The 57,671-nt window shown below is 42.3% G+C and carries 45 protein-coding genes (2 of these 45 running past the window's edge); 13 read left to right on the top strand and 32 right to left on the bottom strand.

Annotation, left to right across the window (positions count from 1 at the left end; translation table 11 throughout):
- From D0T50_RS06575 to D0T50_RS06565, 3 genes are all read left to right on the top strand, one after another.
- Positions 1–1,900, top strand: the 3' portion of a protein-coding gene (locus tag D0T50_RS06575) for a DUF4954 family protein (protein ID WP_163222716.1). Its footprint begins 89 nt before the window's first position; 1,900 of the gene's 1,989 nt are visible here — the last part of the coding sequence; its start codon lies beyond the left edge, outside the window; its stop codon occupies positions 1,898–1,900.
- Positions 1,901–2,626: 726 nt separating this feature from the next.
- Complete coding sequence (locus D0T50_RS06570) at positions 2,627–4,267, top strand: fumarate hydratase (RefSeq protein ID WP_163222715.1); 1,641 nt, start codon at positions 2,627–2,629, stop codon at positions 4,265–4,267.
- 160 nt (positions 4,268–4,427) lie between these two features.
- Complete coding sequence (locus tag D0T50_RS06565; RefSeq protein WP_163222714.1) at positions 4,428–4,979, top strand: 5'-methylthioadenosine/S-adenosylhomocysteine nucleosidase; 552 nt, start codon at positions 4,428–4,430, stop codon at positions 4,977–4,979.
- 39 nt (positions 4,980–5,018) lie between these two features.
- Here D0T50_RS06565 and D0T50_RS06560 read toward each other — a convergent pair whose 3' ends face one another.
- From D0T50_RS06560 to pyrH, 14 genes are all read right to left on the bottom strand, one after another.
- On the bottom strand, positions 5,019–5,882 hold the full coding sequence (locus tag D0T50_RS06560; RefSeq protein ID WP_163222713.1) for a thioredoxin-like domain-containing protein: 864 nt from the start codon (positions 5,880–5,882) through the stop codon (positions 5,019–5,021).
- 9 nt (positions 5,883–5,891) lie between these two features.
- Positions 5,892–6,557, bottom strand: a complete 666-nt coding sequence (locus D0T50_RS06555) for a bacteriocin fulvocin C-related protein (protein ID WP_163222712.1) — start codon at positions 6,555–6,557, stop codon at positions 5,892–5,894.
- A 17-nt stretch (positions 6,558–6,574) separates the two neighbouring features.
- Positions 6,575–6,967: a DUF1573 domain-containing protein gene (locus D0T50_RS06550; protein WP_163222711.1), complete on the bottom strand. Its 393-nt coding sequence runs from the start codon at positions 6,965–6,967 to the stop codon at positions 6,575–6,577.
- Positions 6,968–7,185: 218 nt separating this feature from the next.
- Complete coding sequence (gene pelA, locus D0T50_RS06545; protein ID WP_163222710.1) at positions 7,186–8,283, bottom strand: pectate lyase; 1,098 nt, start codon at positions 8,281–8,283, stop codon at positions 7,186–7,188.
- Positions 8,284–8,290: 7 nt separating this feature from the next.
- A complete protein-coding gene (locus D0T50_RS06540) occupies positions 8,291–9,607 on the bottom strand; it encodes a TolC family protein (protein WP_163222709.1) in 1,317 nt (438 codons plus the stop codon).
- On the bottom strand, positions 9,604–12,636 hold the full coding sequence (locus D0T50_RS06535) for an efflux RND transporter permease subunit (protein ID WP_163222708.1): 3,033 nt from the start codon (positions 12,634–12,636) through the stop codon (positions 9,604–9,606). The genes D0T50_RS06540 and D0T50_RS06535 overlap by 4 nt, the downstream gene beginning before the upstream one ends.
- Before the next feature lie 12 nt (positions 12,637–12,648).
- Entirely contained in the window at positions 12,649–13,731 is a 1,083-nt protein-coding gene (locus D0T50_RS06530; RefSeq protein ID WP_163222707.1) for an efflux RND transporter periplasmic adaptor subunit, read from the bottom strand.
- A gap of 149 nt (positions 13,732–13,880) precedes the next feature.
- Positions 13,881–14,816 carry a ribosome small subunit-dependent GTPase A gene (rsgA, locus tag D0T50_RS06525; RefSeq protein WP_163222706.1) on the bottom strand — a complete coding sequence of 312 codons (936 nt, stop codon included), beginning with the start codon at positions 14,814–14,816 and terminating at the stop codon, positions 13,881–13,883.
- Between the two features lie 4 nt (positions 14,817–14,820).
- On the bottom strand, positions 14,821–15,381 hold the full coding sequence (frr, locus tag D0T50_RS06520) for a ribosome recycling factor (protein ID WP_163222705.1): 561 nt from the start codon (positions 15,379–15,381) through the stop codon (positions 14,821–14,823).
- Between the two features lie 153 nt (positions 15,382–15,534).
- Positions 15,535–16,908: a hypothetical protein gene (locus D0T50_RS06515; RefSeq protein ID WP_163222704.1), complete on the bottom strand. Its 1,374-nt coding sequence runs from the start codon at positions 16,906–16,908 to the stop codon at positions 15,535–15,537.
- Between the two features lie 9 nt (positions 16,909–16,917).
- The gene (locus tag D0T50_RS06510; RefSeq protein ID WP_163222703.1) at positions 16,918–17,958 is read right to left on the bottom strand and encodes a hypothetical protein; all 1,041 of its coding nucleotides are present in this window, start codon (positions 17,956–17,958) and stop codon (positions 16,918–16,920) included.
- Positions 17,959–17,977: 19 nt separating this feature from the next.
- Positions 17,978–18,523, bottom strand: coding sequence for a hypothetical protein (locus tag D0T50_RS06505; RefSeq protein ID WP_163222702.1), 546 nt, complete (start codon positions 18,521–18,523; stop codon positions 17,978–17,980).
- A 19-nt stretch (positions 18,524–18,542) separates the two neighbouring features.
- Positions 18,543–19,451, bottom strand: a complete 909-nt coding sequence (locus D0T50_RS13765) for a hypothetical protein (RefSeq protein WP_239058223.1) — start codon at positions 19,449–19,451, stop codon at positions 18,543–18,545.
- A 365-nt stretch (positions 19,452–19,816) separates the two neighbouring features.
- Positions 19,817–20,527: a UMP kinase gene (gene pyrH, locus D0T50_RS06495; protein WP_163222701.1), complete on the bottom strand. Its 711-nt coding sequence runs from the start codon at positions 20,525–20,527 to the stop codon at positions 19,817–19,819.
- A 395-nt stretch (positions 20,528–20,922) separates the two neighbouring features.
- On the opposite strand from pyrH, the gene D0T50_RS06490 reads away from it, so the two are divergent.
- Positions 20,923–21,609, top strand: a complete 687-nt coding sequence (locus D0T50_RS06490; RefSeq protein WP_163222700.1) for a lipopolysaccharide assembly protein LapB — start codon at positions 20,923–20,925, stop codon at positions 21,607–21,609.
- A 10-nt stretch (positions 21,610–21,619) separates the two neighbouring features.
- Here D0T50_RS06490 and D0T50_RS06485 read toward each other — a convergent pair whose 3' ends face one another.
- The gene (locus tag D0T50_RS06485) at positions 21,620–22,015 is read right to left on the bottom strand and encodes a VanZ family protein (RefSeq protein ID WP_163222699.1); all 396 of its coding nucleotides are present in this window, start codon (positions 22,013–22,015) and stop codon (positions 21,620–21,622) included.
- 91 nt (positions 22,016–22,106) lie between these two features.
- On the opposite strand from D0T50_RS06485, the gene D0T50_RS13875 reads away from it, so the two are divergent.
- The 3 genes from D0T50_RS13875 to D0T50_RS06475 all read left to right on the top strand — a co-directional run bounded on the left by D0T50_RS13875 (position 22,107) and on the right by D0T50_RS06475 (position 25,650).
- A complete protein-coding gene (locus tag D0T50_RS13875; RefSeq protein WP_255490072.1) occupies positions 22,107–22,235 on the top strand; it encodes a hypothetical protein in 129 nt (42 codons plus the stop codon).
- Between the two features lie 1,124 nt (positions 22,236–23,359).
- Complete coding sequence (locus D0T50_RS06480) at positions 23,360–24,727, top strand: sodium-dependent transporter (protein ID WP_163222698.1); 1,368 nt, start codon at positions 23,360–23,362, stop codon at positions 24,725–24,727.
- A 2-nt stretch (positions 24,728–24,729) separates the two neighbouring features.
- Positions 24,730–25,650 carry a helix-hairpin-helix domain-containing protein gene (locus tag D0T50_RS06475; RefSeq protein ID WP_163222697.1) on the top strand — a complete coding sequence of 307 codons (921 nt, stop codon included), beginning with the start codon at positions 24,730–24,732 and terminating at the stop codon, positions 25,648–25,650.
- On the opposite strand, the gene D0T50_RS06470 is transcribed toward D0T50_RS06475, so the two are convergent.
- From D0T50_RS06470 to D0T50_RS06460, 3 genes are all read right to left on the bottom strand, one after another.
- On the bottom strand, positions 25,647–27,041 hold the full coding sequence (locus tag D0T50_RS06470; protein ID WP_163222696.1) for an undecaprenyl-phosphate glucose phosphotransferase: 1,395 nt from the start codon (positions 27,039–27,041) through the stop codon (positions 25,647–25,649). The two genes, D0T50_RS06475 and D0T50_RS06470, sit on opposite strands and share 4 nt — an antisense overlap.
- A gap of 90 nt (positions 27,042–27,131) precedes the next feature.
- Positions 27,132–28,145, bottom strand: a complete 1,014-nt coding sequence (locus tag D0T50_RS06465; RefSeq protein WP_163222695.1) for a GNAT family N-acetyltransferase — start codon at positions 28,143–28,145, stop codon at positions 27,132–27,134.
- The gene (locus D0T50_RS06460; RefSeq protein WP_163222694.1) at positions 28,145–29,035 is read right to left on the bottom strand and encodes a DUF2156 domain-containing protein; all 891 of its coding nucleotides are present in this window, start codon (positions 29,033–29,035) and stop codon (positions 28,145–28,147) included. The genes D0T50_RS06465 and D0T50_RS06460 overlap by 1 nt, the downstream gene beginning before the upstream one ends.
- 244 nt (positions 29,036–29,279) lie before the next feature.
- Here D0T50_RS06460 and pta point away from each other — a divergent pair, with 244 nt between their 5' ends.
- The 4 genes from pta (at position 29,280) to D0T50_RS06440 (ending at position 36,686) form a co-directional block, all read left to right on the top strand.
- Positions 29,280–30,293 carry a phosphate acetyltransferase gene (gene pta, locus D0T50_RS06455; RefSeq protein WP_163222693.1) on the top strand — a complete coding sequence of 338 codons (1,014 nt, stop codon included), beginning with the start codon at positions 29,280–29,282 and terminating at the stop codon, positions 30,291–30,293.
- Between the two features lie 23 nt (positions 30,294–30,316).
- Entirely contained in the window at positions 30,317–31,519 is a 1,203-nt protein-coding gene (locus D0T50_RS06450; RefSeq protein ID WP_163222692.1) for an acetate kinase, read from the top strand.
- Between the two features lie 290 nt (positions 31,520–31,809).
- Positions 31,810–32,427, top strand: coding sequence for a TetR/AcrR family transcriptional regulator (locus tag D0T50_RS06445; protein ID WP_163222691.1), 618 nt, complete (start codon positions 31,810–31,812; stop codon positions 32,425–32,427).
- An 11-nt stretch (positions 32,428–32,438) separates the two neighbouring features.
- The gene (locus tag D0T50_RS06440) at positions 32,439–36,686 is read left to right on the top strand and encodes an acyl-CoA dehydratase activase-related protein (RefSeq protein ID WP_163222690.1); all 4,248 of its coding nucleotides are present in this window, start codon (positions 32,439–32,441) and stop codon (positions 36,684–36,686) included.
- 110 nt (positions 36,687–36,796) lie between these two features.
- Here the strand turns inward: D0T50_RS06440 and D0T50_RS06435 are convergent, their stop codons facing one another.
- Entirely contained in the window at positions 36,797–38,284 is a 1,488-nt protein-coding gene (locus tag D0T50_RS06435) for an RNA-binding domain-containing protein (protein ID WP_163222689.1), read from the bottom strand.
- 489 nt (positions 38,285–38,773) lie between these two features.
- Between D0T50_RS06435 and D0T50_RS06430 the strand changes: the two genes are divergently transcribed.
- Positions 38,774–39,376, top strand: coding sequence for a DNA-binding protein (locus tag D0T50_RS06430; protein WP_163222688.1), 603 nt, complete (start codon positions 38,774–38,776; stop codon positions 39,374–39,376).
- 132 nt (positions 39,377–39,508) lie between these two features.
- Here the strand turns inward: D0T50_RS06430 and D0T50_RS06425 are convergent, their stop codons facing one another.
- The 5 genes from D0T50_RS06425 to folP form a co-directional block, all read right to left on the bottom strand.
- Positions 39,509–40,306: a hypothetical protein gene (locus tag D0T50_RS06425; protein WP_163222687.1), complete on the bottom strand. Its 798-nt coding sequence runs from the start codon at positions 40,304–40,306 to the stop codon at positions 39,509–39,511.
- Between the two features lie 160 nt (positions 40,307–40,466).
- Positions 40,467–41,786 (bottom strand): TldD/PmbA family protein, encoded by a 1,320-nt coding sequence (locus D0T50_RS06420; RefSeq protein WP_163222686.1) that lies wholly within the window; start codon positions 41,784–41,786, stop codon positions 40,467–40,469.
- 25 nt (positions 41,787–41,811) lie between these two features.
- Positions 41,812–43,341 (bottom strand): TldD/PmbA family protein, encoded by a 1,530-nt coding sequence (locus D0T50_RS06415; RefSeq protein ID WP_163222685.1) that lies wholly within the window; start codon positions 43,339–43,341, stop codon positions 41,812–41,814.
- A 10-nt stretch (positions 43,342–43,351) separates the two neighbouring features.
- Entirely contained in the window at positions 43,352–44,125 is a 774-nt protein-coding gene (gene cdaA, locus D0T50_RS06410) for a diadenylate cyclase CdaA (RefSeq protein WP_163222684.1), read from the bottom strand.
- Between the two features lies 1 nt (position 44,126).
- The gene (gene folP, locus D0T50_RS06405) at positions 44,127–44,984 is read right to left on the bottom strand and encodes a dihydropteroate synthase (RefSeq protein ID WP_163222683.1); all 858 of its coding nucleotides are present in this window, start codon (positions 44,982–44,984) and stop codon (positions 44,127–44,129) included.
- Positions 44,985–45,084: 100 nt separating this feature from the next.
- On the opposite strand from folP, the gene murF reads away from it, so the two are divergent.
- The gene (murF, locus tag D0T50_RS06400; RefSeq protein ID WP_163222682.1) at positions 45,085–46,380 is read left to right on the top strand and encodes a UDP-N-acetylmuramoyl-tripeptide--D-alanyl-D-alanine ligase; all 1,296 of its coding nucleotides are present in this window, start codon (positions 45,085–45,087) and stop codon (positions 46,378–46,380) included.
- Between the two features lie 371 nt (positions 46,381–46,751).
- On the opposite strand, the gene D0T50_RS06395 is transcribed toward murF, so the two are convergent.
- The 8 genes in view from D0T50_RS06395 to D0T50_RS06360 are tightly spaced (at most 28 nt apart) and all read right to left on the bottom strand, a layout consistent with a single transcriptional unit that may run on beyond the window.
- Positions 46,752–48,545, bottom strand: coding sequence for a serine hydrolase (locus tag D0T50_RS06395; RefSeq protein ID WP_163222681.1), 1,794 nt, complete (start codon positions 48,543–48,545; stop codon positions 46,752–46,754).
- Positions 48,546–48,573: 28 nt separating this feature from the next.
- A complete protein-coding gene (murQ, locus tag D0T50_RS06390) occupies positions 48,574–49,389 on the bottom strand; it encodes an N-acetylmuramic acid 6-phosphate etherase (RefSeq protein ID WP_163222680.1) in 816 nt (271 codons plus the stop codon).
- 5 nt (positions 49,390–49,394) lie between these two features.
- A complete protein-coding gene (locus D0T50_RS06385; protein WP_163222679.1) occupies positions 49,395–50,234 on the bottom strand; it encodes an ATPase in 840 nt (279 codons plus the stop codon).
- Complete coding sequence (locus D0T50_RS06380; protein ID WP_163222678.1) at positions 50,231–51,394, bottom strand: acyltransferase family protein; 1,164 nt, start codon at positions 51,392–51,394, stop codon at positions 50,231–50,233. Before D0T50_RS06380 ends, D0T50_RS06385 begins: the two co-directional genes overlap by 4 nt.
- A gap of 4 nt (positions 51,395–51,398) precedes the next feature.
- Positions 51,399–54,230, bottom strand: a complete 2,832-nt coding sequence (locus D0T50_RS06375; protein ID WP_163222677.1) for an FAD-binding and (Fe-S)-binding domain-containing protein — start codon at positions 54,228–54,230, stop codon at positions 51,399–51,401.
- Positions 54,231–55,466, bottom strand: a complete 1,236-nt coding sequence (locus tag D0T50_RS06370; protein WP_163222676.1) for an exo-beta-N-acetylmuramidase NamZ domain-containing protein — start codon at positions 55,464–55,466, stop codon at positions 54,231–54,233.
- A 14-nt stretch (positions 55,467–55,480) separates the two neighbouring features.
- Positions 55,481–57,355, bottom strand: coding sequence for an MFS transporter (locus tag D0T50_RS06365; protein WP_163222675.1), 1,875 nt, complete (start codon positions 57,353–57,355; stop codon positions 55,481–55,483).
- An 18-nt stretch (positions 57,356–57,373) separates the two neighbouring features.
- Positions 57,374–57,671, bottom strand: the end of a protein-coding gene (locus D0T50_RS06360) for a SpoIID/LytB domain-containing protein (protein WP_163222674.1). Its footprint extends 1,469 nt past the window's final position; 298 of the gene's 1,767 nt are visible here — the last part of the coding sequence; its start codon lies off the right edge, out of view; its stop codon occupies positions 57,374–57,376.

Here is a 57,671-nt window from a genome sequence, read left to right as displayed (position 1 = left end):
TGACGAATACTTCAGTACGGAGTATGTGCACCATACACGTTTTTCGGGAGTTATTAAACTGGGCGTATTCCAGTCCGACTTCACACTCCCGGGAGGAATAAAGAAACATGCAGGACTTAAACATGTAACGCTCCACAACGTAACGCTGGGAGATAACTGCTGCATAGAAAACATCCAAAACTACATCGCCAACTACGAAATAGGACACAATACATTCATCGAGAATGTAGACATTATGCTGGTAGACGGTGTGTCCAAATTTGGCAATAGCGTAGAGGTATCCGTACTCAACGAAACCGGTGGGCGCGAAGTATTGATTAACGACAAGCTCTCAGCACACCAAGCCTATATTTGCGCGCTCTATCGCCATAGGCCCGAGCTTATTTGCCGCATGAAGGAGATTGCCAACTACTATTCCGACAAACATTCGTCGAGCATAGGGCATGTGGGCAGCCATGTGAAAATTATCAATACCGGCTCCATCAAAAATATGCGAATAGGCGATTATTGTCATATTGAAGGGACTTTGCGTTTGGAAAACGGAAGTATTAACAGCAACGAGCAAGCACCCGTCTACATTGGGCATAGCGTTATCTGCGAAGACTTTATCATCTCTTCGGGTTCGCATGTTGATGGCGGAACCATGCTTACCCGCTGTTTCGTGGGGCAAGCCTGTCGGTTGGGACACAACTACTCGGCTTCCGATTCGCTCTTCTTCAGCAACTGCCAAGGCGAGAACGGCGAGGCATGTGCTATCTTCGCGGGGCCTTTTACCGTGACGCACCATAAATCTACCCTACTCATTGCCGGTATGTTCTCTTTTATGAATGCCGGTTCGGGTTCTAACCAAAGCAACCACATGTACAAGCTCGGTCCTATACACCAGGGAACAATGGAAAGAGGTTCAAAAACCACTTCCGACTCCTACATCCTTTGGCCGGCGCGTATTGGTGCTTTCTCGTTGGTAATGGGTCGTCACGTCAATCATTCGGACACCTCCAACCTGCCCTTCTCATATCTGATAGAGAAGAACGACACCACCTACCTGGTGCCGGGAGTAAACCTGCGTAGTGTAGGTACCATCCGCGATGCACAAAAGTGGCCCAAACGCGACAGACGGAAAGACCCCAACCGTTTGGACTTCATCAATTACAATCTCCTGAGCCCTTATACCATACAGAAAATGTTCAAGGGTATAGCCTTACTTAAAGATCTCAGCCGCATCTCGGGCGAGACTTCTGAACTCTACTCCTACCAAAGTGCTAAGATTAAGAGTTCCTCGCTACGCAAAGGCATCGAGCTTTACAACACCGCCATTCATAAGTTTTTGGGGAACTCCATCATCAAACGACTGGAAGAAATAGTCTTCAAGAGCGACGAAGAGATACGTGCGCGCCTCAAACCCGATACCGAAATAGGAACAGGAGAATGGGTGGATATCTCTGGGCTCATAGCTCCCAAAAGCGAGATAGACAAGCTACTGGACGGTATTGAAAACGGCAATATCAACCGCTTACACTGCATCAACGAAGCCTTTGAGCAAATGCACCGCAACTACTACACGTATGAGTGGACATGGGCATACAATAGAATAGAAGAACACTACGGCATCAACCCCGAAACCATTACTGCTAAAGATATAATCGCTATTGTAGAAGCATGGAAAGAAGCCGTTGTTGGGTTAGACCGCATGGTGTACGAAGACGCACGCAAAGAATTCTCGCTCTCATCGATGACAGGATTCGGTGCCGACGGATCGCGCAGCGAGATGCAGCAAGATTTCGAGCAGGTACGTGGCGACTTCGAGAGCAATACTTTTGTTACTGCAGTGTTGAAACATATCGAAGAAAAAACCGCGCTTGGCAACGAACTCATCGTGCGGATGCAACATATAAAGTAAGTATTCTACATCGGCAGGAAAATCTAAAAGCTAACGTTTAGTGTATAAATAGCTCCAGAGTGGAACACGTGTAGTGTTTGGCTCTGGAGCTATTTGCATAATGGATTGAGAGACTATGCCTCATCGATAATCCGCCTATGGCTGAAGAGGCATTAGCCTATGGACGACGGAGCATGAGCCTATGGCTGAGGAGGCATGAGCCTATGGACGACGGAGAAAGCTTTATTAATATTATCTATCAAGAGAAACTGTTTTAAGTTTTGCTCATTCCAAATGTAGTTTTAGCAAATAGGCCTTCACATTCACATATCGCTGTAAGCGAGTGATATTAAGCAAGTTGCGTGTGAAGACCCCCTATTCAATCCTTCACAGGGTCTTCACGGGTAATTTTCTCACTGTTTTTGTGGTAAAAACACAGTCAAAAGTGAAGCAAAACACAGTCAGAAACGAGGTGAAAACCAGTGAGAAATGAAACAAAAACCAGTCACAAAAAGAGATGACTTAAAGCTCTTAGTTAAATGCACCTGTGAGACATAGTCTCATGCTCCGTGCGCCTATGGCGGATGGTTCGTCAGATTATGGCTCGTGATCGGTCATCCTATAGAGGAATTAATTCCGCCAACGGGTTATATTAATCATTCTGTGGAAAACTTAAACAGTTTCTTTGATAACGAAAAATATATTACCTTTGCCTATATATCTAACTACGTAATAAATATTGTAAATATGGCAACACCCCCGTTTAAGTATCAGGAACCATTCCCAATGGGCAAGGATACTACCGAGTACTATCTGCTCACCAAAGATCATGTGTCGGTAAGCGAGTTCGATGGTAAAGAAATTCTAAAAGTAGAAGAAGAAGGACTTACCGCAATGGCTAACGCTGCTTTTCGTGATGTGGCTTTTATGCTGCGCCCCGAGCACCAACAGCAAGTTGCAAAGATTCTCTCGGATCCCGAAGCAAGCGAAAATGATAAATACGTGGCATTAACCTTCCTGCGCAATGCCGAAGTATCGGCAAAGGGTAAGCTACCTTTCTGCCAAGATACCGGTACGGCTATCATCATGGGTAAGAAAGGTCAGCAGGTATGGACCAACGGGAATGACGAAGAAGCACTCTCGCACGGTGTGTACAAGACCTACACCGAAGAGAACCTGCGCTACTCGCAAAATGTGCCACTAAATATGTACGACGAGAAGAACACCGGTTGCAACCTTCCGGCACAAATCGATCTGTATGCCGTTCAAGGTGCCGAGTACAAATTCCTCTGCATTGCCAAGGGTGGCGGCTCTGCCAATAAAACCTATTTATATCAGGAAACCAAAGCAACGCTAAACCCCGACACACTCGTTCCTTTCCTGGTTGAGAAGATGAAGACACTGGGCACGGCAGCATGTCCGCCCTATCACATAGCATTCGTAATTGGTGGTACCTCTGCCGAGGTAAACCTGAAAACCGTGAAGCTGGCTTCTGCCAAGTATTATGATAGCTTGCCTACCGTAGGAAACGAAGGGGGACAAGCCTTCCGCGACATCGAACTTGAGAACCAAGTATTACTCGAATCGCAAAAGATAGGTCTTGGCGCACAGTTTGGCGGTAAGTACTTCGCTCACGACATACGCATTATCCGCCTACCACGTCATGGTGCTTCTTGCCCTATCGGCATGGGCGTATCTTGCTCTGCCGACCGCAACATTAAGTGCAAAATCAACAAAGATGGTATCTGGATCGAAAAGTTGGAAGATAATCCCGGAAAGTATATCCCCGAAGAACTACGCAACGCGGGCGAGGGAGACGCCGTTAAGATTGACCTTAACCAACCCATGGCGGAGATTCTGAAAGAGTTGAGCAAATATCCGGTATCTACCCGTCTGTCGCTCAAAGGAACCATTATTGTAGGTCGCGACATAGCCCATGCCAAGTTGAAAGAACGTTTAGATCGCGGCGAAGGGTTGCCACAATACATCAAAGATCATCCTATCTACTATGCCGGCCCGGCTAAAACGCCCAAAGGAATGCCTTCGGGATCTTTCGGACCTACTACTGCAGGACGCATGGACTCATACGTTGATCTCTTCCAAGAAAATGGCGGCAGCCTATTGATGATTGCCAAAGGTAACCGTAGCCAACAGGTAACCGACGCTTGCAAAAAGCATGGCGGTTTCTACTTGGGTAGCATCGGTGGACCGGCAGCTATCCTTGCACAAAACAACATCAAAAAGGTAGAATGTCTGGAGTATCCCGAACTCGGCATGGAAGCCATCTGGAAGATTGAAGTAGAAGACTTCCCTGCCTTTATCCTGGTAGACGACAAAGGGAATGACTTCTTCAAACAATTGAAACCACAGAATATTACCTGTAAATAATATCACAAAGAAGCGGTCGTCTCGGGGAAGAGGCGACCGCTTCGCTTTTATTAGGGAGGGATCTTTATTATGCTGATAAGAGCATTAGGTGTTTTTGAGGCAAACTGTTAGGTGTTTTTGAGATTTTGCTATTCCTACAAAAGCACTATCTTTGTCCTCCATGAAAACAATCCTCATCACATACGCCGTCAGAGAAGAGTTTCACCCGATAGCGATAGAAGGTTTCCGGATTCACTATGTACTGACCGGTGTTGGCAAAGCAAAATCCGCCTTGCGCCTAACCAAAGCAATTATCGAACACCAGCCCGATGCAGTTATCAATGTGGGAACAGCCGGAACGTTATCTCACCGGGTAGGCGATATCTTTGTGTGCACGCGCTTTGTAGACCGTGACTTTCAGCACACACAGTTACCGGGCATTGAATTTGAACTGGAAACAGAGAAACACGAACTGTTTGCCGAGTTCTTCAGCGGTTGCCAACCGGGTGTTTGCAGCACAGGCGACACGTTTGTTACGGAAGCCTCTTCCTTTCGCGAAGATGTGGTAGATATGGAAGCATACGCGCAAGCCCTTGTTTGCAAAGAGTTTGAACGCCCGTTTATCGCGGTGAAGTATGTAACGGATATCATCGGACAGAACTCCGTAAAGCACTGGGAGGATAAACTGACAGATGCGCGCAAAGCATTGACAGAGTTGTTGGCAAGGAGGTAAGTGTTCTAGCAAGACGCATCAACGCACTTATTGCTTACATCAGAGGCGCTTATCGATATACTCTTTGACCTCTTCAATCTCTCCTCTATAGATTATTACATTATTTCTTATAATAAGGACAGTTGGATATGAATTTACACCAATAGTCTTTAGGGTACCATCATGTATATTCATAGAAACACAAGGAAAGTTACAATCTTGATTCTCAATTGTTCCCTTTCCTTTTAAGATAGTTTCATCATTGTTGCGACAAAATACAGATATCAGACACACATCATTATTGTCTTTATAATACTCATGCAAACTTTGAACAACAGGAAACAAAGCAACACACCTTCTACAGCTTGAACTCCAGAAATCAAGTATTAAGTATTTATCTTTAACACTATCAACATAAAACTTACTATCCTCAACTTCAGTATCAAAAATTAAATCAGTCTTCAATACTTCCTCAATATTTGGTCGATATGTGCCATAGTTCCATTTATGAAGCCACATATCAAGCCCAAAATATGACAACCAAAGACTCCCGAACAATAACATAGAAGCTATTGATATTTTTGCTATTTTATTTTTAAGGCTAAAGCAAAGGTAGGCAAGAAGAATAGAGGCAATCCGAACTAAGAATTCAGGGAAGGAAATGTAGGTTCCCCAAAAAGCAAATATCCTTAAAGGTATATCAAGAATAGATGTTCCGAATAGTATTGAAAGAACAACACACCACGATGTATATGTTCCTTTAAACATTTTCAGCAACGCATACGTAAAAATGAAATAAACGATAGAGTAAATCAATACCGTAAGTGGGAAACTATACAAGCCTAATATTGTAATACCCCCTCTTCGGATAGGAGCAATTAATAGATATATTAGGAAAGATAAAATTACAATTCTTAACTTCATAGCTTTACTTTAAAAAGCACATTCACCATCACATATTCCAGCCCCAGCAATACCGCAACCAGGCCAAGTATTGGTACATTTAGTTTTGAAGCATTCAGAATACACACAGTCGTTAATAAACACAGGGTTATAGTAGCAGTTACAATTTCTTTCTGTTAAACTTGTATTTTGACCTCTAGTAAGAGGATTTTCAATATCTCCTTTTGTATTGATTAGTTTATTGGGATTAACCAATATAGCATTGATCAATTCTAAATCCCAACTTAAGACCTCTTGTGCGTATAAGAACCATTTATACATACAAATATCAAACAAATCTTTTTCTTCACCGTCCAAAGGATGAGTGTATAATGTTGGGAATGAATCAATTATTCTGATAAACTCTTGCAAGTGTTCACTTTCCGCTTTACTCCATTCAAGTAATAGTGCATCTTTCAATTTACTGATCCAAATCTCTTTTCTTTGTTCAGGAGTAAAAATTCTAAAAGCAGCCTTTTGGTAATTTGGCTCAATACTCAAAAATTCAGCACGAGTCATTTGCTTTATTTCTGCTAAATTTTCATGAGCCCATTTATCAACAACACGATCACAACTATAAGTTAGTTCATTATTATTGCATGACAAAAACACCATTGTAATTAAAAACAGAGTTAAATAAGAAGTTTTACTTTTCATAATAATAAGTTTTATATTTAGTTATTAATAATACCCTCTATTCGAATTACGACAACATCATTTTCCGCATTTGATTTTATAAATACAGATTTATTAAGTCTCCCTTCTTGGTTTTTCGTGTCAATCGTAACTTTTATCACTCCCTTTTCACCTTTCATAATTGGGTGCTTAGGATATTCAACAGATAAACAACCACAAAATACATCTACTTTAAAAATTACAATTGGGAATGAACTTTCATTTGTAAAATAGTACTCTCCAACTATTTTTGATGTTTCTTTCTTTGACACTTCGCCAAAATTGTAAGTCTTTTCGTCTATAATTAGTTTTGGTTTATCACTAGCTATAGAATAATAATTATTTGCTATAAGAATAGTGAGAGATAACAGAATTCTATTTATAGTTTTCATTTTTATAAATTATAAAAAATTTCTACAAAGATAGTGAAAATAACATTAAAAACAATGTAAAATAATACAAACAAATAAACTTTTGTACATATAAACTCATTGACGCAATTAAAACAGTATAGACAGGTTAGTACAGAGTCATAAGCATCCAGATCAAATGGTATAAGCTAATGAAAAGAGGGTGTACAAACTGCTCGTTTTGTACACCCTCTTTCTTATCAATTACCCCCTACGCGTTTTTTCCATTTTTGATACTCCCTCAGTACTTTATTTCCATGATCGTTGTACCAGCTATAACCATTTCTGCGTTCGTGTCCTATTTCGTCCAGTGAGTACACAGGTTTGCCGTCGCGATCGCAAAAGAAGGGACGATTGGTGCCCAGTTCGTAAAAGCGTGCCCATAATGCAGGGCCGTCGCCCGGTACCATGCGATAGTCGCGCTTGCCATCTTCATGGCGGAAGAATTCTCTTTTTAGTCCTTCTATTTTAGACTCTTCGAACCAAGCTACGGCAGCCTCGATGCTTTCCTTTACCTCGGGCGAAGGATTGGGCAATGACATAAGCAACAATACGATGTTGTCCGACTCCTGTCCGCTAAGCGACGGCAGTTCATAAGCACGGGCTTTGGTGGGAAGAAGTGTTTTATGATCGTGTTGCGCACACCACGCGGTGAGTTTGCCGTTTTGTCTTACCTGCGTTTTCAGGATACAGTCTATTCCTTTATCAAATGCAGCACGGGCTTTGGCAACATACTCTTCGGGCATATTGGTGTAGGGTGACTCTTTTTCAAACACTGAGCGAAGCACTTCCATCACATTAATCATCGCATCATCATTATAGGTGATGGCGATATAATAACCTGTTGGACGCGGATAGAACTGTGGCCATCCACCGTTATCATATTGCGCTTCGAAAAGGTAATCGAACCCCGCAAGCACAGCTTTGAAGTAGCGTTCGTCTTTCGTAGCGTTGTACATTCGCATGAGGTAGTTCATCTCGGTAGTAGTAGCTGTGTTATCAATCGTACTTTCGTTAACGTTGTTGATAACCTTCAATGCTGCTTCGCGCTCTTCTTCGGTAAGTTCGGCAGGGAGATAGATATTCTTTGGCCATCCTCCTGTTTTTTGTTGATAGAAAAGCACATTCTCGGCAATACGCGCTGCTTCTTCGGTATAGAAAAAGTCATCGGTAAATTGAGGAGCCAAGCGTACCCAACTTTTATAGGGAGCTTTTTCTTTATACGTGCGCTGCTCTTGCGCCCAGATGGTTCCCAACACAAATAGGGAAGCTACCATCATTAGTGTAAATCGTTTCATCGGTATTTTATTTTAAGTATTGTGTAATTGTTCCACTTATTTGCAACAGTGATATTTCGCATAGTTTGGTGTCGTACTCGGCAGAGAGAATACGCTCTTCGGCATCGAGCAAACTCTTCTGTGCTTCGCGCATTTCAATACCCGAAAGGTCGCCAAGCATATATCTATCCATAGCAATTTCGTGATTCTCTTTGGCAGAGATAAGGTTTTCTTGTTCCAGTTTTAACACTTCAATGTTATTTTTATAGGCCTGCCACAGGTTATTGAAGTCGGCTTGCAAACTTTGCATCAATTGCTGACGCTGCAGGCGTGCGTTCTCTATCCCGATATTCGCATTACGCCGTTCACGCTTGCGGTTGCCATTAAAGAGATTGATACCTACGGTAACCGTTCCATTAAGTCCCCAATTGGTTCGTTTACTATTGGCAGCCACATCGTATTTGTTGTGCGTATAGCCATAACCGGTACTAAATTTGAGGTAAGGATAATTGCGCGAATTAACCGTCTTCAAGTCCAGTTGTGCCAGTGTTTGGTTTTGTTCGGCTTTCAAGAGATCGGCGTTTGTCTCCATAGTAGCTTTCCACAACTCCTCGAATAGAAAGAGCTTATTTACATCAATAACAGAATCTGCCAGATTAATGTCGCGATTTACATCCTCGTGTGCCAACAATTCATTGAAGCGGATACGCGAGCTATGCAGTAATTCCTGTTGTTTCATGTACTTGGAGCTATCGGCATTAAAATCCACACGGGCTTGCTGCAGGTCTAAGCGCGAGAAACTACCGATGTTGTATCTCGCTTCAACAATACGCAATCGTTCTTTGGAGAGCGACACGGCATAGCGCAGATTTTTCAGACGTTTTTTCTCTTCGATGAAGGTATAGTACTCGGCGGTCATATTGGCTATGAAGTCTTCGATGGCAATGCGGGTATTTGTTTCGCCCTGCTTCTCCAACTCTTTTAGCCGTTGATAGTTGGTCTGTATATTGAACCCATCGAAGATAGTCCAGTTCAGACTCAGCCCTACATTGACGGTTTGGTCATAAACGCCGGTTGTTTTACTGGCAATACCTGTTTCGCGAGCAGTTGTTTCCGTATCGTTCAGGCTTCCCGCGTAACTTGCGTTCAAGTCTAAGGTAGGCAGATAACCAGCATTACCCAAGGTAACATTATTGTGCGTTACCTGTTCACTGTTCTTGCTTATTCGCACGGAGAAATTCTCTTGTAGTCCTATTTCGAGGCAGGTTTTCAAATCGAGCACTTCCTGCGCATAGATTGTCACAGGCAAACAAAACAAGACGATATATACATAAAGCTTTTTCATTCTTTTTTCTTTTTGGCACGGTTGGTAGATAAGTAGCTATACATAGCCGGAACAATATACATGGTCATAAAAGTAGACACCAGCAGTCCACCGATAACAGATACACCCATGGCAATACGTCCGTTAGCCCCCTCGCCACTGGCAAGGGCAAGTGGCAACAGACCAAGGATGGTCGAGGCACTGGTCATCAGGATAGGACGCAGTCGTTGCAAGGAGGCTTCGCGAATAGCGGTTTGCTTGTCAACTCCCACCTCTTGTTTCTGGTTGGCAAACTCTACGATAAGAATACCATTCTTCGCCACCAGTCCAATGAGCATAATGATACCAATCTGACTGTATATATTCATGGTGATTCCTCCGAAGTACATAAACACCAGTGCTCCCGCAATAGCCAACGGAACGGTAAACATTACCACAAACGGGTCTTTGAAACTCTCGAACTGTGCTGCCAAAACCAGAAAGATAAGGAAGATGGCCAATCCGAAAGCAAATATCAAACTGGAAGAGCTGTCGCGATACTCCTTAGAGTCGCCCGTAAGTGCGGTACGGAAAGTATCGTCCAGTACTTCTTTGGCTATTTTATCCATTTCATCGAGTCCTTGCCCAATGGTTTTGCCTTTGGCAAGCCCCGCCGAAACGGTAGCAGAGACAAAACGATTGAAACGATACAATTGGGGAGGTGCGATGTCTTCGCTAATGTCCACCAGATTATCGAGTGAAATCATTGCACCTTTATCACTGCTTACATAAAGTGAGCGAAGATCGGCAGGCTGATTGCGTTGCTGGCGGTTAATCTCTCCAAGTATCTCGTACTGCTTACCATTCATATAGAAATAGCCCATGCGCTGTCCGCTAAGTCCATACTGCAAGGTTTGCGCTATGCTTCGGGTGCTTACCCCCATCATACTTGCTTTGTCGCGGTCTATCTTGATGCGCGCCTCGGGCTTGCTGAATTTCAGGTTTACGTCCGACATCTGAAACGTAGGATTTTCATAGACCTTATTCATAAAGATAGGCAAAACCTCCTGCAGTTTCCCTATACTTGTGGCTTGCAATACATACTGCACAGGCATACCTCCACGCCTGCCACCCATACTGGATTGTTGTTGTACAAAGGAGCGCGCCATGGTTTTCTTTTGTACCGCGCGCGATAGTTCTTCGGCTACATCCATCTGGCTGTAATCCCTGTCTTTCATATCTTTAAGAGAGATACGCACATTTCCACTACCACTGGATACACGGGCGGTAATAGCTTCGGCATCGGGAATCAACGAATCTACCAACAAGTTGATATCTTCTGTGTAATCGCGCATGTATTCGTAGGTAACACCTTCGGGACCACGCGTATTAATGGTGATACTGGAACGGTCTTCTAACGGAGCCATTTCGGAAGGTATGAGATTCCAGAAGTAAACAATGATAACCGCCATTAACAATACAATGGGTATTGCCCAATATCTCTTTTTCAGGAAAGCTGCCAATGATTTGCTGTACAGGTTGTTCATCCCCTCAAAGAAAGGCTCGGTTTGCCGGTAGAACCAGTTCTTTTTTTCTTGGCGTACCAGCAACTTCGTAGCAAGCATAGGCGTAAAGGTAAGTGCGGCAAACGATGAGATGATTACCGACCCCGATATTACAAGACTAAACTCTCGAAAGAGGCGACCTGTCATTCCTTGCATAAACACAATGGGGAAAAACACGGCAACCAGAGTTATCGTTGTGGAAACAACCGCAAAGAATATTTCTTTAGAGCCTTCGATACCTGCCTGACGGGGCGACATGCCCTGCTCTATGCGCACATAGATATTCTCGGTCATCACAATAGCATCATCTACTACGAGTCCCACCGCAAGCACTACCGCCAACATAGAGAGCACATTGATAGAGAAACCTGCTATATACATGATAAAGAACGCACCTACCAGCGATACAGGAATAACCACGCAGGGCACCAGTGTAACGCGCCAGTCGCGCAAGAAAAGGAAGATGATAATAATAACCAATACAAAGGCAACGTACACGGTTTCTTCTACCTCCTTGATAGAGGCACGGATAAATTTTGTGGTATCAAAGCCGTAGTTGGTGATAATATCTTCGGGAAGATCTTTCTTCATTTGTTCCATGCGCTGATAAACAGCATCGGCAATCTGAATATGGTTGGCACCGGGTTGCGGTGTAACCACCACTGCCACCATAGGTATGCCATTCATCTTCATATAGCTTTGAATATCTCTTGGCTCTACTTCCGCCGCACCAATATCGCTAAAGCGAACAATTCTGTCGTTGTCTTCTTTTATGATAAGGTTATTAAACTCTGCTGCTGTGGTCATCAGCCCCAACGTGCGAATAGTAAGTTCGGTAGCAGTTCCTTCTATCTTTCCCGAAGGAAGCTCCACGTTTTCGCGGTCTACAGCCGACTTCACATCCATGGGGGTAATGCCGTAAGCTGCCATTTTCACCGGGTCGAGCCAAAGGCGCATAGAATAACGCTTCTCGCCCCAGATGCCTACGCTACTCACGTCGGAGATTGTTTGCAGTTGTTCCTTCACCGTAAGGTCGGCTATCTCGCTAATTTCGAGCAAGGAGCGTTTATCACTCTGAATGGCTACCATTAAGATGGGCATGGCGTCTGCATCCGATTTAGATACCGTAGGTGGGTCGCAGTCGCGGGGTAGGTTGCGTTGTGCGCGCGAAACTTTATCGCGTACATCGTTCGCTGCTGTTTCAAGGTCTACCGAGAGTTCAAACTCCACCGTAATACGACTGGAGCCCTGACTACTTACACTGGATAGCGAACGGATACCCGGAATACCGTTGATTTGTTGTTCCAACGGTTCGGTTATTTGATTCTCTATCACATCGGCATTGGCACCCGAGTAGGATGTTTGCACAGTAATGATGGGGTTGTCAATAGAAGGATACTCGCGCACCCCCAGATACGTATAGCCGATAATACCGAACAGTACGATAACAAGTGTAAGTACGGTTGCCAATACCGGTCGACGTATGCTTAATTCGGAAATATTCATACTTTCGTGGTATTAGTTTATGTTATCGAGTGTAACTGTCAAGCCGGTACGTAGCTGTAACGTACCCGAAGTAATAAGTGTATCTCCGAGGCTCAGTCCGCTAAGTACTTGCACGCGATCGGCTGTGCGAAGTCCTTTGGTTATTGCAACCGGTTGCGCTTTGCCGCCTTTGTACAAAAACACTTTGTCCACACCCATTTCGGGAACAATAGCTTGCGAAGGAATAGTTATAGCATCGGGTATATCCATCATGCGAACGGTTACATCCACGGTACGCCCCGAAAGCAACTCTCCCTTTTGGTTGGGATAGATGGCACGAGCGGTTAATGTGTTGGTTGTGGCATAAATGGACGATTCCAGCGCATAAATATTGGCTGTGTATATATTATGAGGATTATTGGTTAGCGAAAAAAGAATCTTGGTGCCCGGTCCTATCTCTCCCGAATACCTTTCGGAGAAGGAGAACTCTATCTTCATAGGCGATGTTTTGGTGAGCTTGGCAATAACAACACTTGGCGAGGCATAGGCTCCTTCACTTACTTGTCGCAACCCGATAACTCCATCGAAAGGAGCGCGAAGCTCGGTAAGGTCGATGTTGGCTTTTACTAAAGCAATGTCGGCATGCAAGCTGGCAAGGTCGGTCTTTACCTGCTGATAAGCCTCTTGGCTCACCGCATCTTTTTGTAACAAGGTGTTTTGACGAAACACGCGGTCTTCGGCAAGTTTGAGCTGTGCCTCGAGTTTCATTAGTTGTGCCTGCAACGGTGCATCATTTACTTTTACCAGCAGTTGGCCTTTCTTCACGAAAGAGCCTTCTTGGAAGTAGATAGTGGTTATTAGCCCCGAGGTTTGGAAAGACAGGTCTACTTCTTCATCGGGGATTAAGCGCCCCTTCGTTTTGAGATCGTCGACCAAATTTTGCATCTTTACTACTTCAGCATTAACATTTAAGGCTTTTCGCCCTGCATTTTTCTCGGCTGCCACAGGTGCACCATTCTTAGAGATATCATTTCCAGAGGTAAACTTATACATAGCAAACCCTATTAAGCAAGCACCCGCCAAGGCAATGATGATCCATCTCGTTCTTTTGTTCATTGATGTTTCTCGTTTTAGTCGTTTTTATAGAAAGACGTGCATTTAGCATTTAAGCCAAAGACACATACTAACTGAAAGTTAGACCTAAGTAGCTCTGTATGGTTTAACAGAACTATGCGTTAAATTAGTTTAAAGTAAGATTGTGTACATTAATAAGCCGAGCGATACTTTCCATCTTCTTTATCTTCCAGCATATTAAGATAAGAAGCGTAGCGCGACTCACTGATTGTGTGCTTTTCTACCGCTTCGCGTACTGCACATCCCGGCTCTGCCCGATGTGTACAGTTGTTGTATTTGCAGTTGGCAGACTCGCTGAATATATCCGGGAAATAATGACTGATTTCTCCTTCTTCCATATCGAAGGTTCCAAAACCTTTGATACCCGGTGTGTCTATTATGTAGCCATCGTCCGGAACCGGAAACATCTCCGAGAAAGTGGTGGTATGTGTGCCTTTGTTGTGTGCGAAAGATATCTCTTGTGTTTTAATAGCGGCACCGGGTAAGATACTATTAATCAGGGTAGATTTACCCACGCCCGAGTGTCCGGAGAAGAGTGTAACTTTTCCTTTGAGCTCTTCCTTTACCGCATTGAGTCCATCGCCATGCTTGGCAGATATTTTGAAACAGGGGTAGCCTATGTGTGTGTAGAGATTCATGATTGCGTCAAGATAGCGCAATTCGTCCTCATTGTACTTATCTATCTTGTTGAAGAGTAGCTTTACCGGTACCCGGTATGCTTCGGCGGAGGCAAGAAAGCGATCTATAAAGATAGTGGATGTTTCGGGGTAGTTAATAGTAACGACCAACATGCACTGGTCTAAGTTGGCTGCAAGAATGTGCGATAGTTTAGAAAGATTGGAAGAACGACGAATGATGTAGTTCTTCCTTTCTTCAATCTCGGCGATAAGCGCCGTTCCTTCGGCGTTCTCAACGATATATACATAATCTCCCACAGCAACCGGATTGGTACTTTTTATATCTTTCAGTCGGAAGTTGCCTTTGACTTTGCACTCTATCAAACGCCCATCTTCCGTCTTTACCTGATACCAGCTGCCGGTATTCTTTATGACTAAACCTTTTTTCAATGGGCTAAACAGTCATAATTTCTTTTTCTTTTTCGATAAGCATATCATCCACTTTCTTCACGTATTTATCGTGTATCTTCTGGATGCGTGCTTCCGCGTCTTTACCGTTATCTTCGGAAAGTCCTTCTTTCACTGCTTTCTTTATCATTTCAATGCCATCGCGACGCGCGTTGCGAATACTTACTTTCGCTGTTTCACCTTCGCCTTTGCACTGTTTAGAAAGCTGTTTGCGGCGTTCTTCGGTAGGTACAGGTATACCTATACGAATGATTTCACCGTTGTTTTCGGGCATAATGCCAAGGTCTGAGTCGATAATTGCTTTCTCAATGGCGCGAAACTGTCCTTTATCCCAAGGTTTAATTACAATACTGCGCGCATCGGGAGTAGTAATTGCCGATACATTGCTCAGCGGAACCATGCTTCCGTAGGAGTCCACCCGTATACCATCGAGGATACGAGGGTTTGCTTTACCCGCGCGGATGTGCGCTAAAGATTCTTCAAGATACATGATGGCCATATCCATCTTCTCTTGTGTTTCGTTGATGCAAGTGCTTACTTCTATCATATTGTTGGGGTTTTTAAGTTTGTATTGTACAAAGAAACAAAAAATCTCGCAAAGATAAGCCGAATTTGGAAAAATACAGCAAGTGTTTGATGGTTAGTCTATCCAGCGTTGCTTCGCCATACTTCTCTGATAAGAAAAAACATGAAGCCTACCTTATCTATGCTCTACTCCTTTTCTAATGAATATGGAAGGCTGTTTCTCTTTTCCCGCCTTTTCCTTTTCTTTAGCAATATGGTCAAGCCACATAGCATAGACACCCATAGGGAGTTCTTCATATCCGAGATCATCGATTTCTTTATATTGTGCCAACATTAGTTCATAATGTCTGTATGCTTCAGGAGATAGTTCCTGCATTATTTCCGGCGTAGGGGCTTGCAGTAAGTGAGCCAATGTCAACGTTAATCTGGTTTGGTAGGCTGATTTCAATATTTTGGCATTCAGGTCATTTTTCAGATATTGCTGAGCAGTATCAATACACTTCAGATAAAAATCATCATAACCGTATTTTTGATAATAACCTCTTGCCAACTCCAATAACATTTCGGCTATAACGTTTGTTTTATCCATCGGTTCGAGGTAGGTTTTGTTTTGCAAAGCTTCGGCTTTGATGTAACCGCTATTCATATAATGGGTATCACTTAGAATAGCTTTGCATGTCAGTTCCAGATTATGCCAGTTGCCCCTTTCATCCTGTATCTTTACAAACGAGTGGCGGGGAGAGAAAGACCAGTAAGCTTCGGCTCCTATTTCTTCTGCCAGTACAAGGTAGTATAAGGGCATAGAATGACATTGCCCTACACCTGTCTGCATTAGCGTAGTAACAAAATGGCTGTCATAGCTTATTTTCGATTCATAATCGTCGTAGTTATACTTAATGGGGTAATGAGTTTGAGGTTTTCCCGTAGTTCTGTTTTTTATTTTCAATGTATCGGACACAAGGCGGAACAGCATCATGTTTTTAACAAGATTATCGTCCTTATCCAGTTTTTCCTCTTCAATTTTCCGGTTGCAGAAATCAACTCCTGCTTTTATGCCTTTCAGATACTCACTGTAATCGTACTTATTATTATGCCAGGCATTTTCGATAAGAAACACGGCACGTCCAAGGTTTAATTCTTTCTGCCCATCCAGCATGTTGCTTATCTCATCGAAAGCAGAATAGAATGCAGGTGTTCCTTCATATTCAGCTTGCGAGGGGAAGCCATGCTTAGTCAGCATGATTATATCTGTTTGGCGTTGTATCTCATTCTGGATATGTTGAATTTCATTGTTAGAGGCAGCTTGCAGTTGACGTTGGTGTGCCTGGACTTCCCGCATGATCGCTTCCTGTTGGGCTTGTTGGTTGAAGCTGCCATTCGGGATATGTGGACTGTATGGGTTGACAGAATTTCCTGTAGAAACAGTTGGTACTTTAGGTCCTTGGGGCAATTTTATTTGTGGAACAGGAACTACCGGGGCTTGTGCATAGCAATGACCGCCTAATGAAATTAGCAATAATACTACTAATATGGAGTAAGATTTTTTCATTCTGTAAAGTTACTTTGTTCGGGGATTGAGTATGGCTTTTATTTGTTGGTTGCCTTCCTCGGAATTCAATGAGTTGAGCCAGTTGGCATACATCTGTTGGGGCATCTTGCGATAACCTAATTTATGAATATTGCCATAAAGTTCTGTCATTTGTCTGAACAGTTCTTCGTCTTTAGATTCTCTATATAGCTCTGTGAGTATTTCTGCTTTTAGAAGCATGGCATTGATATACTTGGGAAAGTGCTCTAATGCCGTATCACAGCATTTAATGATGAAGCTACCATCTTCTATTCCGAACTTTGCCTGATAACCTTGTGCTAAATCTACCAAAGTCATAGCTACAGCTTCTTTATCAGTAAGTGCACGCATATAGATACCGTTACGGATGGCATCGGTGTGGATATAACCTGAAGCGGCATACCATGCATCGGTAGGAAAGTCAGCACATGTCAATTCTATATTGTACCAGCCAACTTTTTTATTATTGACTTTAATGTAGATATGGTTGGGGGCGAGGGCTAAATGAGATTCGTAGCCTAATTCGTCCATAATGATTTTGTAAAGGTAAGGTAAAGAATGACAATTACCCTTCTTTGTTTGCATCACTGTAGATACAAACATATTAGACCAGTCTTTTTGCCCTGCGAAATCAGCATGATTATAGGAAAAGGGTGGATGTTTTGCTATTCCTTCATCAGTTATCATGCTCAAAGAATCTGTCATAAATATAAAAACACCGCATTGAGCCATCGCAATGTTTTTATCCCTTTCTGTATAATCAATATCTCCTGAGTTTATAACTTTATTACAAAGAGTTGCATAAAATTTTACGACATCATTAAACCCATGTTCTTTTAATTGTTCCTGATAATATGCACTTTCTACTAAAAATACAGCCTTTTTAAAATCAATTGTGTCTTTTTTTGATAACATCAATTTGATTTTAGAATAACTATCTTCAAAATATAATTTAGATTTGTGATTCTCTGCATTAAGATTTAATACAGACAGATTTAAGTATAAAATAATATAGATAAATTTGTTTTTCATTGGCTACATGGATGAAATTCTATTTAGTAGATATATTTACAGTCAATGAATGACTGTGTTCATTTATAAAAATATCCAAATCTAAAATATCTTTCTCTTTCAGTTTTAATAATTTATTGACTTGTTCTTTATTAGATATAATTTTATTATTCAGAGAATAATGTACTGTTAACTCATCAATATTACATCTTAATTCTTGTATTTTATTTGTAATACTTTTGTTTATAAAAAGATACCCTTCTTTCGTTTTTTTAGTGCGAACGTGAAGGATACCATCTGTGCTCAATACATCACTTTTTTCGATAAAGAGTTGCTTAATTGCTTTAGGATTCAATATAGAAAAAGAATCAACATCCGGAAATCTATTCCGATTACATTCCAATAAAAAATTGCAATAAAAATTTTCTAATAAAATTGATGGAATTCTATTAAAATCAATACAGCATCTTTTTCCTACAGAAATATTGTCAATATAAACAGTAAGACTATCACTGTTAGGATTGTGAGCATTAACATTCAAAAAAGCCCAAACAAAAATAATGGATATTATGATTCTGTGTTTCATCGAGGTTTACCTTATATATTTATTTGTGATGATACAAATCATATGGTCTTTTAGGTAGCCCTAATACATTTCTTACAGAATTTTCATAATCAATTACCTTTCCTCTTTTTGTATCACTTTGTGGTGTATTAAATTCTCCAATTTCATGAAACAGTGTTGATGTTACATTTTGTTGTACTGTTTCAGTGAAACTTCCTGTTGCTTGTACGCCCTCCAAAGTAAGGTTAACTGAAACACTACCAACCGTAGGGGAAATAACTATAACTTGGTCTACAGCAGAATACACACCCCCACCCCAATCTTTTACTATATCTGTTGAATTCAATCCTCCAGTTTTGTTTGATGAGTATTGGTTGCCATACACAACAGAAGCTGTTTCTTTGTTATTCATTGCTTTCTTTAACCCATCATACGCTTTTTTTTGGTCTTTCGTCATACCATTTGTAAAATCTTTTTCTTTCCCATTTAAGACAAGGTTTCCATTTGAATTGAATGCTAATGAAGAAGCTCTACTTCCGAATGTATTTTCTAGATCCGACCGAAACTGCGTTCTATGTTCTTCTGCTACACTTATACTGTCCCCTCGTAAATCAATAAACCGAATCGGGTTATTGGCACAATAAGCATACGGCGAAATCCAATAATACTTTTCACATAATGGGTCTATCGACATGGCAGCTGTAGCCGAAGAAATATCAACAGTAGTCTCTCCTTGACCTAAAACCTTTACGATTTCATTATTTTTTGTATTATACAAGACAGAACCTATTTCAACAATGTCTGTCTGGTCATGAAATTCCGTGAACTCTCCTTTGGAAGAAGTTGCTGTTAGCACATCATAGCCTAATTTTTTGAACGGGTTCTCGTTTTGTGCAAGAAGAACAAGATTAAAAGATAGCACTAATAGAGTCAACGATGTCTTTTTCATGATGTTGAGAATTTATTGTTTTTGATTGCGGAAGATATTACTTTTTTCGCACATAGCCAAAAAATCTCATAATTATTGAAAATAATCAAAAATCTAGTTGTAAAAGTGGCATATTGAATCTACATAACGACAAGACGTTGCTTCAACCCTTTGCTAATTGAAGGATAAGTTTTATCTTTATTTTCGGATAACAGAGTTATTTGAAAGCATGAAAAACTAAGTGTATCTAAGCACTTTATACTTACTTATCTACTGCCCGTTTCATGCGAGAGTCTTCAAAAATCGCTGATAGTCAATTTAATATCCTCAGACTACCACAAATATAGGGAAAAGTTAGATACTAAAGAATTTACAGTGTTAAAATCTTAATTGTGTACCAGCGTTCCTATCTCTTCTCCTTGAATTACTTTCTTCAGGTTACCCACGGTATCCATATCGAAAACAATGATAGGCAGGTTGTTTTCCTTGCACATGGTGGTAGCCGTCAGGTCCATTACCTTCAAACCGCGATTGTATATTTCGTCGTAAGTTATTTCCTTAAACTTGGTAGCAGTTTTGTCTTTCTCAGGGTCGGCGGTGTAAATACCATCTACGCGAGTACCCTTCAGCATCACGTCTGCTTCTATTTCGATGCCGCGCAAAGAGGAACCGGTGTCGGTAGTAAAGAAAGGATTGCCTGTTCCTGCCGACATAATCACAACTTCGCCCGCTTCCATACAGTCTATAGCTTTCCATTTGCTGTAGAATTCGCCGATAGGTTCCATTCGAATAGCAGTCAGCACACGAGACTTCACCCCTTCCGAGCCCAGTGCCGAACTAAGTGCCAAGCTATTGATAACTGTTGCAAGCATGCCCATCTGGTCGCCCTTTACACGGTCAAAACCTTTGCTGGCGCCACTCAGTCCACGAAAGATGTTTCCCCCACCAATAACAATGCCTACTTGTACGCCCAGTTGATGTATCTCTTTGATTTGCAACGCGTATTCGGTAAGGCGTTTTTCATCCAAGCCATACTGCTTTTCGCCCATCAGGCTTTCTCCGCTAAGTTTTAGGAGAACTCTTTTGTATTTTGCCATAATTGCTGTTATAATTCGTTTCTTTTGCAAATTTATATAAAATATATCGTTTTTACACCTTCGGAAGTATTATTCTAAGAAGTTGTTTTGAATTTGCTCGTTTTTTTATTTGGTGCTATTTTTAGGCTGTTTATTTTCTTTTTAAGGCGATAATAGCGGGCTATTTGAGCTGCAAAAAGAGAAAAAACAGACAAAAAGAGTGCTAAAGAAAAAACGAAAGCATCTTATAGCAATTATTCTGTGGAAATTCAAAACAGCTTCTAAAACTGCGTTATTCTTTAGAAGCAGTTTAGAGTTTTTAAGCTTATTGTAAAGAACATTAGCTTAGTTTGTTTTGTTGAATACTGCAAGAATGCATTAACTTTGTTCTAACCATTTTTAATTACATACCACATATGCGAACAACTACGCTCCTATTGTGCTTCGCTATCTTTTCTGCACTGCCCACACATCTGCATGCAAATGGCGACGAGGTGCTCTCTAAGGTTTCTGTAGCCTTGGAAAACAAACTATGGGACGAAGCAGTGACACTGTTTCGGCAAGCAACATACATTGATGCGGAAAAGTCGGAACTATTTTACTCCAATAAAGTAGAGAAGAGTTGCCAAGCCGCACCCCAAATGGCACATACGCTCGCTACCTATCACAAAGAGAAGAAGAATTACAATAAATCGCTTTCCTTCTGCAAAGAACTGACACAGCTTAACCCCAACGAAGTGTCTTACCGCCTTTTGTTAGCCGAGATAGAACTGCTACTTGGCAACAACGATAATGCCCTGCAGCTTTACACAAGTGTATTGCAACAAGAACCGGGTAACCTATCGGCAAATATCTTTATAGGGAACTACTATTATTTAATAGCCGAAGACAAGCGAATGGAAGTAGAAAGTAAGTTTAACAGAGTACACTCTCCCAACAAAGCACAATACGCCCGCTATAAAGACGACCTTTGCAAGGTGCTGGAGGAACATTATTCGAAAGCCACCTTCCACCTCGAAAAGGTACTGGAAAGTTTCACCTCGGTTGAGGTAAAAAGAACGTTAGGCCAAATAAAGTTGCTGGAGAAGGAGATAAGGAAGTAGGCAGTTAGCTCTACTTTTTACCGGTTTTCAACATAAACGGTTTCAACACATAAAAAGCAAATAAACTGGCGCATAATGCCCCGGTAGTGTTTGCTCCGAAATCACCCCATTCTCCGCCACGATAGCTGGTGCAATATTCCTGCAGTATCTCAATGCACCCACTAAGTGCTACAGGGAAAAGAAAAGCAACTATCCATGCCTGCCCCACCGGAAAAGCTTTTTGATGATTGCGAATAAACTCCAGCCACAACATGCCCGAGAGCCCAGCATACATCAAAAAATGTACAATCTTGTCCATGTGTGGGAAGGTTGGCAAGCTACCCGAAGGTGGCTTAAAGAAAGAGAGGTAAACAATGACCAACGTAACAATGATGGAGAGCGGATATTTCTTGATATAGTGCGGCATTACTAATTATTTGATGAATGAGAAACAAAAGTATGAAACATTTTCTGTATTCTGCTTCGCATACGGAAGAAAAAAACTAATGCATTGAGTTATGCAGATAATGCAATGCTTTAATGGTGGTAATGCATTGAGTTATGAAAATAATGCAATGCTTTACGGATTAAATGAATTCAGGTTAAACGCTGAGTTACGCGAGTTACGCAGAGGGTTTAAGTTTTAAAGTTTTTAGTTTTTACGATGCCGCATGCTAGCAATCCTCTGTTCTTTAGCATCAATTGCCGGCTGCTTTAGCTGCCGGATCTGGTGGATATCTTTTGAATTGGCTTTAGCCAAACCTTTTCTTTTGGCTAAAGCCATTACTTGTGATGATTGCCTCTATCCGTCGGTTAAAACCGACGGCAATTGATGGCTGCGCGGAGGGTTTAAGTTTTTAGTTTTTCGATACCGCATGCTAGTAATCCTCTGTTCTTTAGCATCAATTGCCGGCTGCTTTAGCTGCCGGACCTGTGAGGTGTTTTTCTGAATTGGCTTTAGCCAAATCTCTTCTTTTGGCTAAAGCCATTGCTTCTGATGATTGCCTACATCCGTCGGTTAAAACCGACGGCAATTGATATTAATTAAACCCGCTGCCTCGTCCTCCTCCGCCCTTCGGGCACCTCCTCCAAAGGAGGACAAGCTGCGCACCCATGCGGCATCGTAACTAAAACTTAGTGTAACCCTGTGTACTCCGTGGTAACCTGAATTTCACCTACTCCTCCGCGTAACTCGCGTAACTCAGCGTTTAAAACAGCATTTCCTTTAAACTATATATATATTATTTCTTTTTTTAGCCTCTTTTCGGAGGGTGGTTACCTACCTCTATAGAGGTTCAAAAAACGAAACTTTAAAGGGGGTAAAGCGGGCGCCCGGGCGCGTTCTTATATAGTGCTCTGTTTTTTTAGTGCCAAAACACCTCTTTTTAACCTCTTGAACCTCCATTTTCGTGTCCGAATTATTTATTTTTTCGAGGTTATTTTAACGTATTTTGGCTGTTTTTCGTAAAAAAAGAGGACAAGGATGGGGAGGTTCCGAGAGGTTAAAGGGGAGGTTAAGGAAGGAGGTTGTTTTTACTCTGCCTTTCTCCTTTTTCGGTTCATTTCAACTCATTTTCATGCCAGTTGCAAATTGTAACTAATATTACCATCTACGAGGTAATTGCTTACAATTCGCAACCATCTCAAGAAGCAATTAGACTTTTTAATCACCTGCACATCTAAATGCTATGCAAATCGTAAAAAAGAAGCAACGAAGCCAGAAAAAGTATGAAACATTCACTATATTTGTGTTTCGCATACAGAAGAAAAGATGAGTACAGAAAAAAGAAGCAACTTTGGGAGTAAGATAGGCGCTATATTGGCGGTGGCAGGATCTGCTGTGGGGCTTGGCAACATTTGGCGATTTCCTTATGAAACCGGCAACAATGGCGGAGCCGCATTTATCTTAATCTATTTGTTTTGTGTGTTCATTCTGGGTATTCCTATTCTAATTGCGGAATTTACAATTGGACGAAGTTCACGTACCAACACAGCAGGAGCATATCGGGTATTAGCCCCCGGCACACAATGGAAATGGCTGGGACGCATGGGAGTACTTGCCGGTTTCCTTATTCTTAGCTATTACTCGGTTGTGGCAGGCTGGACACTCCAATATGCAGTAAATGCAGCGACAAATAGCTTTGCCAACAATACCCCCGAAGGGTTTAAGCAAATGTTTGCCACATTCTCTTCCAACCCGTGGCAACCGGTCATCTGGCTGATTATTTTCTTGCTTGCTACCCATTTTGTAATTGTCAGAGGTGTAGAAAACGGCATTGAGAAAGCTTCTAAAGTAATGATGCCCGCACTTTTTATTATCATCTTGTTATTGGTAGGCTGCTCAGTATCACTACCCGGTGCTATAGGAGGGATTGAGTTTTTGTTGAAACCGGATTTCAGCAAGGTAACAGGCAGTGTGTTGCTGAGTGCTATGGGGCAAGCTTTCTTTTCGTTGAGCATTGGGATGGGGTGTATGTGTACCTACGCATCCTATTTCTCCAAAGAGACCAACCTTACACGAACTGCTTTCAATGTAGCCATTATTGATGTAATAGTTGCAGTCCTGGCAGGCTTTATCATATTCCCCGCTGCCTTTTCGGTTGGTATTCAACCCGATGCGGGACCCAGCCTCATCTTTATAACACTACCCAATGTATTTCAACAAGCCTTTAGTGGAATCCCTGTATTGGGATATCTCTTCTCGGTCATGTTTTATGTATTGCTGGCTGTGGCAGCGTTAACTTCGACTATTTCTTTGCACGAAGTAGTAACTGCTTACCTGCACGAAGAGTTTAAGCTCACCCGCAAACGGGCGGCAACACTCGTTACCGGTAGCTGTATTGTATTAGGAACGTTCTGCTCGTTGTCGCTGGGAGTCACCAAAGGATTTGCGGTTTTTGGACTTGGACTATTCGACCTGTTCGATTATGTAACCGCAAAAATCATGTTGCCTCTGGGCGGGTTGTTCATTGCTATCTTTGCCGGTTGGTATCTCGACAAGAAGCGTGTAAAAGATGAAATCACCAATCAGGGAACATTACAGTCCACGCTATTCAACGTGATTATCTTTATATTGAAATATATCGCACCTATATGTATTGCCTTCATTTTTATTAATGAACTGGGAATACTGAAATAATTATGTGGAAAGACTTCTTTTACTTTTCTAAGCGAGAAAAGCAAGGCATCATTGTATTAGCAGGTCTGATTGTAGCAGTAATGCTACTGAATCTGTTTTACGAAACACTTCACAAAGAAGAAACAGCAGACGATGTCAGCACCACTTTTGATGCAGAATATGCCGATTTCATCGGCTCTTTGAAGAATATCGAAAGAAAAGAAAGCCGAAAAGAATACGCATCAAGCCGCTCTGCCAAATGGGCTAAAGAGGTCCCTACCCTATTTACTTTCGACCCAAACACCAGCGATTCCATAGCTTTCAGGACATTGGGACTACGCCCACACCTTATACGAAGCATTTTGAGCTATCGGCAACAAGGAGGTAAGTTTAGAACTGCCGAAGATTTTAAGAAGATGTACCTCCTGAGCGAAGAGCAATACGCCGAACTTTACCCTTACATCAACATTGACGAACGCTTTAGTAAACGAGATACAATCCGGTTATTGACCACCGCAACAGATACTACCCGGGTAACCTTCAAATACGCTGAAGGAACTACAATCGATCTCAATTTATCCGATTCCATCGAGCTTATGAAGATTCCGGGCATCGGAAATGGTATAGCCAAACGGATTATCGGTTACAGGGAACGGTTGGGTGGATATACCCACGTTGCTCAATTGGCAGAAATAGACTTGGACACCACCATTTTATCGACATGGTTCATAATTGAAGAAGCAACCACTCCTACGCAAATAAACCTGAACAAAGCAAGTATTGAACGTATGCGGAGACATCCGTATTTCAACTTCTATCAGGCAAAAGCAATTGTAGAATACCGCAAGAAGAATGGACCATTAAAAAGCTTGAAGCAACTTGCCTTTTACGAAGAATTTACCGAAGAAGACTTTCGACGAATAGCGCCATACGTTTGTTTCTAGTAAGCTTGTGTGTCCTTACGAAAGAAATGAATGATTGTTTTGAATATAATGCGAAAATCGAGCAAAAGTGTCCAGTTCTCGATATACCAGATATCTTGCATAACACGTCCTTCCATTTGCTCTACTTCTTTAGTTTCACCACGAAAACCGGTTACTTGTGCCCACCCTGTAATACCTGGCCTTACCGTATGCCTTAGCATATATTTATTAATCAATTTCGAATATTCTTCGGTGTGTTTAAGCATGTGCGGGCGAGGACCTACAAGCGACATATCTCCTTTTAAGACGTTCAAGAATTGTGGGAACTCGTCAATGTTACTTCTTCGCAGGAAATCGCCAAAAGGAGTTTTGCGCGCATCATCTTCGGTGGCTTGCAAAGTGTCCGCTTCCTGATTTACCTTCATAGAACGAAATTTATAACAGCAAAACACTTTACCATCAAGCCCGCTGCGTTGCTGCTTAAAGATAATTGGGCCGGGCGAAGTGAGTTTGGTAATAATCCCCACAATGATATACGTAATAGGATATATGGTAACCAAGAATACCGAGGCAAACAGCATATCAAGCAGTCGCTTGAGAATTTGGTTTTCAATTTTTGTTAGTGGCTCCTTTCGTATATAGTAAACCGGTACTTCGCCAAAAAGAGACATATTCATCCGCCGCTTCAGATAGTGCCGCATGTTGGAGATGCTGTAAAAACGTATCAAATTGTTTTCACAATAATTCATTAACATACGAATTTCAGCAGAACGCTTGCTCGGCAAAGAGCAAAACAACAGCTCCACCTTATTTGATTGAGCATAAGGAATAACGTCTTCTACCTTTCCTAAGTAGCGCAATGTTTTAGTAACCGCGGGAATGGGACGATCGTTGAAATAACCTATTACCCGGAAACCAGAGGTTATATCTTTGGTAAGCTCAGTATATAGTTCCAGCATGTTTTCATTCTCGCCTACGAAAACCACACTACGCGAATTCCCTCCCCTCGCTCTATATATCTTAATAAAAGAACGAACCAACAGGCGGTAAATAACAAGCAGCGTCGTAAACGACACATACCAAACAAGCAACTCGCTGATAGGAGGAATTACCTGATAAAGAATTCCAAAGAAGAAAATAACCAGTAGCGTATGCACGCTGGTAAGCAAAACGATTTTAACAATACTCTTTTCGGGTGTGGCAAATCGACTTAATGTAATTGTTTTAATAAAAAAGGCGCAGACGAAATAGCTCAGATTAACGACACACAGCAATTCGACAAGAGGATTCATAACCTCCTGCACTTCCCCAAAGCAGCAGTAGAAAAACAGAATAAGAGCATTCAGCAGGATTAAGTCTCCAACATGAATAATCTTTTTAATTATAGGATTAAATCGTAGTAGTTGCCCCATAAGCAAATAAAAGAGCTGATTAATATATCGTGTCGTTCTAAAGCTATAACGCAAGAACTAAAAAAATAGTGTATGGGAGCAAACTATTTTTTAATCCATCATCAAACTCATATAAGGCTCTTCGGGCAAAAATATTTTCTCGGTAAGTTCCGAAATGGTAAAAGTTACTGACTGGGTTGTAGCTGATGGGGTCATTTTGCATAGCCCACCGGATATTTGATAAGACCCGTTATTCTCCGGAATTTGCTCATCAATCAGTTTAATAGAGAGGTGGATATTTGGATTTGCCTTAGCATAAAGTTGCAAAATAGCAGGAGCATCTATAATTCGCCCCATGCCCAATGCATGCATATTATCGGCAAAAGCAGGGGCAAGCACAACAGCCTCTTTCAAATTGAAGACGCGTCCTGCCTCTACAAGTAGAGCGTTGGCTATTGCTTCATTATCAGCCAGCAACTCTTTAACAATGAATCTTTGTTGCGCTGGCTCTACAAAAGCTACGCCAGCAATATTTTCCTTGTGACAGGCTACAAGTAGTAAGCCACCATTCAATGCCATATCAGCCAATACAGCCTGCATATCCTTCTGCGTATGGAGCAAACTACAAGAGCGCTCCTGCAATTTTCTCGAAACATAACTCGCTATTTTTTCATCCCAAGCGGTACAACTATCGAACGTTAATGCTACTGTCGAAGAATTGCTTAATTCAGGCAGGTGCACTACACGCCTTGAGTTATAAAAAACAGTAGCATACCCCATACGCTTATAGTAGTCAAACAGCCAAGGCTCGGCAGGAATAAGCGTACTAAAAGAGACAGCACTACTCCTCATTTTATAGAATGAGTCCGTAAGTACGTTGCGCATTACACCCGTGCCACGAAAGCTGGGATGTGTACATGCACCGGATATATAAGAGGTGTTAATTGTTTGCCGGCAAAAGGTCATAGGATAAGGTATCATCTGCAAAGCCGCAATTACAGTTTCGTCTGAGTATGCCACAACATTAATATCGTCGGCATAGCGAAGACTGAAATACAATTCGACGAACTCATCCGAGTCATCAAAACAAAGCTTCCACAACTGCTTAACCTGTTCCTTTATCATCACTTTTTGTAACAAACAACTGCTTTCTCAAGCAAAATAGTAGGGTAATAAGAGAGTTTTGCTTTGCGAAGCCCTTCCATACCCAAATCTTCTTCTCTATTCAAATAGGTATATTGTGTTGGAACATGATTGGCAAATTCGTAATTTATCATCGCGTATGCTCCATCAATATCTGTATCAGCTTTTTCTACATGCACACCAAAGGTATCATTATTGATTGGCGCGCCAAAGGTAAAGGCTACAATATCATTATCTACCCGAAGCAGTCCGCCCAGCAATTTAAGCTCTTCAAAATGGGTAAGTGCTTGAATTATTGCTCTACGCTCGGCATTCATACCTGCTTCCTCACTGCAATTGTTCGTTCTACACCATTCTGCTTCCAAACGCAAACATTCTCCGATATGGTCTTTGGTTATTGGCAGATATTCATAATTATAGCTCTTCCTGAACTTGTTGATATGATTTCGTTTTGCTTGATATTTTTTACCCGAAAGAGTAGCCAAATCTTCGCGTAAATAAACATAGTCGGCATAAGCACGATCTGTCTGAAAAGTAAAAAGACCGGGCATCACCTCATCCAATTCGGTTTTCATGGTTTCGCAAACTCCCAGCATGCAAAACTTGCTTTGTTCTTGTTGGCTATCGGCAATCATCTTTTCCAACACAGTCATCAGATTACCCTTACCTATCGGCATCATGTACGAAAGCTCTCCGTCAGCCCAAAATTTGAGAATAAGAAATCCGTCAGATTCTGCATACTGTGTACCATACAAGAACCGCCAACTGTACAGGTTGGAGAAGGACAAGTCGCAATTGCGGTGAGGACTATCCATTGTGTACTTTATAATGGTTTCCCTATCTGCTAATGTAATGTCTTTGAATGTCAACATAATGTTATGATTATACATAAGTAACAAAAAATAATTGTTTTTGTTGAACGATATTGAGAGCGAGCAAAAATATGAAAAATAACAATATTCCTGCTTCCTTTTATCTTAATGTTAAATAATACAATAATTATTCATTTTACACTGAAAAACAGTGCGGTTTGCAATGTTGATATTGCAATTATATGTACTTTTGTGGCGAAATTAGCAAGTCAGCCTACATTAATACAATAAAATATATTCATTCATGGATTTAATCAGCGAAATTATTGCACGCGCAAAAGCAAACCCCCAGTGCATTGTTCTTCCAGAAGGGACTGAAGAACGTACCTTAAAAGCAGCCGACCAAATTTTGAAAGAAGGCGTTGCTAAGTTAATTATCTTGGGAAACCCTGCGGAGATTAAGAATTTAGCCAATCAATGGGAGCTAACAAACATTGACAAAGCTACCATCGTTGACCCCGAAAACCACGCAAAGAAAGAAGAATATGCAAATCTTCTTTTTGAACTTCGTAAATCAAAAGGCTTAACTATTGAAGCAGCCAATGACTTGGTAAAGAATCCGCTTTACTTGGGATGCCTCATGGTTAAAAACGGAGATGCAGACGGACAATTGGCAGGTGCACGCAACACAACCGGCGACGTACTAAGACCCGCATTGCAAATCATTAAAACATTACCAGGCATCACAACCGTATCGGGAGGTATGCTACTGGTTACAAAAAAGCATAATTTAGGAAAAGACGGTGTATTGGTAATCAGCGACGTAGCTGTAACTCCAGTTCCTACTACTGAACAACTGGCACAAATCGCTGTTTGTACCGCACAGACAGCCAAGGCTGTTGCTGGTATCGAAAGTCCCAAAGTAGCTATGTTAAGCTTCTCGACTAAAGGATCTGCTAAGCATGAAGTAGTGGATAAAGTAGTTGAAGCAACACGCTTGGCTAAAGAAATGGCACCCGACCTGGATGTTGACGGCGAATTACAGGTAGACGCGGCACTTGTGCCTTCGGTTGGCGAAAAGAAAGCACCGGGTTCTAAAATTGCCGGACATGCAGATGTATTGGTTGTTCCTTCGTTGGAAGTAGGCAACATCAGCTACAAACTGGCCGAACGTCTTGGCGACCTCGATGCTGTAGGACCAATCTTGCAAGGAATGGCGAAACCGGTAAATGATTTATCGCGCGGTTGCTCCATCGATGATATTTATAAAATGATTGCCATTACTTCAATGCAAGCTATGGCGGCTAAGAATGTTTAATCTAATAAAAAAAACACCCAACAATGAAAATTTTAGTATTGAACTGCGGAAGTTCATCTATCAAATACAAGCTGTTCGACATGAACAGCAAAGAAGTTATGGCACAGGGTGGAGTAGAGCGTATCGGTTTGCCGGGCTCATTCCTAAAACTGACCATGCCTAGCGGCGAGAAAGCCGTACTCATGCACGATATCCCGGAACATACCGTAGGTATCGAATTTATCCTGTCTACACTAACAGGCGATAAATACGGCTGCATTGCTTCTCTTGAAGAAATCACTGCGGTAGGACATCGTGTAGTACATGGAGCTGAGAAATTCAACAGTTCTGTACTTATCACCGACGAGGTAATTAACCAAATGGTGGAGTGCTCAGATCTAGCTCCTTTACACAATCCTGCCAACCTGAAAGGTATCAATACCATTTCTAAACTATTGCCTAAGGTTCCTCAAGTGGGTGTGTTCGACACAGCATTCCATCAAACAATGCCTAAGCATGCCTATATGTACGCTATACCTTACGAATACTACAAGCGCTACGGCATTCGTCGCTATGGTTTCCACGGTACAAGCCACCGCTATGTATCACAACGCGTTTGCGAATTCTTGGGCGTAAACCCAATCGGACAACGCATCATCACTTGCCACATTGGTAATGGTGGATCGGTTACCGCTGTAAAAGATGGAAAATCGGTTGATACCTCTATGGGACTTACTCCGGTAGAAGGGTTAATGATGGGAACTCGCTGCGGCGACGTAGATGCGGGTGCGCTTATCTATCTAATGGAGAAAGAAAACCTAAATGCAAGCGGTCTTTCGGATGTACTGAACAAGAAAAGTGGTGTATTGGGTATCTTCGGCGAATCATCGGATATGCGCGAGCTTGAAGATGCTGTAGCCAAAGGCGAAGACAAACGTGCTATTCTTGCAGATGCCATGTACAATTATCGCATCAAGAAATATGTAGGTGCTTATGCTGCTGCGTTAGGTGGTGTAGACATCATTGTATTTACCGGTGGCGTAGGCGAAAACCAAGACACTTGTAGAGCAGCCGTATGTAAAGACCTCGAGTTCATGGGTGTAAAATTGAACGAAGAATTGAACGCTAAAACTCGTGGCACAGAAACGATTATCAGCACACCCGATTCAAAAGTAAAAGTCGTTGTGATACCTACCGACGAAGAGTTTACCATTGCATCGGATACGATAATGATTCTTGGCCAATAAGCTAAGGAATCACTCTATACCCTTGGTTAAGAGGCGGAGTTCACTAGTTGAATTCCGCCTCTTACTTTTAAATAGGTCTTCACATTCACACATTAATGTAAGTGTTTTTTAGTGTAGCGTCAGCCATAGGCACACAACCGTTCATCCATAGGCGCATGGTTCGTCAACCATAGTGTGAATTAATTCCGCCAATGCGTGATTTAATATAACTTAACTCTTAAACGACTGTTTAAGTTAAACGATTGTTTAAGTTTGTAGAAGAAATAGTTATATCATCTAAAAACTAAGGTATGGTAAAGAGATATTCAACATCCGATGTGAGTGAGAGAATACTGGACGCTGCGCGTGAGTTATTTATAACAAAAGGGTACGACGGCACAAGTATTCGGGATATAGCATCAGCCTCTGGAGCTAATGTAGCCCATATAAAGTATTATTTTCAGTCTAAATCCAACCTTTTTGAGATAATTTTTGACGAAGCATTCGAGATTCTTATCAAGAAAGTTTTCTCCACATTGGACTCTGATATGCCCTTCTTCGAACTGGTAGAATCCTGGATAAACATCTATTATGAGCTATTGCCGGAGTATCCACAGATACCCATGTTTGTGCTCAATGCAATAAACCATAGCCCGGATGCTTTGATGGAAAAGATATCAAAACATAATCCGGAACGAATATTCAATCGTTTGAACGAGCGCTTTGAGGCGGAAGCAGCTAAGGGGACAATAAAAAATATGCCTTTTGTTGACTTTGGATTGAACGTTTTGTCGTTGTGTGTGTTTCCTTTTATATTCAAAGGGTTGGCGCTGCAAATAGCAAACAAATCGAACGCCGACTATGTCGAAATACTGGAAGGGCACAAGAAATATGTTATTGATTTTGTATTCAGCGGATTGAAAATTTAGTGTACACTCACATGGAAACAGGTAACAAAATTAGTAGAATTGGAGTCGATGTAGGCTCTACTACACTGAAAATTGTTGTCTTGAATGATTTTAACGAGATAATATATAAGGTTTACAGGCGTCATAAGGCCGACTTCAATACACTATTTATTGAAGAACTTAAAAAGATACAAGCTCAACTCCCCGACTCGGAATTCTCAATAGCCATCACCGGCTCGGCAGGTATGGGGATAGCCGATCGTACCGATATACCTTTTATTCAGGAGGTTGTTGCCTCTATTGAAGTGATAAAAAGAGAGTATCCAAACACGCACACCATGATAGATTTGGGTGGTGAAGATGCAAAGATGGTATTCTTTGAGGATGGCAAACAACCCGACATCCGAATGAACGGAAGTTGCGCGGGTGGAACGGGTGCGTTTATAGACCAAATGGCGGATTTGATGAACCTATCTGTCGAAGATCTTGGTAAACAGGCTTTGCAATTTGAGAAGTTATATCCGGTGGCTTCGAGATGTGGTGTGTTTGCAAAAACAGATGTACAGAATTTGATATCACGCAACACCCCCGTACCCGATATATCTATGTCTATACTGCACACAGTAGCCGTACAAAGTATAACGACACTGGCAAGAGGGTGCGACATCAAGCCAAAAGTACTGTGTATAGGTGGTCCGCTAACCTTTATTCCGGCTTTGCGAAACTCATTCGCGAAACTGTTGGATATAGATAACTCCGACATGATACTTCCTTCGAACAGCGAATACTTTCCGGCTTGGGGCGCTGCGCTCCACAAAGGCGAAGGTGGGATACTCTCCAACCTAAACCTGCTTATTGATAAACTTGCCATAAAAGGAAATGAGCGAAAAGAGGTACTGCCGCCACTATTTAAGAATGAAAAGGAGTATCGGGAGTGGAAAAGCAGCCGAACAATCAAGCAACTCAACAAAGTAGAGTTGGGTACAAAGAAAAACATAGAATGTTTTCTGGGTATAGACTCCGGCTCTACCACCACCAAGATACTGATAACAGATGCGGACGAAAACATTGTTTACACATTCTATGCCAGCAATCAGGGCAACCCATTAAAAACAGTACATGAAGGGCTTACCCGGTTTTACAAAGAAGCGGCAGAGAAAGGGGTGACGTTCCGCTTTATTGCCTCCGCGGCGACAGGCTATGGCGAAAACCTGATAAAGTCCGCTTTTAATCTCGACTACGGCATTGTAGAGACAATGGCACATTTATCGGGTGCACAATATGTTGACCCTGATGTATCTTTTGTTTTAGACATCGGTGGTCAGGACATGAAATCAATATTTACACGAAATGGTGTTATCTCGAACATAGAACTAAATGAAGCCTGCTCATCCGGATGCGGCTCATTCCTGCAGAACTTTGCTGCGACAATGAATATGGAACTAAGCGAGTTTGCACAAGCAGCACGTCAGGCACAGTATCCAAGCGACCTGGGATCGCGTTGTACGGTTTTTATGAATTCGAAGGTAAAGCAATCCCTGCGCGAAAACGCATCACTTGGAGATATATCAGCCGGATTGGCATACTCTGTTGTGAAGAATTGTCTATTCAAGGTACTGAAGATATCAAATCTCAATCTGCTTGGCGAACACATTGTTGTACAAGGAGGCACATTTCGCAACGACGCGGTTTATCGTGCTCTTGAATTATTGTCGGGAAAATCGGTTAGCTCTACCGACCACCCTGAGCTGATGGGTGCATTGGGCGCAATCTTATATGCCAAAAAAATGTGGCTGATAAACCATCAACCGACCACATTCCCGGGAACGGAAGCACTACCCAATGTAAATAACGTAGAAACCAAGGAACTTCAATGCAAAGGTTGTACGAATAAATGCGCCATTCTTCGCTTTAACTTTGAAAATGGTAATACTTGCTATGCCGGAAACAAGTGTGAGAAGGTATTCTATAACAAAAGTACGGCACCCGCAAAAGGATACAATGCTTTTGACACAAAAAACAGAATTCTTTTTGATCGTGATAAAACAGCTAAAGCACCTGCTATACGAAAAACAATAGGAATTCCGCGGGTGCTCAATATGTTTGAGAATTATCCATTCTGGCATACACTCTTTTCCGAATGTGGAATAGATGTTGTTCTTTCTCCGGAATCAACAACAACTCTTTACCAGAAAGGGGTAGGCAGCGTGATGTCTGATAATATTTGTTTCCCCGCGAAGCTCGTGCATGGACATATATTGGCATTGGCAGCCTGTGGAGTAGATCGCATCTTCTACCCGATGATTATAAAAGAGGATAAAGAGTTCAAAGACTCAAATAACTCTTTCAACTGCCCGGTGGTAAGCGGCTATCCCGACGTTATAAGAAGCTCGATGGAACCGGAAGAAAAGCTTGGTGTTCCGTTTGACAAACCTGTGGTTACGTTCAGTGACGATAAGGCACTAAAGAGAAATTGCTTTGAATACATTTCTTCATTAGGCGTGCCCAAGTCTGTATTTAATAAAGCGTTCGAAAAAGCATTGCAAGAGCGCGATAAAACAAGGAAGAAACTGCGCGACGAACAGAAAGCTTTGTTTGAAAAGGCTGTCGCGGAGAACAAACTGGTATTTGTGGTTGCCGGCAGGCCGTATCATGCCGACCTGCTAATTCATCAAAAAGTAGGACAGATACTCTCGGATATGGGTGTAGAAGTGTTCACTGATGATATTTTCAGACATGACGAAAGTCAGGGATTCCAGAAGTTGAATATCGTATCGCAATGGTCATATCCCAACCGGGTTGTGCAGGCGGCACTGGAAATAGCCAAGCTTCCTCAGAACGTACAACTGGTGCAATTAAACTCATTTGGTTGTGGTCCGGACTCTTTCTTTATGAATGAAATAGGAGAAATCCTGAAACAAGCAGGAAAAAACCATACCATACTACGTATCGATGAGATAGCTAGTCCGGGGTCTGTGAGGCTACGCATGCGTTCGCTCATAGAATCGCTAAAGGTAATAATACAGGAACCCCTCAAAGAAGTCACAGAGTTTGAAGGCTATAAAACGACTTATAAGAAAGACGACCGGCAAAAAACAATACTTGCTCCGTGGTTTGCCGATTTCATATCTCCTTTTATTCCGGCCATCGGCGAATTGGCAGGCTATAAAATTGTTAACCTGCCTAAAACAGACAGAGCTTCGGCAGAGGTAGGATTGGTTTATGGGCACAATGAAGTATGCTATCCTTCTACGCTTGTCTTAGGCGACATAATAACAGCCTTGCAATCGGGGAATTATGATTTGAACAACGTAGTTGTGGCAATCACCCAAACAGGGGGACAATGCCGGGCAACCAACTACCTGGCTCAGATAAAAGCAGGCATGGAGAGCGCCGGATTCTCGGATATACCGGTATTGGTACTCTCGGCAGGCAGCACCTATCAAAATGAACAGAAAGCATTTAAGATTCCTGTCATGAAGCTGCTTAATATCATTGCTTACGGACTCCTCTATGCCGATGCCTTGCAACAGATGCATGCTTCGACTATTATCCGTGAAAAGAAGAAGGGAGATACTCAGGAAATATTTGATTTCTATGTGGAAAGAGGCATTGAGGCAATACGCAAGAATAGCCACAAAATGTTACTCTCTCTGCTGGAGCAAGCTATCGCCGACTTTAACAATGTTCCTATTTATGATTATGAATTTACTAAAGTAGGGCTGATTGGCGAGATATATGTAAAATACAATAATTACGGGCAGGCGCATATCACCGAGTGGTTGCGTTCCAAAAATATGGAAGTGGTAACGCCTCCCATTATTGACTTTGTGATGCAGTATTTTGTAAATGCCGAAGTTAATGTTAAGAATGGTACGGAACGGGAACGTTTATTGAAACGCTTCCTGAATCCTGTTTTCTGGAAATACATGAACAGCCGAATAAGCAAAGTAGAAGAGCGGATGAAGGAATATCGCTTCCACACACCATCCCAGTCAATATATGTAAAGGCTAAATACGCATCCGACATACTGGATTTATCCAATCAGTTTGGCGAAGGCTGGCTGATAGCCGGAGAGGTGTCATGCTACAGCCGACAGGGAATAAATAAAGTAGTATGTATCCAACCGTTTGGATGCATTGCCAATCATATTGTGGCAAAGGGTATAGAAAAGCGCCTGAAAAAGTTCTTGCCGGATATGAACCTGCTCTATCTAGATGTGGACGGTGGCATGGCAGAAGTGAATTTGCAGAACAGGTTACATTTTTTGATAAATTGAGGGGGGGGTAGCTGTGTAATTACACTTACGAAAGTATAATTACAAAAGGTTTGCTATGCCCCATTAGGAGAGGTTACTATCAAAAAAATGGAATACAGACAATGGAAATTCTATTTAATCACGATCCATTTGCCTGATCGATCTGAACCTTCTCGTTTGATTACTCCTTTTTTTGTTAGCTGCTCTAAATGGTATTTTATACTATTCGGAGTTCGGTTTAATCGGTTTTCTAATTCTTTACGAGTGATACTGGGATTCTCTTTTACGAGGTCAATTATTTTATCTTTTATTGTTTTCTGGTTGTTTTCTGGTTGTTTTCTGGTTGTTTTCTGGTTGTTTTCTGGTTGTTTCTTGGGCGTTTCTTGCCCATTTTCTTGGGTGTCAGCCCCAAAACCTTCCTCAAAGTACCGTTGTGAAACGTTTTCGGTTGCTCGGAATGCAGTTATCAGGTCAAAGTCAAATATCGCTTCACCGTTTCCATTCTCAATCAGTTCTTTTTGCACCCGATAGATGCCACGACTGAAACGATTGACATATCCCAATATCTTCATGGCTTTTGCAATGAAAGGGTTACGATAGTCGCTTACATTCGGAAAATTCTCCTCGCTAACTTTGCCATACAGTCCGCCCGGATTTTGTACCTCAATGCGGTCGTCGTATTCGTAGAACAACACCGGAGCATTCGTCTGATAATCGCGATGCATGATGGCATTCATCAAAAGTTCTCGTGTTGCCCAGTAGGGATATTTAGAAACCGTTTCCTCTCGTAACACACTCACCGGAATCGGCCTTTTCTGCGCAATACTTGTTTCAATGAAAGTATCTATTCTCGCTAACTCCTTACAAAGATTTCCATTAAAGGCTTGCTCATTGATAATATCTCCCGCTCGGTCTTTACCTTTGAAACGCACATATTGCACATACGAACCGTGCAAATAACGTTCCGGGGTCTTACCGAAAAGAACAACTGCTCCGTTGGTTGGGCAATTATACCGCAAATCATAATATCCCAATGAGGCAAGTTGTTCCTCAACAGGACGTTTATCTTCTGTCAATATATCTTCCGCTACTGCCTGAGGCAAGAACTCCCTTTTTATCACATCAATATCAAGGTCATTCATCGTTGTCCCCATGCAAGGCATCTCGTCAAATGTATGGATATTGGATAGACGCCTCTCCATTAGAATTTTCTCCTCTGCTTCTGTCGCAAAACTTTTTCGCGGACCAACCCGCACCCAAACGCGCCCACGGTATCGAACCGGAGGAAATTCAGACGGTTGCACCTCTGCAACAAGCAAATCACCCTTTTCAAAACTGAATTTCTCAACAGTCATTACAGGTTGGGGAAGGACGTTCCCATCTGTACGAATATTGGAAATAGTCAACAGAAGTTCATCGTCTACTTTCAAACCACTCAACTCACCGTTGTCATGCGCACCGATCATCAGGTAGCCATTCTTCCCATTACCTGAAATATCATTGGCAAACGCACATATTGCCTGACAGAATTTATCCGTATTTGTCTTGGATGTAGTTCGCTCTACTCGATAGCTTTCTGTATTGCGGAGGAGTTGGAGGATTTCTTCTTGGGTAATCATAGTTTTCTAACATCTACATTTAACAACTTCACAGTCCGAAAAAGCGTTTCAAGGCTCCCTGTCAATCCTTTTTCCTGCAGAACATCCTTAATACGACTCATTTTCATCGAATTACTTATTTGTTTCGTTTCCAAAGATAGAAAATTTCAAGAGATACTTTGATAAAACCTTCGTATTTTAAGTAATCCTCCATCTTATTGTTTTAGATATATACAGTTCTTAGAACACTATAAAAGCATTTTATATGATATTCCCTAAATCTATCCCCATACTCACAGAAAACTAATATCTTTGTTTCATAATTTTAATTGTTTAACCGCGCTTAAACAAAAACAATATCGTGGTTGAACAAATGTTATACTACGGTTAAACAAAAATTATAATACGGTTAAACAAGGGAAATTGTTAATACAAAAATTAGTTTGTTTACGTTTGACCTTAGACCTGTGTGGTACTAACCATAGTTTTATTAATAATAACACAAAGTGTATGGCTATTCGGTATGATTTTTATGAGGTAAATGAAGTAGGAGAGAATGAACAAGAGAGTAAAATGCGGGCACGTACCGTATCTCGTGGTACAATAACAGCAGACAAATTATTTAAGTGGGTGGCACAAACCAATGGGTTCAGCAGAGCGGAAACTAAAGGGGTGATGGCGGCTATTGCAGATGGAGTCTTATATTATTTAAGCGAAGGATATAGTGTGGAATTGGGCGATTTGGGGTTTTTGTCTGTTTCGCTGACCAGCCGAAAGGTAAAGAACAGTCGAGAAATACGTGCTGAATCAATCAAATTCAATAAGATAAATTTTCGTGCCAGTGCCAGGATGCGCAAGCAATTTCTTCATATAGAGACGGAGAAGGTAACTGTAAAACGCCCCAAATCATCAAATTTGTCGAGAGCGGAACGCGCGCAGCGATTAAAGACCTTTTTAGAAACACGGCCGTTTGCAACCTGTGCCGACTATTGTAAAATTACGGCAACATTGAAGGGCAAAGCCATTATTGATATCAATGCGTTCATTGAAGAAGGATGGTTGAAGAAGTATGGCAGTGGGAATAGGGTGGTTTATTTATTGTATCAAAAGTGAAAGAGTAATTTCGCTTTACCTACAAAATGTAAATTATCAATTGCCGGCTGCTTTAGCTGCCGGCAATTGATACTCGGACTTACAATCTTTACTTACAAAACAACTAATTAAACTTCTGACACAACAGTTGTTTTACCAATACCACTGCACCCCAATGGAGTATGGGTATAATTCGGGCCCTTTCTTACTTTCAAAAAGGCTGGCGGTAGAGTAGCGGCAATAGAATCCCCAATCGTTATAACCCCCTTGGAGGAGCAGGTTGATGCCGAGCGGTCTTACATTCAGATCTTTGCTCATGGTTTCTCTCTTTCCATTGACTACAGCTTTGGATTTTGTCCAGAAGCGTGCTTCTACCTCAGCACCAACTGAGAAAAAGAGTGGACCTTTCCGCCCAAAATGTTGTTGCCACTCCACACTTATTGGCAAGCGGAGGTGATAGTAACGTAGTCTGCTCTTTCTGTATCTTGTATCCTCGGGCGCATCTGTAATCAGAGTAATGCCATTGCTATTTTCCACAAAGGCTCTATTCCCATCGAGTCTGTACGAAGTATAGCCAAAACCCAATCCGCTAGTGATGCCAAACTGTTTAGACAACTTCAATGCACCATCGAAAAGATTAATGCCCCATTCCCACGATTTGGAGGCAACAAGGTCTACTTCATTTGCCGAGCCAAAACCAAGGAAGTCATCTCCCATGCGGTTATATCCCAAATAGAAGCCCGACACATGCGGACTGAAATAGTTGTGGCAGTTTGTACCTTTATTCTTTAGAAAAGGAAGACTTACGGAAATGTAGCGCTCGTTTCCATCATCCTCTTTTACTTCAGAGTTGTAGTTAGCCGTGTGAATAGTTGTGTCTTGCGGGTTTGTTTCTTGTGCCATGCCTGCAACTGGGAGCAGCAATAGCAGTAGTGTAATGATTTGCTTCATATTTCTTTCTATATTAAGTATTTGTTATTAACTATAAGACGGGTAAGGAAAGAGAAAAGTTGCAGAGTAAAGAAAAAAACAGAGGCACAAAAGCACTTTTTGTTCTTGACTAATTCAAAAACGTTGTGCCTTTGTGCCTCTGCACTCTAAGAAATATCTCTTACAGCCCACTGAAGTCTACCCCATCGAATACCAGTGTAGGTATACGAGCGGTAGAAGAAAGACGTGGGTCATTGCCAACCTCTACTAATGAGCTCCACAATGTAATCATATTACCGGTGATATTCATTTCGGAGATGGGTTGTGTCATTTTTCCATTTTCAATCAGGAATCCTTCTACTCCGTATGAAAAGTTACCTGTAGAACTGTTGCAGTTACCTCCATTGAAGCCGGTTACCAAGATGCCTTTATTCACTCCACTGATGATTTCATCCATGTTTTTGTTGCCGGGCTCTAAAATAAGTAGCGAAGAGCCGCTGATGGTTGGCTCAACATTCATCTTCTTGGCATGATAAGTACCAATGAAGTAAGTATTCAATACTCCTTTGTCAAAAACGGTACGTTTCTCTGTAGCTACACCTTCGCCATCGAAATAACGCGCGCCAAAGGCACGTGGGATGTGTGGATTGTCGATAAGCGTGAACTTATCCGAACCTATTTTCTTGCCCAGCATATCTAACAGGAAGGAGTTTTTTTGTTGTAACGCCGAACCACTAATAGCTCCTGTGAGTGGATAAAGTAAGCGTGCTGCCACCAGTGGGTCTATAACCATGGTGTACTTGCCCGACTTAACTTTTTTCTGCCCCAGTTTACGCAACACACGTTCTAAAGCGGTCTTTCCGTATCCTTCTTTAGGTAGTTCGCTAAAATATAGCGAGGCCTCGCCCCATCCGTCCGAAGGACGTGCTTCGCCCTCTCCTCTCACACTGATACTTGCGGAAAGGCGAACGAATGATGATTTATTTTCTCCTTCAAAACCGTTGCTGGTAATGTGATAACCAAAACTCTTAGCATCGGAATAGGCAGACTCTACCGAGATGATACGTTCATTCTTGCCAAGTGCCTCCTCGGCAGCGTTTTTGGCAAGCGCCACCTTCTGGTCGGGGGTAAGCGTATCTATTTCACTGTCGTATGTTTCGAGGTCGGGCTTGCCACCTTTGTAATAACGTGAAGCATCGGGCAATACACGCGCTTCGTCTACAGCTAAGTATTTGGTAGCATCAATGCCATTTTTAATAAATCCCTCCAGTTCCTTTTTGTCAAGACGATTGGTGGAATAGTTGCCGTAGCGTCCATCTACATACAGGGTAACCGAAAAAGCATTCTCGGTAGCTTGCTGTAGTTTGTCCATCTTGGCGTTTCGCAGGTTAAAGGATGTACTCGAACCATTGTATATGCTGACTCTGGCTGCCTGACATCCGTTCTTCAGGGCATAATCCATTGCCCATTGAGCCAGTTTCTTGTTTTTATCTGAAATCATAATTCTGCTTCTTTGATGTAAATAATCAACTTTCTCCTCCCACCGTTAGCTTGCTAACCAATGCCGAAGGCATACCACATGTAACAGGCACAGATTGTCCGTCTTTACCACACGTCCAGGTACCATTGTCTATCTTATCATTATCGGCTACCATTGTGATATCTGCCAATGCTTTCGGCCCGTTGCCAATAATATTGATGTCTTTAATGGGTTGCGTTAGTTTACCATTCTCGATCATGTAGCCCGATTTAACGAAGAACGTAAAATCGCCTGCACCAATTTGCACTTGTCCGTTGAGGAATATATCAGCATAGATACCTTTCTTTACAGAAGCGATAATATCTTCTTCTTTCATATTGCCGGCCTCCATGTAGGTGGCACGCATACGAGGGATAGGAATTTTGCGGAACGACTCTCTTCTTCCGTTTCCGGTAGAAGAAATGCCATAATGCTTGGCACTGATACGATCGTGTAAGAAGCTGTTCAATACACCATCTTTTACAATATATGTTTTCTGTCCTTCTGTTCCCTCGTCGTCTATATTGACAGAGCCACGGTTGAACGGAATTGTTGCGTCATCAATTACGTTGATGTTTTCATTGCAAATCTTTTTATTCAGTTGATCCGAGAAGATAGAGATATTCTTGCGGTTGAAGTCTGCTTCGAACGCATGTCCGATGGCTTCGTGCAAAAGAATACCTGCTCCACCCGCTCCCATTACAACCGGCATTTCGCCACCTTTGGGCTTAATGGCTTGAAAGAGTATGGCTGTTTTATCTACTGCTTCACGTGCTACGATGTCAATCAGGTCGTCGGTCAGAAACTCAAAACCTTTGCGGTAAGCACGTGCCGCACCCGAGTTCTCGATCTTTCCGTTTTCTGCCATTACACAAGTGGCGCGCATGGCTACCATCGGACGGTAATCGTAGTATGTTACCCCTTCGCTATTGCAAAACAAGATATGTGAAGTGGTATCACTCAGCGATGCGGAAACTTTCTGCACACGTTTATCAAGTGCGAAAATTTTATCGTTCAGCTTCTGAAGATAGGGCATCTTATCTTTCAATAAAATATTGTCCCAAGGAGTAGCAGCTGTGTAATAATTATCAGTAATAGGCTTTTCGGTAAGACTTACCGGGCTAACGGTTTTTGTATTCGAGGCAATTTGTGCGGCAACGCGGGCTGCTTTCAGCATTTCCTCCAATGTTACATCTTCCACATAGGCATAGCCACTTTGGTCGCCCGCAAGAACACGTATTCCCACCCCGAAATCAATGTCGGAACTACAGCTATTTACAGCGCCATCTTGCAGACCCACATAATTATTGAATGTATGTTCAAAGAACAGATCGGCATAATCGCCCCCTTTTTCCAAGGCGGCTGCCATTACTTTCCTTAAGTCTCCTTCGCTCACCCCAAAATGCTTCAGCGCACGCGAGATAGTAGCTTGGTCGTTAGCTCCTTTTCCCGGTGCACAACCACCCACAAGAGAGGGGGCTGCCAATGAGCCAAGTAAAGCTAATCCACCTGTCTTCAAAAAATTCCGTCTATCCATGTTATTATATTTAGGAGTTAATGTTTTGTTTTGTTAGCATGCTTTCCAACTCTTCGGCAGTGAGCCGTAGATGAAATTGTCCGCGATGGGCTACAGAAATAGAACCTGTTTCTTCGGAAACAATTATGGCAAGTGCATCCGATTCTTGCGAAATACCCATAGCGGCACGATGTCTTAGTCCCAACTCTTTAGGAATTGTAAGGTCGTGAGATACAGGCAGGATGCATCCGGCAGCTCGTATGCGGTTGCGGCGAATAATCATTGCACCGTCGTGTAGCGGACTATTCTTGAAAAATATATTCTCAATCAATCGTTGGTTTATGGCAGCATCGATGACATCACCTGTTTTCACTGCCTCATCCAATGGATAGTTATGCTCTATCACAATAAGCGCACCGGTTTTCTGTTTCCCCATGCTGATGCATGCCATCACAATAGGCATAATATCATCATTATTGCTTTTATCTTTGCTTTGTTTGTTCTTAAAGAAATTGACAATGGCACTGAACTGTCTGTGTGCGCCTATGCTGAGCAAGAAACGCCGGATGTCGTCCTGAAACAGTACAATGAGCGCAATCACACCTACATTGACCAACTGGTCGAGTATAGAACCTAACAGGCGCATTTCGAGTACTTGTGATACGATAAGCCAGGTAACAATGAAGATAAGAATCCCTGTGAAAATTTTGATAGAGCCCGACTCCTTCATTAGTTTGTACGTGTAGTACAAAAAGAGTGCAACCAGCAGGATATCGATAAAGTCTTTTATTCCAAATTCGAACATATTAATAAGCTTTGGAGTTCATAAGTTTGGTGGTAATCCGAACAGCTTCTACGGCTTCTTTTACATCATGAACACGCAGAATGTTGGCACCTTTCATGAGTGAAATAGTATTGAGGATAGTCGTCCCGTTCAATGCTTCCTGAGGAGTGATATCCAGCAAGCGTGTAATCATGGATTTGCGTGAGATACCTACCAACAGAGGCAACTCAAATAGGCGAAACTCCTCCATGTGCATCATTAATTGGTAGTTGTGCTCTACTGTTTTGCCGAAGCCAAAACCGGGATCGAGTATCAGGTCATTCAGTCCCAACGAACGTAGTTTGTCTATTTTCTCGGCAAAATACAGAAATACTTCTTTGAGCAGATTGTCGTAGTGGGGTTCCCGCTGCATATCTTGTGGTGTGCCCTGCATGTGCATCATGATATAAGGAACGTTGAGGCGAGCAACAGTTTCGAACATCTCAGCATCCATTTCACCTGCGGCTATATCATTGATGATGGCTGCGCCGTATGTTGTGACACACTCTTCGGCAACAGAAGCACGGAAGGTGTCTATGGAGACAATAGCGTCGGGGTGGTTCTTGTTGATAACTGTTAGTGCCGTGCGCAAGCGGTTCATCTCTTCTTCGGGAGAAATATGTTCCGCATTGGGTCGCGAGGAGTAAGCGCCGAGGTCGATAATGGTAGCTCCTTCGTCAAGAATTTGCTTGGCACGCTCGGCAATAGCTGCCTCTGTTTGCATGCGACTTTGCGAATAAAAAGAATCGGGAGTTACATTGAGAATACCCATGACAACAGGCGTTGACAAATCGAGCAATCGTCCGTTTACATTTATATACGTAGGAGAAGCTGAGTTCATGAATAATCATTTATTATACACAAAAGTAGGAATAAAAAGAGTAAAAGCAAGTAAACTGTTTCGTATCTTTGCGTAAAATTTTTACGAAAGTACACGAAGTATGGAAATATCATCTCTTTATCAATTGTTTCTTAACTCGGCAGGAGTAACTACCGATAGTCGCAACTGCCAACCCAATACACTCTTTTTTGCATTGAAAGGCGAATCGTTTAATGGCAATACTTTTGCCGAAAAGGCCTTGGCAAGTGGTTGCTCGTATGCCGTTATTGACGAAGAAGCGTACCTGCCTGTAGACGATAACCGATACGTTTTAGTGAGTGATGTATTGAAGACCTTGCAGCAGTTGGCTAATTATCACCGCAAACAGTTGGGAACAAAGATTATAGGGATTACCGGTACAAACGGAAAAACCACCACAAAGGAGTTGATTGCTGCCGTGCTTTCGCGCAAATTCAAGGTGCTCTATACGCAAGGCAATCTGAACAACCATATCGGCGTACCGCTCACGCTCTTGCAATTGAAGCAAGAACATGATATAGCTGTTGTTGAAATGGGGGCAAGTCATCCTGGCGACATAAAAGAGTTGGTAGATATTGCAGAGCCCGATTATGGTATTATTACCAATGTAGGTAAAGCGCACTTGGAAGGGTTTGGCTCTTTCGAAGGGGTAATGGCAACCAAAGGAGAATTGTACGATTACTTGCGCAACAAACAAAACAGCTTGCTTTTTGTAAATTCGGACAACCCCTATTTAATGGAAATGAGCAAAGGGTTTAACGTTATTTACTACGGAAAAGAAGGTACACCTTATGTAAAAGGATGTGTTACCGGCAATTCACCGTTCCTTGCACTGGAGTGGGAAGCTACTGACAACCAGAAACATCGGGTAGAAACCCAGCTTATCGGTGATTATAACTTCACGAATGCTTTGGCTGCCGCCACCATCGGCACTTTTTTTGGCGTAGAGGCTACCGAAATAGACAAAGCCTTAGCAGCATATACCCCACAAAACAATCGTTCGCAACTGAAGAAAACTGCCTACAACACACTGATTATCGATGCCTACAACGCTAACCCTACCAGTATGATGGCTTCATTAGAGAACTTCCTGAAGATGCAGGCAGAACATAAAATGGTTATTCTTGGCGATATGCGCGAGTTGGGAGCAGACAGTGTAGAGGAACATACAAAAATAATAAACTACCTGAATGGAGCAAACTTTGAAACGGTTCTGCTCGTAGGCGATGTATTTTCATCATTACCGCACACGTACCAATCGTTTAAGCACGTGGATGAATTACTGCTAAGGTTGCAAAGTGACCCACTGAAAGGAAAAACCATTCTAATAAAAGGTTCCAACAGCATTAGGCTGAATAAAACATTGGATTTATTGTAGGCGTATTCAAGCCATAGGCTGACGGGTTGTGAGACTATGGCTGACGGGGCGTGAGACTATGGACGACGGGCCGTACGCCTATGGACGACAGAGAATGAAACTATGGCTGAAGAAGTGCATCTAAATGGAGCTTTAAGCAATGCCTTTTTTCCGACTGTTTTTTGCTTCACTTCTGACTGTTTTTTACTTCGTTTCTGACTGTTTTCTTAACACAAAACAGTCAGAAAATTAGGTGTGAAAACCCCGTGAAGGCAAAAAGGATAGGTCTTCACACACAACCCGCTTACTTTTAGCTTGTTACAGCGTTTTGTGAAGGTGAAGACCCATTTCGTAAAACTCTATTTGGAGAGTGTTTTTAGCTTGTCAACGTGTTACAAGTATTTCTTTATCGCCTTTCCCCAAATTTCATATCCTTCGCTCTTCAAATGTAATCCATCATTTGTAAGTTCTTTGCGCATAATATTGGTTCTGGGCTGAACAAAAAGTGGAAATAGGTCGATGAAATCGATGTTTTTTTCTTCCGCCAACTGTTTCAGACAAGCGTTGATGGCAGGAATCTGATCAGTCTTTCCTGTCATCTTTTTGTAGCGACCAAACGATTCATTAATAGGCAAAAGGCTTTGTAAATACAGTTTCGTTTTGGGCGATTCTTGTTGTATTCTATCAATCAGGAGTGCCATGCGCGAAACTATTTCATCGGTAGAAAGATCGTGCGAAACATCATTGGTGCCACTCATAAGGAATATTTTCTTTGGTTTCCCCGGAAGTATCTGGTCTAAGCGGTCGTAGATTCCCATAATTTCATCGCCAATGATACCGCGGTTCACAATTTTTTTCTTGCCGGTAAGCTCACTCCAATTAGCATTCTCGGTAAGGCTGTTGCCTAAGAAGACAATGTCTTTGTCGGTTATTGAGGGTTGCGCAGCAAACTCGGCTACCTTTGTATAGTAGCGTGGAAAATAGAGACGGGCAGGCGGACAGTCGATAGCCGCAGCTACGGCATTTGCCACAATAGAGCGAAGCCGAACCACACCACCCGCATCCTCGGGATGTACACGATTAGTTAACAGAATAACAGCCGTGCCATTATCGGGGTCGATAATAAGCGAAGTACCTGTGTAGCCTGTATGTCCGTAAGTGTTAGGTCCAAACAAGTCGCCATTATTAGAGGCATAGGGAGAACAGACATCCCAACCCGGTGTTCTGCCAAACTGTGCCACATTATTCGGAACTGTGCGCATCATCCTTACCCCCATTGGACTAAGTATGCGTTTGCCATTATATTCACCGTTGTTTAGCAAGGCTGCTGCCAGCAGTGCAACATCGGTCGCATTAGAAAATATTCCCGCATTGCCCGATATGCCACCATTCATAATCCGCGCCAACGGATCGTGCACCACACCTTTCAACACACTACCATCTTTTTGTTTTTCGGTAGGAGCTGTAAGTGCCAAGGTTTCGCCCTTTGGCTGATAGTCTGTATGGTTCATACCCAATACATCAAAGATATTTTCTTTAGCAAAATCGCGTAAGTTCTGCCCCGAAAGTGTTTCAATAACACGTTGCAATGTGATGTAATTAAGGCAGCTATATTGGAAACCGGTACGTGGTTTGAAGTCTCTTTTACAAGTAGCGATGTGTTCAATCAGTCCATCAGGATTGGGTGCGCCATATTTGGCTTGCAGGCTATCAACATTGGCGTAAGGAGGAAGTCCCGAAGTGTGCGTCATGATATCCACCATGCGGATATCTGTGGTACGTCCATCTTCGTCTGTCCACCCCTCAAACCCCGGAATATAATCTTTCACACGATCCTGCAGGCGGAATTTCCCCCGTTCAAGCAAGATAACCGCAGCAACGGCAGTAGACATAGATTTACTTACAGAAGCCATATCAAATACCGTATTCACCTCCATTGGTTCTATGCTTGGATATACCTGTTTGTTGCCATACGCTTTGAGGTAAGCCAGTTTGTTTTGATGAACCACGGCAAGCACCGCTCCCGGTATTTCTTTTTTTGCAATAGCATCCAATATCACTTCATCAGCATATGCCAAGCGACGAGAGTCCATACCCACCTCTTCGGGGGCTACTTGCGGCAAGGGTTGGGCAACAGTTTGCAAAGCAAACAACATGCACAGTAAGAATAATATTTTTGTTTTCATTTTTATAAGAGATTTAAGCGGAGGTTATCTATTTTGCTCTGTAACTATCTACAGCTTTTTTCACCGAGCCATGCAATAGCAATAAGGCTTTCGCCTCATCATAAGGCAGGTTCAATTCATCAACAATCATGCGTGTGCCACGATCCACCAACTTGATGTTCGTGAGTTGCATATTTACCATTTTATTTCCTTTCACCCTGCCCAGTTGAATCATTGTAGAGGTGGTAATCATATTGAGAATCATCTTTTGTCCTGTACCCGATTTCATACGCGAACTTCCCGTTACATACTCCGGTCCTACAATCATCTCGATGGGCACATCTGCTTCTTCAGCCATAGGCGAATCGGGATTACTGGTTATGCATCCGGTTAAAATGCCATGCTTGCGCGCTTCGCGCATTGCACCAATAACATAGGGTGTGGTGCCCGATGCAGCAATACCAATCACGGTATCTTTATCGCAGATATTGTATTGCTGCAAGTCTTCCCATCCTTTCTCGGTATTATCCTCCGCCTTCTCCACCGGATTGCGCAAAGCAGTATCGCCACCGGCTATCAGTCCAATAACCAATGTAGGAGGCATACCAAATGTTGGTGGTATTTCCGAAGCATCCAATACGCCTAAACGACCACTGGTTCCAGCACCCATGTAGAAGATACGTCCGCCCTGCTTCATACGTTCAACAATTTGTGTAACCAATTTCTCTATTTGCGGGATGGCGGCTTTTACTGCCAGCGCCACTTTTTGGTCTTCCGTATTAATGTCATCCAATATTTCCCGAACGGATTTCTTTTCTAAGTCATTGTAGAGCGAGGATTGCTCTGATATCTTCACAAATGCCATATTTTTTATTTTTTTGAATGATACACAACTAAGCCCTCCATAGGACTTTGCTCTATTTTTCCAATGGTTAACCCTGTTGCCTTGGCAGCCTCCAGCAATACTTCTTTATAATAGTAAGCTACCGAACCAATCAGGTTTACAGTATATGTTTTGTAGTCATACTGCATCACGTTACGCTTAAAGAAAGAGATAAAGCTATTCAATACAAGCGTACGCAATTCGGGCTCATGGATATTCTGCGCAAGAAACGGAGATACACTTGCCAAAAACCTATTAGGGAAAGGCTGTCGGTATACTTTTTCGATAACATCACCGGGTGTAAGATTGAATTGTTTCAAGAACTTTTCTTTGATTTCGGGAGAGGTTTGATTCTTCAGGATGTCGCCCACCAACAGTTTGCCAAGCACGGCACCACTACCTTCGTCGCCCAAGATAAAACCAAGTGGAGAAACATTGGCAGCCATATTCTCTCCGTCATAATAACAGGAGTTTGAGCCTGTACCCAAGATACAAACAATACCGGGTTCGTCGCCACACAATCCATGTGCGGCTCCCAACATATCGGTATCTACCTTCACCGTGCCACTTACTTCAAATTGTTTGCGTAGAATGGCTTCCATCATTGGTATTTTCTCGGGCGTGCAACCCGCCCCGTAGAAATAAATAGACTCAAAAACCTTTGTAGGCAATTCCGGTTGTATCTTGTTGATGAGCTCATCAACGATATCCTCCTCCGACTGGAAGTAAGGGTTCATCCCTTTTGATAAAACCTGACGGACAACTTGTCCGTGTTCCACAACACACCAATTGGTTTTTGTGGAGCCGCTGTCTGCTATTAGTATCATATCTTTATATATATTTTCTTTTTATACAATATGTGTCCAACTACCCAACAAAACGCTACAAATAACAAAGCAAATGCCAATGAAGCGGGATAATCGCCGAGCATAGGCTGCAAAATTACTTGATACATATATCCTTTTAACGAAATAACACCTTCGCCATGAGGTACACGGATGTTTCCAATCAAGATAGAAACGACACCTGCCATCACGTAAATAAACAGTGGATTTACTCCAAACGATTCAAAGAAACGGCTCCATGTTTTATATCCTTTCACATCAATAATCCAGATGAGCAAGGCAAGAAAGCTTGAACAGAGTCCGCAGGTAGCCAACACGAAAGTGGGCGACCATATCTTTTTATTGATTGGGCAGCCATAACTGAATAAAAATCCGGCAAAGGTAAGGATTGTACCAATGAGGAACAAGCGTTGCAACTTTTCGTTGATATCTGTAACCTCCATCAGCAATCTGCCACAGCAGAAGCCAACCAACACATGCGCAATAGCAGGGATGGTACTCAGCAAGCCTTCGGGGTCAATACCGTTATCTTTGTACATATGATTTACACCAAGAACAGCACGGTCTACAACGGAAAGTATATTTGTTTCGTTGTATTCAAAGCCATTTCCGCACAAAAGCAAACAGAAGTAGCCTATTAATAGCACAGCTATTAAATAAGGAATATGCTTATGCTTCATGACCAAAGCAATGATAGCTGTTGCGCCATAACAAAGCGCCAGACGCTGCATCACTCCCAGAATACGAATATTCTCGAATGTCCAAACAGACTGCCACAAGCGGGAACCAAAAGAAATTTCCTCACCCGATAGGGAGTTCCATGTGCGGCAGAAGAGAGAAAACCACGCTATACCCAGCCCTATAGCAAAGATAACAATCGTTCGCTTGATGATTTTCCATGCAGCATCTTTGCTGAATTCAAAACGATATTTGCGTAAGGAGATATAGGTGGATATCCCCATAATAAACATGAAAAAAGGAAAAACCAAGTCGGTAGGAGTCAAACCATTCCATGCCGCATGTCCCAACGGCGCGTACACTTTCCCCCATGATCCCGGGTTGTTCACCATAATCATGCCTGCAATTGTGATGCCTCTCAGAACATCTAAGGCTAATAAACGTTGAGCAGTGGTTTTCTTCATAGAGTTATTTATTAAGAGATTTAGTACATTTATCTACTAAGTAAACAATGGAAACGTATGGAATACCCGCATTGGTAGACAATCCTATTTCGCACGTACGACTGTTTGAGTAACCTATTTTAATAGAAGATTTATCTATCTGTGGCTTTAACTTCCGCAATGCGTATGCGTTTACTTCGGGATGCGTGAACCCTTTATCACCGGCAAACCCACAGCAACCTACTTCTTCGGGGATAAGGACATGGGTAGAGCAGCGTTTTGCTAAAGAAACAAGCTGATCGCTCAACCCCATTTTTTGCATGGAACAGGTAATATGCACGGTTATTGGTTCACTAATTTGTGTAAACACAAGCTTATCCAGCAAGAAAGTGTTGATAAACTCTACCGGTTCATAGAGTTGGAGTGATTTCATTTCATGCTTCATGCGGTACAGACACGGACTCTGATCGCACAAAACAGGATATTTGCCCTGCTCGCTCGCAACAATCAAAGCAGCCTCCAGCTCTTTTGTCTTTTGGTCGGCAATATCCATCATCCCTTTACTTTCCCAAATGGTGCCACAACACAGTTTATCCATTTCGTGAGGGAATATAACTTCATAACCAGCCTTGTGCAATAAAGCTATCATCTTATTTACTAAAGGTAGTTCCTCGGGCGATTTCTTTGCCAAACCCATTGTTTGGTTAATACAACTGGGGAAATAAACCACTTTTAGCGGAGAGGGTGTATTATGCGCTATTGCTTTCTTCACACGATAAGCTTTCGGCATAGCGGGTACCCATTGTGGAATATCGAGCAAATTGTGCATTCCCTTCGTTATACTATACATCAGCGGAGTACCCAGCAGGGTATGTGCCGTATTTGCCAATGACAGTACCGGACGAAGCATATTCTTCGTTCCCGCAAAATGATGAGCCACATACGCTCCAAGTTTATAACCTGTGCTACCAACAGGCATTTCTGACTGGCGAATGTCATGCGTCAAATCGCCGGTATCGATTCCCATCGGACAGGAAGTTGCACACAAGCCATCTCCGGCACAGGTTTGCTCTCCCTGATAGGTATATTGTTTGCGAAGCTGTTCTAAGCGTTTGGCATCTTCGTTTGTATTTTCCAATCGTGTAATTTCTCGCTGTAGCACGATACGTTGCCGCGAAGAGAGTGTGAAACCGCACGTAAGGCAGTTCACTTCGCAAAAGCCGCACTCTATACATTTATCCACATGCGGATTGGTAAGCGGCAATGGCTTAAAGTTTTTGATATGGCAATGTGGGTCATCATTGAAGATAACACCCGGATTGAGCAAGTTCTTGGGGTCGAAGAGTTGTTTCACAGCTTTCATAATATTAAAAGCTGCTTCGCCCCATTCATATTTTACGAAAGGAGCCATATTTCTTCCTGTTCCATGTTCCGCCTTCAGTGAGCCATCATACTTATCGACCACCAAAGCAATTACATCATTCATCAACCCTTCGTAACGCGCTACTTCTGTATCAGAGCTAAACGATTGGTTAATAATGAAGTGATAATTCCCTTCCAATGCATGACCATAGATACAAGCATCATCATAACCGTGACGGGCAAGTAATTCTTGCAGTTCGGCTGTTGCCTCGGGTAGGTCTTCTATATGAAACGCCACGTCTTCAATCAAACTGGTAGTACCCAATTGGCGAGTTCCACCAACAGAAGGGAATATGCCCGAGCGTATGGCCCAATATTTGGCATACTCGCTCTCTACATCTGTGAAATGAACAGGAATGTATGTGGCGAAATCACGTAAGGCATTCGTTATTTCGGCAATGTTATCATCAAGTTCTGCTTTTGTCTCGGCAAAGGTCTCAGTCAGAACTGCAGTTAGTCCAACACCCGTAGCGTCGTTTACAGAAGCTAATGACTTCTTGTCCAACAGTTCGGCACCTTTTACAATCTGTTCACCACGCTCATTGGTTAACTTCTTCATCATAACCACCGCACGACAAGCCTCCTTTATATCGCTAAAATATAACATGGCACTCGCTTTATGCGGATAATCGCGCTCGGTACGCATTGTCACTTCAGAGAGGAATGCCAGTGTTCCTTCAGACCCAACCAACAAGTGTGCTATTATGTCAAAGGGGTCATCATAGAGGACAAAGGGAGAGATATTCAGCCCCACTACATTCTTAATAGAGTATTTATAACGAATACGTTTTACCAACTCTTCATCAGCACGTACAGAATCGCGCAAAGTTTCTATTTGTTGCAGGAAGGCAGCATGTGTTCTCTGAAAATCGGCACGACTTTGAGCATCGCCGGTATCGAGTATTGTACCATCACAAAACACCATCCGCACGGAGAGTAATACTCTGTCGCTGTTTGCATGAGTACCACAATTCATACCCGAAGCATTGTTCATCACAATACCACCAACCATAGCACTCTTGATAGAAGCCGGATCGGGAGCAAACTTCCGCCCAAATGGTTTGAGTATCTCATTTACCCGCTGGCCGACAATACCCGGCTGCATGGTAATGATTGTTGCCTCTTCCTTGAGTGTATATGATTCCCAATGTTTTCCGGCTACAATTAGAATAGAATTACTTATTGCTTGTCCCGACAAACTTGTTCCGGCAGCCCGAAATGTTACCGGCAAGCGATAGTTTGCAGCTACAGTCAGTATCTTGGAGAGCTCCTCTTCATTAGCCGAGCGAATAATGATTTGAGGTATAAGCCGATAGAAGCCTGCGTCCGTTCCCCACGCCAACCGCCGTAATTCATCTATATAAATTCGGTCTGTGGGTATAAACTCAGATACTTGCTGATAAAACTGTCGATATGTATCTTGCTTAATTTGCATTTACTTATACAGATAGTATTTTTTGGAAAGGTTACGAAAGCTGTCTACATCTTTGTACCAGTAATCCTTTATATCTTCCCAACTGTTGTTCTTACTAAAATCTTCACGTATCCGGTTGCTGCCCGAAACCAAGTCAAACATACGGAACCTGCCTTTATCGGCATGGTCAAAAACGGCATGATCGGGATAAAGCTTCGCCACTTCTTGCATTAGCAAGAATTGCACCTCACTCAACCGCGCTTTCTCATAATCTACAATATGCACCTGAACTCCCTGCAGCTGTTCACCTTTACCTACCGAATAAAATGGTTTCAAATGAATCGGACGGAAAATAAATCCCGGTAGTTGAAGCGCATTCATATTCTTTGCTAGTTGCTCCGCGTTAATCCAAGAGGTAGCAAACATCTGGAAAGGTATGGTATAGCCCACCCCAATAGACATATAACCCAATTCACCCAAAATCCCGCTTACCGGATAGAAAAACGCAGAATGTGGATGTGGAATATGAGGCGAAGAAGGTACCCATTGCAAGCCTGTAGCTACGTAATCCATTTTACGCTTCCATCCCTTCATCTTTACCACTTGCAAGTTACACTTCTTACCAAGCATATTTTCTTCATTCAGCATGATAGCTAACTCACCACAAGTAAGCCCATATAGATAAGGAATTTTGAACTGACTCACAAAAGAGATATAACCATCTTCTGCCAGGTTTCCTTCTATCTTCAACCCACCCAATGGATTGGGGCGGTCGAGAACGATAAATTCAATATTCGCTTCGGCAGCTGCCTCCATAGCAACGCCCATAGTGCTGATATAGGTGAAGGAACGACAACCAATATCTTGAATATCGTAAACCAGTACATCAACTCCTTCCAACATCTCGGGTGTAGGTTTGCGGGTTTTTCCATATAAGGAGTGTACAGGTACACCTGTACCCGGGTCGACATTGCTTTCTATTTTATCGCCTGCGTGCGCATCACCCCTCACACCATGTTCGGGTCCGTAAAGAGCAACCAACTGTACATTAGGAGATTCAAAAAGGACATCAATGGTTGATTTCAACTGATTATCTACACCTGTAGGATTTGTTATCAGTCCCACACGTTTTCCCTCAAGGCACTTGAAGTTTTGTTCTTTCAATACTTCGATGCCTGTTTTGATTTTTATCTTTTGTGCCTGAACATTGGCAAGTATCGCTGCCGAGAATATGGCTAATAAAATCGTTCTTTTCATTGTTTCAGGTATATTTATTGTTCTACTTCCTGCTCTTCTTTTGTTTTCCCATAATTGGGGTCTATCTTTAGCAATGCAACAGCAATTATTGGTATGATACTACAAATCATTACCCAAATAAAGAAATGGTTGTATCCAAGCAGCTCTTGCAGCCATCCGGCAAACATACCAGGTATCATCATACCCAATGCCATGAATCCTGTACAGATAGCATAATGTGCTGTTTTCTGCTCTCCGTCAGAGTAATACATCAGGTAAAGCATATAAGCAGTGAACCCAAATCCATATCCGAACTGCTCAATAAATACGCAGATGTTGACGATTATCAGGCTTTCGGGTTGTACTATACCCAGATATACAAAGGTTGCAATAGTTAGAAGCATACTGAAGGTCATTGGCCATAGCCATTTTCTTAATCCGCCTTTTGCAGCTACAAATCCTCCAATGATCCCTCCCAGAGTAAGTCCGATAATACCAATAGTACCATATACCAAACCAACTTCGCCGGTAGTAAGTCCTAAACCACCAATATCTCTCGAATCTAACAGGAAAGGATTGATTAGTTTTAATAACTGTGCTTCCGAGAATCTGAAAGTGAGCATGAAGAATATAGCAGCCAATGCCTGAGGCTTTTTAAAGAAAGACTTAAATGTAGAAGCAAATTCCGAAATGATGGAAGTTGCTGTCATGGTTGGATGCGGTTTATCCGAATCGGGCTTTGGAAGTGCTACCTTGTGGTAAAAACTAAAGAAAACAAATAGCCCTGCCAATACAAAGAATGTAATAGACCAGGCAAATGGAATATTACCAGAAAGTCCTTTATATTCTGCAGTAGCAGTTTCGGTAAGTTTTGGATCGGTCTGGAATACCAAATACGCTGGTTTGTTCCAGTTCTCTTCGTTGAAAGCTAAGCGTTCGCCATGAATAAGAGCAATACTTTTATCACCGCTATTCATGGTGGTATTTAGAACAATCTCTTTACCCGCATCTGGTTTCTTAGAGAGGGTAACAGCTGTAACAGCAATGTTGCCTGCCTGGTCTGAGATGGTAGCAACTTCTCTTTTTTCGCCGAAGTTGTCTCTTATCCAATTGCCTAAAGGTTTAGCTACATGGGTAGTCCACCAGCTGTCAGCGCTATCGACAGTAGATCCGCCAACGGCACCTTCTTTAATAATAAAACCATTTTCTTCATTCAACGATTTTATTGTTTTAAGGAATATCTTCAAGCTATCTTTAGAAATACCGTGTGTGCCTAATTGTACTACCTCCTTGTCTTGTATAAAGAACATCTCGCCTTGCGCGTTATCCGGGGTAGATACCTGAGGCAAATATAGAGTAGACTGGGTGTATTGGGGAGATACCTCGACATGCATCTTTACAGGCTCCATACCCGATACACTTTCAAGGAATCCAGCAAGGATAATCAGTACACCTTGCCCCATAATGGTAGCAACACGATAAAAAGTACTACGAATGCCTACATACTTGGCTTGTTGGTTCGTATCAAGACCAAGCATATAAAACCCATCGGCAGCAATATCATGGGTAGCCGAGCTAAAAGCCAGCAACCAAAAGAATGCCAAGGTTGCCTGAAAGAAAAAAGGCAAGGGTATGGTAAAGGCAATTCCTGCAAAACCGGCACCAATCAGCAGTTGCATGGTAACAATCCACCAACGCTTTGTCTTCAGTATATCGACAAACGGACTCCAAAATGGTTTGATAACCCATGGAAGATATAACCAGCTTGTGTACAGCGCTATGTCTGTATTGGAGATACCCATACGTTTGTACATAATGACCGAAATAGTCATAACCGCTACATACGGCAATCCTTCTGCCAGATATAGAGATGGGATCCACGCCCATGGTGATACTTTCTTATTCTTCATCCTCTATTTCTTTTTATCTTAATACAATTTTTCAATATCAGCGCCTATATAATAATGAAGCAATATTTCATCATATTTATAACCTTCCTCACCCATTACTGCCGCACCTATTTGGCATAAACCTACACCATGTCCCCAGCCGGCGCCAGTAAGAATAAACTTAATTTCTTCTTCGTTAGTGATCTTATCAACCACAAAGGCAGAGCTGTATAGATGTGATGTAGAAAGCGTCCGCCGGATTTCCAATTCTTTGCCGATAACCATTGTACGCTTACTTCCTACTATTTTGAGTTTAACCAAACGCCCGGATGTTCCG

Origin of the sequence: Bacteroides sp. 214 (assembly GCF_010501015.1) — a bacterium.
Taxonomy (GTDB): Bacteria; Bacteroidota; Bacteroidia; order Bacteroidales; family Bacteroidaceae; genus Bacteroides.
The sequence above is the reverse complement of the archived record's forward strand: the minus strand, read 5'-3'. Positions and strand labels throughout refer to the sequence as shown.

Bases quoted from the DNA above. Each gene is read 5' to 3' on its own strand.
- D0T50_RS06570 (WP_163222715.1), top strand. From the start codon at position 2,627: ATGGCAACACCCCCGTTTAAGTATCAGGAACCATTCCCAATGGGCAAG.
- D0T50_RS06565 (WP_163222714.1), top strand. From the start codon at position 4,428: ATGAAAACAATCCTCATCACATACGCCGTCAGAGAAGAGTTTCACCCG.
- D0T50_RS06560 (WP_163222713.1), bottom strand. From the start codon at position 5,882: ATGAAGTTAAGAATTGTAATTTTATCTTTCCTAATATATCTATTAATT.
- D0T50_RS06555 (WP_163222712.1), bottom strand. From the start codon at position 6,557: ATGAAAAGTAAAACTTCTTATTTAACTCTGTTTTTAATTACAATGGTG.
- D0T50_RS06550 (WP_163222711.1), bottom strand. From the start codon at position 6,967: ATGAAAACTATAAATAGAATTCTGTTATCTCTCACTATTCTTATAGCA.
- pelA (WP_163222710.1), bottom strand. From the start codon at position 8,283: ATGAAACGATTTACACTAATGATGGTAGCTTCCCTATTTGTGTTGGGA.
- D0T50_RS06540 (WP_163222709.1), bottom strand. From the start codon at position 9,607: ATGAAAAAGCTTTATGTATATATCGTCTTGTTTTGTTTGCCTGTGACA.
- D0T50_RS06535 (WP_163222708.1), bottom strand. From the start codon at position 12,636: ATGAATATTTCCGAATTAAGCATACGTCGACCGGTATTGGCAACCGTA.
- D0T50_RS06530 (WP_163222707.1), bottom strand. From the start codon at position 13,731: ATGAACAAAAGAACGAGATGGATCATCATTGCCTTGGCGGGTGCTTGC.
- frr (WP_163222705.1), bottom strand. From the start codon at position 15,381: ATGATAGAAGTAAGCACTTGCATCAACGAAACACAAGAGAAGATGGAT.
- D0T50_RS06515 (WP_163222704.1), bottom strand. From the start codon at position 16,908: ATGAAAAAATCTTACTCCATATTAGTAGTATTATTGCTAATTTCATTA.
- D0T50_RS06510 (WP_163222703.1), bottom strand. From the start codon at position 17,958: ATGAAAAACAAATTTATCTATATTATTTTATACTTAAATCTGTCTGTA.
- D0T50_RS06505 (WP_163222702.1), bottom strand. From the start codon at position 18,523: ATGAAACACAGAATCATAATATCCATTATTTTTGTTTGGGCTTTTTTG.
- D0T50_RS13765 (WP_239058223.1), bottom strand. From the start codon at position 19,451: ATGAAAAAGACATCGTTGACTCTATTAGTGCTATCTTTTAATCTTGTT.
- pyrH (WP_163222701.1), bottom strand. From the start codon at position 20,527: ATGGCAAAATACAAAAGAGTTCTCCTAAAACTTAGCGGAGAAAGCCTG.
- D0T50_RS06490 (WP_163222700.1), top strand. From the start codon at position 20,923: ATGCGAACAACTACGCTCCTATTGTGCTTCGCTATCTTTTCTGCACTG.
- D0T50_RS06485 (WP_163222699.1), bottom strand. From the start codon at position 22,015: ATGCCGCACTATATCAAGAAATATCCGCTCTCCATCATTGTTACGTTG.
- D0T50_RS13875 (WP_255490072.1), top strand. From the start codon at position 22,107: ATGCAGATAATGCAATGCTTTAATGGTGGTAATGCATTGAGTTATGAA.
- D0T50_RS06480 (WP_163222698.1), top strand. From the start codon at position 23,360: ATGAGTACAGAAAAAAGAAGCAACTTTGGGAGTAAGATAGGCGCTATA.
- D0T50_RS06475 (WP_163222697.1), top strand. From the start codon at position 24,730: ATGTGGAAAGACTTCTTTTACTTTTCTAAGCGAGAAAAGCAAGGCATC.
- D0T50_RS06470 (WP_163222696.1), bottom strand. From the start codon at position 27,041: ATGGGGCAACTACTACGATTTAATCCTATAATTAAAAAGATTATTCAT.
- D0T50_RS06465 (WP_163222695.1), bottom strand. From the start codon at position 28,145: ATGATAAAGGAACAGGTTAAGCAGTTGTGGAAGCTTTGTTTTGATGAC.
- D0T50_RS06460 (WP_163222694.1), bottom strand. From the start codon at position 29,035: ATGTTGACATTCAAAGACATTACATTAGCAGATAGGGAAACCATTATA.
- pta (WP_163222693.1), top strand. From the start codon at position 29,280: ATGGATTTAATCAGCGAAATTATTGCACGCGCAAAAGCAAACCCCCAG.
- D0T50_RS06450 (WP_163222692.1), top strand. From the start codon at position 30,317: ATGAAAATTTTAGTATTGAACTGCGGAAGTTCATCTATCAAATACAAG.
- D0T50_RS06445 (WP_163222691.1), top strand. From the start codon at position 31,810: ATGGTAAAGAGATATTCAACATCCGATGTGAGTGAGAGAATACTGGAC.
- D0T50_RS06440 (WP_163222690.1), top strand. From the start codon at position 32,439: ATGGAAACAGGTAACAAAATTAGTAGAATTGGAGTCGATGTAGGCTCT.
- D0T50_RS06435 (WP_163222689.1), bottom strand. From the start codon at position 38,284: ATGATTACCCAAGAAGAAATCCTCCAACTCCTCCGCAATACAGAAAGC.
- D0T50_RS06430 (WP_163222688.1), top strand. From the start codon at position 38,774: ATGGCTATTCGGTATGATTTTTATGAGGTAAATGAAGTAGGAGAGAAT.
- D0T50_RS06425 (WP_163222687.1), bottom strand. From the start codon at position 40,306: ATGAAGCAAATCATTACACTACTGCTATTGCTGCTCCCAGTTGCAGGC.
- D0T50_RS06420 (WP_163222686.1), bottom strand. From the start codon at position 41,786: ATGATTTCAGATAAAAACAAGAAACTGGCTCAATGGGCAATGGATTAT.
- D0T50_RS06415 (WP_163222685.1), bottom strand. From the start codon at position 43,341: ATGGATAGACGGAATTTTTTGAAGACAGGTGGATTAGCTTTACTTGGC.
- cdaA (WP_163222684.1), bottom strand. From the start codon at position 44,125: ATGTTCGAATTTGGAATAAAAGACTTTATCGATATCCTGCTGGTTGCA.
- folP (WP_163222683.1), bottom strand. From the start codon at position 44,984: ATGAACTCAGCTTCTCCTACGTATATAAATGTAAACGGACGATTGCTC.
- murF (WP_163222682.1), top strand. From the start codon at position 45,085: ATGGAAATATCATCTCTTTATCAATTGTTTCTTAACTCGGCAGGAGTA.
- D0T50_RS06395 (WP_163222681.1), bottom strand. From the start codon at position 48,545: ATGAAAACAAAAATATTATTCTTACTGTGCATGTTGTTTGCTTTGCAA.
- murQ (WP_163222680.1), bottom strand. From the start codon at position 49,389: ATGGCATTTGTGAAGATATCAGAGCAATCCTCGCTCTACAATGACTTA.
- D0T50_RS06385 (WP_163222679.1), bottom strand. From the start codon at position 50,234: ATGATACTAATAGCAGACAGCGGCTCCACAAAAACCAATTGGTGTGTT.
- D0T50_RS06380 (WP_163222678.1), bottom strand. From the start codon at position 51,394: ATGAAGAAAACCACTGCTCAACGTTTATTAGCCTTAGATGTTCTGAGA.
- D0T50_RS06375 (WP_163222677.1), bottom strand. From the start codon at position 54,230: ATGCAAATTAAGCAAGATACATATCGACAGTTTTATCAGCAAGTATCT.
- D0T50_RS06370 (WP_163222676.1), bottom strand. From the start codon at position 55,466: ATGAAAAGAACGATTTTATTAGCCATATTCTCGGCAGCGATACTTGCC.
- D0T50_RS06365 (WP_163222675.1), bottom strand. From the start codon at position 57,355: ATGAAGAATAAGAAAGTATCACCATGGGCGTGGATCCCATCTCTATAT.